The sequence below is a fragment of the Microcoleus sp. B4-D4 genome (genome assembly GCF_036705185.1).
Classification (GTDB): domain Bacteria; phylum Cyanobacteriota; class Cyanobacteriia; order Cyanobacteriales; family Microcoleaceae; genus Microcoleus.
The window spans coordinates 1-41953 of record NZ_JAUBTX010000050.1; the positions used below are offsets into that span (position 1 = coordinate 1).

At 46.5% G+C, this 41953-nt stretch carries 34 protein-coding genes and 2 pseudogenes; 21 read left to right on the forward strand and 15 right to left on the reverse strand.

The genetic code is table 11. The features are described 5' to 3' along the window. Positions 1 to 75 precede the first annotated feature (75 nt). The gene (lepB, locus tag QUB13_RS25390; RefSeq protein WP_333091404.1) at positions 76 to 669 is read right to left on the reverse strand and encodes a signal peptidase I; all 594 of its coding nucleotides are present in this window, start codon (positions 667 to 669) and stop codon (positions 76 to 78) included. Between the two features lie 477 nt (positions 670 to 1146). Next, positions 1147 to 3624, reverse strand: coding sequence for an ATP-dependent Clp protease ATP-binding subunit (locus QUB13_RS25395; RefSeq protein WP_194069564.1), 2478 nt, complete (start codon positions 3622 to 3624; stop codon positions 1147 to 1149). Between the two features lie 707 nt (positions 3625 to 4331). Here QUB13_RS25395 and QUB13_RS25400 point away from each other — a divergent pair. From QUB13_RS25400 to QUB13_RS25410, 3 genes are all read left to right on the forward strand, one after another. After that, on the forward strand, positions 4332 to 6422 hold the full coding sequence (locus tag QUB13_RS25400) for a histidine phosphatase family protein (protein WP_333386474.1): 2091 nt from the start codon (positions 4332 to 4334) through the stop codon (positions 6420 to 6422). A gap of 548 nt (positions 6423 to 6970) precedes the next feature. Beyond that, positions 6971 to 7288, forward strand: coding sequence for a hypothetical protein (locus tag QUB13_RS25405; RefSeq protein WP_333386478.1), 318 nt, complete (start codon positions 6971 to 6973; stop codon positions 7286 to 7288). Positions 7289 to 7421: 133 nt separating this feature from the next. Further along, the gene (locus QUB13_RS25410) at positions 7422 to 9341 is read left to right on the forward strand and encodes a globin domain-containing protein (protein WP_333386480.1); all 1920 of its coding nucleotides are present in this window, start codon (positions 7422 to 7424) and stop codon (positions 9339 to 9341) included. A 460-nt stretch (positions 9342 to 9801) separates the two neighbouring features. Here the strand turns inward: QUB13_RS25410 and QUB13_RS25415 are convergent, their stop codons facing one another. Both QUB13_RS25415 and QUB13_RS25420 read right to left on the reverse strand, forming a co-directional pair. Further along, positions 9802 to 10641 carry a metal ABC transporter permease gene (locus QUB13_RS25415; protein WP_333386482.1) on the reverse strand — a complete coding sequence of 280 codons (840 nt, stop codon included), beginning with the start codon at positions 10639 to 10641 and terminating at the stop codon, positions 9802 to 9804. A 134-nt stretch (positions 10642 to 10775) separates the two neighbouring features. Further along, positions 10776 to 11495, reverse strand: a complete 720-nt coding sequence (locus tag QUB13_RS25420) for a metal ABC transporter ATP-binding protein (RefSeq protein ID WP_333386484.1) — start codon at positions 11493 to 11495, stop codon at positions 10776 to 10778. Positions 11496 to 11584: 89 nt separating this feature from the next. Between QUB13_RS25420 and QUB13_RS25425 the strand changes: the two genes are divergently transcribed. Then, the gene (locus tag QUB13_RS25425; protein WP_333386487.1) at positions 11585 to 12607 is read left to right on the forward strand and encodes a metal ABC transporter solute-binding protein, Zn/Mn family; all 1023 of its coding nucleotides are present in this window, start codon (positions 11585 to 11587) and stop codon (positions 12605 to 12607) included. A 326-nt stretch (positions 12608 to 12933) separates the two neighbouring features. Here the strand turns inward: QUB13_RS25425 and QUB13_RS25430 are convergent, their stop codons facing one another. Then, positions 12934 to 13197 carry a DUF7219 family protein gene (locus tag QUB13_RS25430; protein WP_333091422.1) on the reverse strand — a complete coding sequence of 88 codons (264 nt, stop codon included), beginning with the start codon at positions 13195 to 13197 and terminating at the stop codon, positions 12934 to 12936. 272 nt (positions 13198 to 13469) lie between these two features. Continuing rightward, on the reverse strand, positions 13470 to 13637 hold the full coding sequence (locus QUB13_RS25435; RefSeq protein ID WP_333091423.1) for a metallothionein: 168 nt from the start codon (positions 13635 to 13637) through the stop codon (positions 13470 to 13472). A gap of 151 nt (positions 13638 to 13788) precedes the next feature. Here QUB13_RS25435 and QUB13_RS25440 point away from each other — a divergent pair, with 151 nt between their 5' ends. Then, the gene (locus tag QUB13_RS25440) at positions 13789 to 14199 is read left to right on the forward strand and encodes an ArsR/SmtB family transcription factor (protein ID WP_333386492.1); all 411 of its coding nucleotides are present in this window, start codon (positions 13789 to 13791) and stop codon (positions 14197 to 14199) included. A 214-nt stretch (positions 14200 to 14413) separates the two neighbouring features. On the opposite strand, the gene QUB13_RS25445 is transcribed toward QUB13_RS25440, so the two are convergent. The 3 genes from QUB13_RS25445 to QUB13_RS25455 form a co-directional block, all read right to left on the reverse strand. After that, positions 14414 to 14614, reverse strand: coding sequence for a heavy-metal-associated domain-containing protein (locus tag QUB13_RS25445; protein ID WP_194011982.1), 201 nt, complete (start codon positions 14612 to 14614; stop codon positions 14414 to 14416). Between the two features lie 190 nt (positions 14615 to 14804). Next, positions 14805 to 15569, reverse strand: a complete 765-nt coding sequence (locus tag QUB13_RS25450; RefSeq protein ID WP_333386494.1) for a sulfotransferase domain-containing protein — start codon at positions 15567 to 15569, stop codon at positions 14805 to 14807. 406 nt (positions 15570 to 15975) lie between these two features. Next, positions 15976 to 16188 (reverse strand): hypothetical protein, encoded by a 213-nt coding sequence (locus QUB13_RS25455; protein ID WP_333117516.1) that lies wholly within the window; start codon positions 16186 to 16188, stop codon positions 15976 to 15978. 26 nt (positions 16189 to 16214) lie between these two features. On the opposite strand from QUB13_RS25455, the gene hpsA reads away from it, so the two are divergent. The 7 genes from hpsA (at position 16215) to QUB13_RS25490 (ending at position 26125) form a co-directional block, all read left to right on the forward strand. After that, positions 16215 to 21350, forward strand: coding sequence for a hormogonium polysaccharide biosynthesis protein HpsA (gene hpsA, locus QUB13_RS25460; protein WP_333386496.1), 5136 nt, complete (start codon positions 16215 to 16217; stop codon positions 21348 to 21350). Positions 21351 to 21396: 46 nt separating this feature from the next. Then, positions 21397 to 22047, forward strand: a complete 651-nt coding sequence (hpsB, locus tag QUB13_RS25465; RefSeq protein WP_333386499.1) for a hormogonium polysaccharide secretion pseudopilin HpsB — start codon at positions 21397 to 21399, stop codon at positions 22045 to 22047. 60 nt (positions 22048 to 22107) lie between these two features. Then, positions 22108 to 23151, forward strand: a complete 1044-nt coding sequence (hpsC, locus tag QUB13_RS25470; RefSeq protein WP_333386502.1) for a hormogonium polysaccharide secretion pseudopilin HpsC — start codon at positions 22108 to 22110, stop codon at positions 23149 to 23151. Positions 23152 to 23154: 3 nt separating this feature from the next. Further along, positions 23155 to 23838, forward strand: coding sequence for a prepilin-type N-terminal cleavage/methylation domain-containing protein (locus tag QUB13_RS25475; protein WP_333386505.1), 684 nt, complete (start codon positions 23155 to 23157; stop codon positions 23836 to 23838). A 41-nt stretch (positions 23839 to 23879) separates the two neighbouring features. Next, positions 23880 to 24965, forward strand: coding sequence for an SGNH/GDSL hydrolase family protein (locus tag QUB13_RS25480; protein WP_333386508.1), 1086 nt, complete (start codon positions 23880 to 23882; stop codon positions 24963 to 24965). Between the two features lie 381 nt (positions 24966 to 25346). Continuing rightward, the gene (locus tag QUB13_RS25485; RefSeq protein ID WP_333386511.1) at positions 25347 to 25961 is read left to right on the forward strand and encodes a pilus assembly FimT family protein; all 615 of its coding nucleotides are present in this window, start codon (positions 25347 to 25349) and stop codon (positions 25959 to 25961) included. Next, positions 25952 to 26125, forward strand: a complete 174-nt coding sequence (locus QUB13_RS25490; RefSeq protein ID WP_333386513.1) for a hypothetical protein — start codon at positions 25952 to 25954, stop codon at positions 26123 to 26125. The genes QUB13_RS25485 and QUB13_RS25490 overlap by 10 nt, the downstream gene beginning before the upstream one ends. Before the next feature lie 475 nt (positions 26126 to 26600). Here QUB13_RS25490 and QUB13_RS25495 read toward each other — a convergent pair whose 3' ends face one another. Together QUB13_RS25495 and QUB13_RS25500 are read right to left on the reverse strand one after the other, a co-directional pair. Then, the gene (locus QUB13_RS25495) at positions 26601 to 28481 is read right to left on the reverse strand and encodes a peptidoglycan D,D-transpeptidase FtsI family protein (RefSeq protein ID WP_333386515.1); all 1881 of its coding nucleotides are present in this window, start codon (positions 28479 to 28481) and stop codon (positions 26601 to 26603) included. Between the two features lie 266 nt (positions 28482 to 28747). Beyond that, positions 28748 to 29329 carry a hypothetical protein gene (locus QUB13_RS25500; protein WP_333386518.1) on the reverse strand — a complete coding sequence of 194 codons (582 nt, stop codon included), beginning with the start codon at positions 29327 to 29329 and terminating at the stop codon, positions 28748 to 28750. 990 nt (positions 29330 to 30319) lie between these two features. Between QUB13_RS25500 and QUB13_RS25505 the strand changes: the two genes are divergently transcribed. Together QUB13_RS25505 and QUB13_RS25510 are read left to right on the forward strand one after the other, a co-directional pair. Then, positions 30320 to 30523, forward strand: coding sequence for a serine protease (locus QUB13_RS25505; RefSeq protein ID WP_333386520.1), 204 nt, complete (start codon positions 30320 to 30322; stop codon positions 30521 to 30523). Positions 30524 to 30668: 145 nt separating this feature from the next. Continuing rightward, positions 30669 to 30998: pseudogene (locus QUB13_RS25510) on the forward strand (glutathione S-transferase family protein); the annotation flags it as partial. On the opposite strand, the pseudogene QUB13_RS25515 reads toward QUB13_RS25510, so the two are convergent. Further along, positions 30988 to 32176: pseudogene (locus QUB13_RS25515) on the reverse strand (RNA-guided endonuclease InsQ/TnpB family protein). The pseudogenes QUB13_RS25510 and QUB13_RS25515 overlap by 11 nt on opposite strands. A gap of 269 nt (positions 32177 to 32445) precedes the next feature. On the opposite strand from QUB13_RS25515, the gene QUB13_RS25520 reads away from it, so the two are divergent. Together QUB13_RS25520 and glgB are read left to right on the forward strand one after the other, a co-directional pair. After that, a complete protein-coding gene (locus QUB13_RS25520) occupies positions 32446 to 32661 on the forward strand; it encodes a glutathione S-transferase C-terminal domain-containing protein (RefSeq protein ID WP_333386523.1) in 216 nt (71 codons plus the stop codon). Positions 32662 to 33039: 378 nt separating this feature from the next. Beyond that, complete coding sequence (gene glgB / locus QUB13_RS25525; RefSeq protein WP_333386526.1) at positions 33040 to 35331, forward strand: 1,4-alpha-glucan branching enzyme; 2292 nt, start codon at positions 33040 to 33042, stop codon at positions 35329 to 35331. A gap of 548 nt (positions 35332 to 35879) precedes the next feature. On the opposite strand, the gene QUB13_RS25530 is transcribed toward glgB, so the two are convergent. The 3 genes from QUB13_RS25530 to QUB13_RS25540 all read right to left on the reverse strand — a co-directional run bounded on the left by QUB13_RS25530 (position 35880) and on the right by QUB13_RS25540 (position 38740). Next, positions 35880 to 36776 (reverse strand): glycosyltransferase family 2 protein, encoded by an 897-nt coding sequence (locus QUB13_RS25530; protein WP_333386528.1) that lies wholly within the window; start codon positions 36774 to 36776, stop codon positions 35880 to 35882. Between the two features lie 473 nt (positions 36777 to 37249). Then, the gene (gene hpsJ-B / locus QUB13_RS25535; protein WP_194011747.1) at positions 37250 to 38080 is read right to left on the reverse strand and encodes a hormogonium polysaccharide biosynthesis protein HpsJ; all 831 of its coding nucleotides are present in this window, start codon (positions 38078 to 38080) and stop codon (positions 37250 to 37252) included. Positions 38081 to 38389: 309 nt separating this feature from the next. Next, positions 38390 to 38740, reverse strand: coding sequence for a hypothetical protein (locus QUB13_RS25540; RefSeq protein WP_333386531.1), 351 nt, complete (start codon positions 38738 to 38740; stop codon positions 38390 to 38392). 319 nt (positions 38741 to 39059) lie between these two features. Between QUB13_RS25540 and rfaE2 the strand changes: the two genes are divergently transcribed. The 5 genes from rfaE2 to QUB13_RS25565 all read left to right on the forward strand — a co-directional run. Beyond that, the gene (gene rfaE2, locus QUB13_RS25545) at positions 39060 to 39554 is read left to right on the forward strand and encodes a D-glycero-beta-D-manno-heptose 1-phosphate adenylyltransferase (RefSeq protein WP_333386534.1); all 495 of its coding nucleotides are present in this window, start codon (positions 39060 to 39062) and stop codon (positions 39552 to 39554) included. A 115-nt stretch (positions 39555 to 39669) separates the two neighbouring features. Next, a complete protein-coding gene (locus QUB13_RS25550) occupies positions 39670 to 40539 on the forward strand; it encodes an STAS domain-containing protein (RefSeq protein ID WP_194011745.1) in 870 nt (289 codons plus the stop codon). A gap of 170 nt (positions 40540 to 40709) precedes the next feature. Continuing rightward, entirely contained in the window at positions 40710 to 41105 is a 396-nt protein-coding gene (locus QUB13_RS25555; RefSeq protein WP_333386537.1) for an STAS domain-containing protein, read from the forward strand. A gap of 150 nt (positions 41106 to 41255) precedes the next feature. Continuing rightward, complete coding sequence (locus tag QUB13_RS25560; protein WP_194011744.1) at positions 41256 to 41654, forward strand: anti-sigma regulatory factor; 399 nt, start codon at positions 41256 to 41258, stop codon at positions 41652 to 41654. A gap of 35 nt (positions 41655 to 41689) precedes the next feature. Beyond that, the coding region (locus QUB13_RS25565; RefSeq protein ID WP_333386539.1) for a hypothetical protein at positions 41690 to 41953 on the forward strand (264 nt) is incomplete at its 3' end.

Consider the following 41953-nt stretch of genomic DNA (forward strand, 5'->3'; position numbering starts at 1 on the left):
TGACTAATGACTAATGACTAATGACTAATGACTAATGACTAATGACTAATGACTAATGACTAATGACTAATGACTTCAAACTTGTCCGATACGTTCTAGCGGCCAAAACCGCACTACAGCGCGGCCGATGATATTCTGCTGAGGTAAAAATCCCCATCGGCTAGAGTCGTTGCTGTTGTTGCGGTTATCTCCCATCACAAAGTATTGATTTTCAGGGACGCGATAAGGCCCCCACTGGTATTTAGGAGGTTCGGCAATATATTTTTCGACGAGGGGTTTGTCGTTGAGGTAAACTAAACCTTTTTTAACAGCGACGGTTTGACCCGGTAAACCAATTACCCGCTTGATAAATGCTTGGTCTTCGGTAAAGCCTTGTTCTTGCAACTTTTGGGGCGGGGCAAATACTACGATGTCGCCAGTTTTTGGAGGTTCGAGGTAGTAGGAGATTTTTTCGACCACGACGCGATCGCCCACGTGCAGAGTTGGTATCATAGAATCTGACGGTATGAAGCGCGGTTCCGCCACCAGCGCTCGAATCAATATTGCTAAACCCAAAGCAATAATTACGATTTGTAGATTTTCTCGCTGCGACTTCCAGGCTTTTTGCCACCAGGTTTCAGCCTGCACTTCTGCTACTTCTGTAGCTAAATTCTTTTTTTCCGATGTCATTGAGTCCTCGCTATATAATTGCCACAAATTATCTAATAAGTTGTAGAGACCTTCAAATTGTATTTCAAGAAACAATCACCTCGAATATTCAATTAAAATGCTCTACAGCTTACCTTTGAAATATATCGCTGTTAATTATTAGACTGGAATTGCAACAAATGCAAACTATCTTACAATTATCTGCGTTTATTTGCGTTTGTCTGTGGTTTCCCTATTCATCAAATATTGACGTAATATCATGTCCTGTCGATTAGCACAACAACAACGGATCGCGCGTGTGGAATTTAGTCTGCACTACGAACCAATTTTATAGTTGTCAATCGACCGTACCCGATATAATAAGTATCCTCTTGATATTAACTCATAAAAAAGGTAGAGAATTTTAATTCTCTACCTTTTTTTACGTGAAGATTTGGAGTTATTTGCAACTGCGAGATTGGTTATTTCACAACTTTACTCGCCGCGCCCAACTCAATCTTACTCAGCGCCTTGGGGCAGCAATTCCCGCTTTTGACCTTGCAGCACCTTGACAATCCCGTCATCGCCCACATCCACAAGGGCGATGTCGCCGTCTTTGATGCGACCGGAAAGAATTTCCTCGGCCAAGCTGTCTTCCAACAACCGCATGATGGCGCGGCGCAGGGGTCGGGCTCCGTAGCTGGGGTTGTAGCCTTCTTCTATCAGCCGTTCTTTGAATTTCTCGGTCACTTCCATCGTGATTCCTTGTTCTGTCAAGCGGCCGAACACTTCTTTAAGCATGATGACGGCGATTTCCTTGACTTCTTCCCTGTTCAACTGACGGAAGACGATAATTTCGTCAAGTCTGTTGAGGAATTCTGGGCGGAAGTAGTTCTTGAGTTCTTCGTTAACCAAGGAACGAATGCGGTTGTAATTAGCATCGGCTTGGTTGTCGCTGAACTCGAAACCGAGGCCGCCGCCGCCTTTTTCGATGACCTTAGAACCGATGTTAGAAGTCATGATCAGCAGCGTGTTTTTGAAGTCCACGGTGCGACCTTTGGCATCGGTTAAACGGCCGTCTTCCAATATTTGCAGGAGCATATTGAAGACATCGGGGTGGGCTTTTTCGATTTCGTCGAACAGCACGACGGTGTAAGGACGGCGGCGGACTGCTTCTGTGAGTTGGCCACCTTCGTTGTAGCCGACGTACCCAGGCGGAGAACCGATGAGTTTGGAGACGGTGTGACGTTCCATGTATTCGGACATATCCAGCCGGATCATGGCTTCTTCGGAACCGAAGAAATAGGAAGCAAGGGCTTTGGTGAGTTCGGTTTTGCCGACGCCTGTGGGCCCGGAGAAGATGAAACTGGCGATCGGGCGATTGGGATTTTTCAAGCCAACGCGAGCGCGGCGGATGGCGCGGGAAACAGCTTTTACTGCTTCTTCCTGACCGATCAAACGCTGGTGCAGGGTGTCTTCCATGTGCAGCAGCTTTTCGGATTCGGATTCGGTTAGTTTGTTGACCGGGACACCCGTCCAGCTTGCGACGATTTGAGCGATATCTTCTTCGGTAACTACTGGCGATGGGTCGGTGTCGCCACGGGCCGCCGAGTCGGTTTTTTTGGCTTGGGAAATAGCGCGAATTTCGGCTTTGATGGTCATTTCTCGATCGCGCAATTCGCCAGCTTTGTCAAAGTCTTGAGAACGCACCGCTTCGTCTTTATCTTTCAGGACTTGGCGGAGTTCCTTGTCAAGTTCTTTAGCTGCGGGGGGAAGTTGAGAATTGATCAGGCGTACTCTCGAACCTGCTTCGTCTACCAAGTCAATTGCTTTGTCTGGGAGGAAGCGGTCGGAGATGTAACGGTGAGAGAGTTTTGCCGCTGCTTCTAAGGCGGTGTCCAAGATTTTCAGCTTGTGGTGCTGTTCGTAGCGTTCCCGCAAACCGAAGAGAATCTCGATCGTCTCGTCAACGGTAGGTTCGCCGACCATCACCGGTTGGAAGCGCCGCTCTAGGGCTGCATCGCGCTCGATGTGCTTGCGGTACTCATCAAGGGTGGTAGCGCCGATACACTGGAGTTCGCCTCTAGCCAAAGCTGGCTTGAGAATGTTCGCTGCGTCGATCGCCCCTTCTGCCGCACCTGCACCGATCAAAGTGTGCACTTCGTCAATCACCAAAATCACGTTACCGGCTGTGCGGATTTCATCCATGATTTTTTTGAGACGTTCCTCGAATTCACCCCGGTATTTTGTACCGGCGACCAGCAGGCCGATGTCGAGAGTGACTACCCGCTTTTCTTCGAGGATGTCTGGGATATCGTTGTTAGCGATGCGCTGGGCCAGACCTTCGGCGATCGCAGTTTTACCGACTCCGGGTTCCCCGATGAGCACCGGGTTATTTTTGGTGCGGCGACCGAGGATTTGAATTACCCGTTCGATTTCTTTTTGCCGACCGACTACCGGGTCAAGCTTACCATCGACGGCCATTTGAGTCAGGTTCGAGCCAAATTCGTCGAGGGTTGGCGTTTTGGTGCGAGCGCCCCCACCAGTGGCTGCGACTTCTGCGGTTTCTCCCAGCATCCGAATCACTTGGGTGCGGACTTTCGACAAGTCAACTCCCAGATTTTCCAGGACTCTGGCCGCCACTCCTTCACCTTCGCGGATCAGGCCTAGCAGCAGGTGTTCGGTGCCGATGTAGTTGTGTCCGAGTTGGCGGGCTTCTTCGAGGGACAGTTCTAGAACCCGCTTGGCGCGAGGGGTGAACGGAATTTCGACTGCTACGAAGCCCGAACCGCGCCCGATGATTTTTTCGACCTCAATCCGAGCATCTTTGAGATTGACTCCCATTGATTTGAGGACTTTTGCCGCCACTCCGGTTCCTTCTCCGATCAGACCCAGAAGGATCTGTTCTGTCCCTACGAAGTTGTGACCCAGGCGGCGAGCTTCTTCCTGGGCCAACATGATTACTTTTATTGCTTTTTCTGTGAAGCGTTCAAACATGGTTTATTCCCACCTGCTATGTGCCCGTTTTGAGGTCACGCTCGCACAACGAGCGTTTTTGTTCGAGTGTTAACTCGTAATGCCAATTCTAGCGCGACACTCGCACCGCTCTGCCGCACTCGGCGGCTGCGGTTGCAGATTCTAGGCTCATGTTGCAGGGTGGCTTTCAACTGGGAAGACCCAAATGGTGGCTGACCTACAACCTCCCCTAGACTGCAAGAAGATTGCTCTCCTCGGCCCGCGCCCAACCTACGACTGACTATGTATTGAGGATTCTAGCACAATCTTTTTTGGTCTCGCGCAGGTGCAAAATTGATATTTCTCAAAGTGTCGGGCCGTTTTTTTTACAAAAGTTATTAGTTAGATGGGCGATCGATCCCCTAAACACATCCTTAAGTAACAGCCTATCTCAAGAATTTGTTGGTTGGGAGGGCGAGGGCGAGCTGGGCTTTCTTTATCTAAAACTTTGCCCCAGATCCGTTGGGAATTAGGCTAGTCTTGATGTTGTGTGTTGTGCGATCGCTCCTGCATCAATTAGTGAGTGTTGCTACACTCCCAAGGGTTTAGCTCAGACTATACTCAGCACGGTCAAAGACCTTGCTTTCGTAGCAGAGTGCTTTTTGTCGTTAGCATATCTGACTTGAAAGTCGGAAACTTCCACTTTACAAAACAATCTAAATCCTGTTTAAGGGGTAGTAAAGTAAATTGTGAATACTAGAAAGTTAGATGACCAGGTACAAAGTACCGAAAATGGATCGATCGAAGTTCCAGGTACATCCCAGAATGTAACCGCCACTACTTCCGCCGCTTCAAATACAGAATTCAATACAGTATTCAATGCAGAAGAGCTAGGACGTGTCTACTTTATTCGGCACGGTGAAAGTACCAGTAACGAACGCAACATTTTTGCAGGAGTTTTGGATGTTGACCTGACAGGATTTGGTAGATTGCAAGCGCGTCAAGCAGGTGTTGACCTCAAGAAAAAAGGTACAAAGTTTGACGCAGTATATGTCTCTCACATGAGACGGGCGCGGCAAACCTGTGAAATCGCCCTTGCTGAAAGTCAGGCACTAAAGTCGCCCGATATCCCCGTTCAGATAGACCACCGCATTAGCGAAAAATCCTTTGGCATTTTTGCGGGTCGCAACCTAAATTTGCTGCGTCTAGCCCTGGGCTACGAAGGCTTCGAGGAAATGTTGCACTCGCACAACGAAGCACCCCCGGCTGGCGAAAAGATTGCCCAAGTTTACTTTCGCGCTGCCCGTTTCTACGAGGACAAAGTTGTACCGCACTTGGAACGGGGAGAAACAGTTCTAGTAGTGTGCCACCAATATGTATTGGAGCCTCTAGCACTTTATTTAAGCGGTCTACCGCCAACTTCTTATAAACACCTGAAACTCCCAAATGGTAAAGCTCTCAGCGGTGTGGAACTCGTCAAGTTTCGCGATAAGGAATCCGGCGGTGCCGCTTCTGTGCGGAAAGAGATCAACGATCTTTCAATTATGTGGGCGATTTTGATCTATGCCACCGCCTTCTTGCTGGGAAGTTTGGTAGGGGCAATCAGCGCTTCTGCAGGAGGGATTCCCTCAGCCCTATTTCGATCGATAATTGTTGCGTGTCTTGCCGCTTCAACATTTTATACCTACCTGGACATTGACTTTGCCGCCAGTAAACGCAAAGTAACTTCAACTGTGAAGTATCTAGTTTACGGGTGGATGGCAGTGAGATGGGCAGTTGGTCTATTTTTAATATTTTCTGGATTTTTATATCAGAGCGAAGCCGATTTGTACAAAGTTTTGTGGGTGCTGTTTTGGATGGTTCCGCCAGCCCTGACTTCCCCAGTTTTATCGGTGCTTTGGGGCGGTAATCTTTATCCGTCGGCTCTCTTGTCAAGAACGCTATCAATCGTTGCTCCACTGGCGCTTCTGGCTACATTGAAGGTTGCCAATTTACCCATTAACGTTGACAGCCTGATCTTTTTCGGCATCATTTTAATTTTAGGTCTGGCAATACCGGGAGCGATCGCCCAGTTTTGGCGCGACAAATCTCCTGTAGAATCAAACCACCACAGTAAAAACTGGAAATTTATCGGTGTGCTGGCTGTTGCATTAATGGCTTTGGCAACCGGGTTTCAGTTTACTCCGGCAACATTCCTCAGCGATATATTTTCCTCAACGGATACAGCGCGATCGCTAGCTTGTCTGCAACAACTGGCAATTGCAACTTTGGTCTTTGTCTCGATGCGGGTAGTAGCTACATTAACCTCAGTGTTTACAAAGGGCAAGCTAAGTAAGGCAGAAGCTCGCGATGCTTATATTTTGCTTGTGAACCCAAACTTTTTCCTTTGGGCAGCTCTTTTTATCGGTGTTAGTGCAACTACTTCGGAGGTGAAGTATGCAGTTTTTTGGGCCTCGCTGGGCTTTTTCTGCATCCCACTCATCGAACAGATATTGTTCATGAATTCATTTGGCAATGACATACTGAGAGAAACACTGCGTTCTTCGAGAGTGGCAACAGAAGATATCAAAAAGCTGTTCCTGCAATTAGATACGGATGGAAGTAAGTCGCTCGATCGATCCGAAATTACGGAGTTGTTAGGGCTAATAGAAGATATGACAACAGGCGAACGTAGCTCTGAAGAAGTCAGAAGCTACGTCACTGATTATCTGTTCAACATTCTTGACAGCGATGGCAATGGCACTGTCGATTTAGCAGAATTAGAAGAGTACGTATCAACCTATGGGTTGGTTGCTAACCTGAACGTCGTCTCTGCTACTGCATCCCCAGTTGGAGCATAAGTGGCGATCGCCCGGAGTTGATACTAATATGGAGCTGACAGAATTGACAAAAATTATGTCAGCTCCAAGTTCAATACTTTTGCGCTTGTTTGTGAGGTACATATAGCCTTTCAAGCGAAAGATGAGGTATGCCGAGGTATGCTGCAACCCTTACAGTGTCAAGCTTTTCATGGCAAAACTGATACCTCACCTTTTAGATAAAGGCTATAGCTCTTGTAGAGATACGGCGTCGTGCATTGGTGTCAACAAATAGGTCAAACCCACATTCCGGCATGGATTGAAACCCCGGGCCCACTAGCGGGTCCACGCTTTGGACTTGGCGGGCCCAAAGCTTGAGTTGACACGCTTTGGGCTTGGCCCCGCGTCCCGGAGGCACGAGCGATCGAGCGGGGTGTACTTCATAAACCTGGAATCTGCTGTATATCAAAATTGGGAGATTAGCTCACGGTTTGATTGCTTACGTTAGCAGCGATCGAAGATGCACTGCGCTTTGCCTCCTAACACAGGCGGTTGCTATACCTTAAAACTAGAAATAGGAAAATATCCCAATGAAGTTAGACAAGTTTGTACTAGCACAAAATATGGCCTTTCTAATAGCCATTCCACCAGAGAGTAATTTGGCAAAATTGCTCTCCTTTTGCTTAGCGACAAAGGCTAGACAAAATACAACCGGAACAGAAATCTTAAAAATCACCTGTGAGCTAATGGAAAACCCATCTAATTTGCCCTATTGGACTCAAGACGTGATGGGACTCGATTTAGATTACACCAGTGAAGAGTGGAAAGCTTTAGGAGAAATGGGCATCAACGATGCAGAGGAGTTTATGATTACCCTGTCGCAAGAATTGGAAAATTTGAGTTTGTAATATCTCGCCCTGGCGTCAGCCAAGAAACTGTCAGGTTCCAAACACTCTATCAAAAGCATTCATCACAGCCGGATAGTTAAAAAACCCTGTCTTTAGACAAGGGCTCGTCAACTTGCAAGAGAGAAAGAAAAATATGTCTTTAAATGTTGAACTTTTAGAGCAAAGTTTCGAGAAAATCAAACCTCGTGCTGATGAATTTGCCGCTACCTTCTACGAAGAATTGTTTACAGCTCACCCAGAGTTGAAACCGCTGTTTGCTACAACTGATATGAAAAAGCAAAAGAAGAAGCTGATTAAGGCTCTGGTTTTAGTAGTAGAAAATCTCCGCTCTCCAGAAGCTTTGGAGCCTGTTCTAAATGCCTTGGGAGGCAGACACATCGGTTATGGAGTAATTCCTAAATATTACAGTCCAGTTGGAGAAGCACTACTGAGTGCTTTTGAGCAGTCTCTCCAGCAAGATTGGACTCCCGAAGTAAAGCTGGCGTGGACAGATGCCTACAGAGCAATTACTGCTTTGATGTTAAAAGGCGCAGGTGTAGTTTCTTCACCTGAAAAAGTTAAATTAGAAACAGAGGTAATTCCAGAAGAATCGGTGACTGTACCAGCTAATCACCAACTAGAATTAATTCCAGAAAAAGAGCCAATATTTGCCGTAGATATACTGGAAAGCAGTTTCGAGAAAATCAAACCTCGTGCTGATGAATTTGCCGCTAACTTCTACGAAAACCTCTTCATCGCTCACCCTGAATTCAAACCGATGTTTGCCAATATAGATTTAAAAAAGCAAGAAAAAAAACTCATAAATGCTTTGGTATTGGTAGTAGAAAATCTCCGCTCTCCCGAGGCTTTAGGCCCAGTTCTGAACGCCTTGGGAGGCAGACACATCGGCTATGGGGTAATTCCTAAATATTATGGTCCAGTTGGAGAAGCACTGCTGATGGCTTTTGAGCAGTCTCTCCAGCAAGATTGGACTCCCGAAGTAAAGCTGGCGTGGACAGATGCCTACAGAGCAATTACTGCTTTGATGTTAAAAGGCGCAGGTGCAGTTTCTACACCAAAGGTTGTCCCACATGAAAAAGATGTCACCCACAATCAGCCAAAAGAATCAAAGACACAATTACTGAACGAATCTAAGCCGATCGCACCACCAACCGAGGAACAGAAAAATCCTTTAGTACCAATTCAGTTGGATGGTGAAATTATCCAAAAAATGCTCTTGAAAATAACTGATACTTATCAGCAATTTCAGGGTCAATCATTGGTTCAGCGATCGGGTGAAGTTCTTAAAGGAATTTTAGGAAAATTCATTGATAATTTTTGGACACAACCCGCCTGGTTAGTGGCTAGCGTTTCAGCCGTTTTGTTCATCATAATTTATGTAAACGCGGCGGAAAATTCTCTGCTGGCAGAGATTTTGGAGAGTGCTGATGCTCTCAGTCTTGTCGTTGCTTTAGTTTTATTCATTAAGGAAGCTCCCGATCGCCGGAAGCAATTTCACTACCAAGCTTGGAGTACAGTTGATGCAGCACACAGCGTAAAAGTTAGCTATGCAAGAATTCTGGCACTCCAAGATTTGAACTCAGATGGTGTTTCTCTGAGAGGTTTGGATTCTCCTGATGCAGAGTTAATAGCTATTAATCTCTCTGGTGCCAATCTGAGTGCAGCCAATTTGAGTAAGACGGATCTCAGTAATGCAAATTTGAGCCATGCCAACCTCGATAATGCTAACCTCAGTCAAGCTAAACTTGCGGGTGCTAATCTCAGTGATGCCAACCTGAGTTTTGCTCGCTTGAGTCAGGTTAATCTCAGTAATGCCAACCTCAGTGGCGCTAATTTAATTTGTGCGGACTTGAGTAACGCAAATATGAGCGGCGTCAATTTGAGAAATGCGAGTTTGAGTGGTGCTAATCTGAATAGTACCTACCTAAGTGGTGCAAATCTAAAAGGTGCTAAAGTTAGTATTTCTGACCTGAGTGGTGCTTTGCTCATAGGTGCTATTATGCCTGATGGATCGAAGTATAAGTCTCTGGAAGATGGGGTCACAAATGAATAAATTGATGCCAACTTTTTTATGACTTTGAGGTCTGCTTTTCTAGTAAAATGGTGACTACCCCTGGGAGCATCTCATATTTGTAAAAATACTTCTTTTGACTCCTTCTTTCTTCCTCTTTCCTCCTGTCTCCTGTCTCCTACCTCCAATTGTTAGCTGGGCCGCAAAAGTGAGATGCTCCCATTCAGAAGTTTTGTGGATTCTGGTTTCTATGACTTGCATATTTAGCCTTTCATACCGTAAATCAGCAACGCCTAAATTCACTGTTGACTGTTAACATCATGTATGAGTGCAACCGGAATTGGTATTATAGCGGTTATCAAGCGTCGTGAGGTATGCCCTATGCCCTATGCCACATAGTACCTCATCTTTCTGAAAAAGGCTATACATCTGCGGTTAACCTATCAATCCAAGATTTATACAAGAGTTTTAGTCATAATTAATTCTAAAATCTAAAATCGGACTATGATCCTTTCTTTCTCGTCAAAATTCCTTGACTGGGACTGAACACCAAAGCAACCAAAAATAATCCAAACACAACTAATACAATTGCCGCACCAGACGGCATATTCAAATAATAGCTAAAATACATCCCAGCCACGCTAGCTGTAATTCCAATAAGCGCTCCCAATCCCATCATTAAATGTAACTCTTTTACCAACAAATATGCAGTAATTCCCGGCCCGATTAACAGGGAAATTACTAACAGCGCCCCCACAGTTTGCAAACTCGCGACAATTGTCAGGGTAATCGCCGAAATCATTCCCAGGTAAATCCAGTTTACCGGCAAACCTGACGCTTGCGCTCCCAAAGGGTCAAAAGTATAGAATAGCAGTTCTTTGTAAAAGATTTTAACCGCCGCCAAAATTATCAAAGTTATGATAAAAGTCTGCTGCACGTCAGCGGGTGCAACTGATAAGATATTCCCGAACAAGAATCCGTCTAAGTCTAGTTTGGTTGTTCGCAATATACTAATTAAGGTGACGCTAATTGCTAGAAATGTAGACAAAATTAATGCCATGATAGCGTCAATTTTTATTCGCGATTGCGATTGAATCCACGCCATAATTACGGCGCTGATAATTCCTGAGATAAATGCGCCGATGGAAATATTGAAGCCCAAGGAAAATGCAACGGGCAATCCTGCTAATACTGAATGGGCAATCATGTCTACCATCATTCCCATTTGTTGTACAATTAAGTAGGAGCCGACTACGGCGCAGAGTATTCCTAACAAAATGCCGACGGCGATCGCATTTCGCATGAACTCGAATTTTAGTGGCTCAATCAGCAAATTTAACATTTATAGAAGAAGGAAGTTCGGCAACGGATTTAACGGATGATGGAAGATGATTGAACCGCGAAGACGCTTTAGGCGAAGCCGCGCGTCAGCGCTAGGACACGAAGGAAGAAGGAAGAAGGGACTTCCCCTTTGTCTCACGCTGCAACTAAGCTGAAATCGTATCCATAGGCTTTTTGAATATTGGTTGCGGTGAGGACTTCCCGGCTGGTTCCAGCGGCAATTAATCGTTTGTTGAGTAACAATAAATTATCGTATTGTTTTAAGGTTTCGCCTAAATCGTGACTGATTACTAGCAATGTTTTATTTTCGGCTTTGAGTTCGGCAAAAATATCGAAAATAATTTCTTCTGTTGCTTTGTCGATCGCATTAAAGGGCTCGTCGAAGAAGAATAAATCGGCTTGTTGGGCGATCGCCCTTGCTAAGAAAATCCGCTGCTGCTGTCCCCCGGAGAGTTCGCCAATTTGCCGATCGCGCAAATCCCACATTCCCACCCGCAGCAAAGCAGTTTTCACCAATTCCTGCGACTGCTTCGAGAAACTGCGAAACCAACCAGTCTGGACAGTCCGCGCCATCATCACCGCATTTTGCACAGTAATCGGATAATCCCAGTCAATTTGCGATCGCTGCGGCACATAAGCCACCCGCGACAACTGTTCCTTCAACAACCGCCCCTGATATTTTACCAAACCCCGACAGGTAGGGATCAATCCCAGCATCGCTTTCACCATCGTGCTTTTCCCCGCGCCGTTGGGGCCGAACACCCCCGTTAACTGTCCGGGTTCTAACTGAAAATTCACGCTGTTGAGGGCCGAAATTCCTCGATAATTCACAGCCAAATCTTGCACTTCTAACATAATTCCAGATTTTGAGAACGATTCTTGTTCGTAGCTACTAGAATAGGATAACTCTAAAAGTAATAACGATTATCATTCCAGAGGTAAAAATGTTACAAAAATTGACCGGAAAAACCCGCAGATTGTGCAGTGTGGCGGTTTTGGCAATGGGTTTCGGGCTGGTTGGGTGCAGTTTGGGCCCGCAAGCCAGCAATTCCACGCCCCAAAGTAAGGGCGCCAACTTGCCGAAAGTCGTCGCCACCACTGGCGTTATCTGCGATATAACGAAGGAAATAGCCCAAAGTTCGATCGACACCACCTGTCTAATTAAGCCCGGAGAAGACCCCCACGCCTACCAAACCAAGCCAGAAGACCGCAAAGCCATTGAAACGGGCAATTTGATTTTATACGGCGGCTACAACCACGAACCAAGCATCATTAAATTAATTAAATCCAGCAGCAATCTCGCACCCAAAATCGCCGTACACGAGCTCGCCGTTCCCAAACCGCTAATGGGCGAACACGAACACGAACCGGGGGAAGAAAAAGCAGAACAAAAATCCTCAGCCACCGACGAAAAAGTCCCCGACCCTCACGTTTGGCACAATCCTCAAAATGGCATCCGCATGGTAGAAATAATTCGCGACCAATTGAGCAAAGTTTCTCCAAAAAATGCTCAACTTTACACCACAAATGCCGCCAAACTAACAAATGATTTAACAAAAATAGATACTTGGATTAAAGCACAAATTGCGACAATTCCGGCCAACCAACGCAAATTAGTCACAACTCACGATGCACTGAGTTACTATGCCAATGCTTACGGCTTAGAAATTGCTGGAGCTTTGCAAGGAGTGACCACAGAAGAACAGCCCGCAGCAGCAAGAATCGCGGAATTATCATCAGAAATTAAGACTGCAGGAGTGCCAACAATTTTTGTAGAAACCACAACTAATCCCAAGTTAATGGAGACTGTAGCGAGGGAAGCAAATGTCAAAATTTCTGACAAAGAACTTTACAGCGACGAGTTAGGAGGCCCCGGCACCGGTGCTGATACCTATGAAGGAATGCTGAAAACTAATACTTGTGCAATTACTTCTGGACTCGGCGGCAATTGTACTTTGCTCCCCTAGGGCGTGTATCGCGCACGACAAACTTGTTGAGCAAGCAATTACATTTACTGTCATTGCGAGGTTGGTGAAACACAGGGAAGCAATCGCAGAATTTATCGAGATATAGCCTTTCAAGCTTTGATATGAGGTACTATGCGGCATAGGGAATAGGGCATACCTCACAATGCTTGATAACCGCTATAGCTTAAAATTGTTGGTGTGCAGTGCAAGCCCTACGGTTAAGCTACGTGCGCCCGAAAGCTCCCTACATTTGCTGAGTGCACAGCAAAACGCAGCTATCGCAATCGCAGGGGTTTTCGATTGCAGTTGCTGCATCTGCGATGAATTTAAGGCAAATTTTCCTCATCATCGCTAGTGGGGGGTTTTTGGCCAATTCCCAATTGCTTCTTAGAGGATTTTAAGTTTTTCCAAAGAGCCTTAATATCTTTATAGGCTTTTTCCGCGCTAATCTTCCCTCCTGTTTCCAGCGAGCAAATATAAGTTATTTTCTGAGCAAATTCCTGCAAGTTGGCATTAAACGCCAAGTTTTCTGGCGTAAAATCACCGTAGTAGCGATTGCGAGGATGTAAAAAATCTTCCCGCTCTTTCATAGGCCCCTCCTAATTCAAATTTTGGTTCTCTCTCTGCTATTAATAGCAGTCTTTGCACTTAGTATCGCGATGCTAACTTACTCTTATTGTATTCCGCTGGCAACAATTTTGCTTTTTCGCTTTGTACTTAGCCTGTCAAGGGAATTTTAACCTTTAATTACCCGTATTTTAACCTTAAGTTAACCTAAAAGCACAAAAATTGGGAAATGCGCTGTTCGCATCTCCCTTGAGATATATTTTACGGTTAGTGAACCTATTCTGAACCGAAATATTTATTTGTGGCACTCGCAGCCGGCGTGGCCGCAGCCTTTGCCGTTGGGATGTCCGTCAGCGCAAGCTGTGGAACAGTATGTTTTGCCGTCTTTTTCAATGGCATCGCTGGGGCTGACAGCGCACACGCACGAAGGACAAGCACATTTTGTTTGGGTGGCTGTAGTCATTTGAGATTCTCCTGGTGGATTTGTTTGCCTATACCAATATATGAACACATATTCAGAGATAAGTCAAGGAAGTAAGTGTAAAAGTTTTGTTACAAAAGATTGACCGATCGCACTAAAATGAAAATGAGAATTAAAACAAGCCGGGATCGAGATGCCACCGAAGTCTGCTGTTAACGGAGCGATAGGTCAGCCCGACCAACAAAACGATACACCAATGTGCGATCGCCCGCATATAGTTGACAACGTGCGGGCTGGGGAAATGCAAACACAGGTGCTCAACACGGCAAAAGCTCAGCGCATGGCAGAGTTTTTCAGTCTTTTGGGAGATGCGAACCGGCTGCGGCTGGTGTCGGTGTTGGCAAATCAAGAATTGTGCGTGTGCGACTTGGCGGCGGCTTTGAGTATGAGCGAATCGGCGGTATCGCACCAGTTGCGGGCGTTGCGGGCGTTGCGGTTGGTAAGTTATCGCAAAGTTGGGAGACAAGTTTTTTATAGTTTACTTGATCGCCACGTTTTAGAACTGTACCGAGCAGTCGCCGAACACTTGGACGAAGAATCTTAATTAGTCATTAGTCAGTAGTCAGTAGTCAGTAGTCAGTAGTCAGTAGTCAGTAGTCATTAGGAATTCTTGTCGGGGCGGATTTTGTAGGGACGAGTTCACAGATATCTGTGATGAACCTCCAAAATATTTATCAACTCGCCCTCCCCAACCAAAGATTTATCTAAGCGATTATGTTTAAAACTGCCCCGACTAGAAACCAGGGCTGATCCTGATATTATGCTTCGACAACAGTGTGACCGCAAGCAACTACAGCCTGTTTAATAGACTCTTCCGAGGCTTTGGCATCCACGGTGACAGTCTTGGCTGCTATATCTACATCGACTTTAGCATCGGATTCAACTGTTTTGATGGCTTCGGTAATAGTGGTTCCGCAGCCGGCACAGACGATCGAGGGAACATGAAGTTTGAGTGGCATAATTAAACCAGATATTGTAGATTGCAGGATTTATTCTCCTTTTATTTTAACCTGATTTCGGTTGGCTTTCATAATATTTGTTGAAAGTTTAGCTGCGGGTAGAGAGTCAGGCATTGCTTTTTGCTGTCTCAGCAGTGGGCTTTCGGTGCAATTCCGGCAGGGGTTGAAAACCCCGGTCGGATTGATGATTTTAGTCCCAGCCGAAGTCTCGATCGCACAATTGAGCTAATCTCTGATTGTGCGATCGATAATACGCCTTCAATTGCTCGTATACTTTCTCGTCTACGGGCGAATATTGAGTAGCGTTGTGTTTTTGGTATGCTTTGAGTTGGTGCGGCGGCAAGCCTAGAAATTCTAACACGCTGTTGTACGTGACTGCCGGATTAGTATATAAATCTTCGCTTTTGAGGATTAAAAGTTGTTCTTTAGGAAATAGTTTCATCCAAGCAGGGAGTTGGTCGGCGTAGATGCCGCGGCTTAAATAAGAGTGGTGTTGGTGTTCGTAACTAAAGTAAGTTGGGTCGGCTAGGAGTTTTTCTAGTTCGCCTTTTAGTCTTTGGGGTTCTAGGGCGATCGCCTCTTCAAAAGATAGCGATTCGTATTGAATCTTAATATAGTAATAGTAGTGGGAAATCGCGCGGTCTACAGGGTTTCTCAGCAAAACTATTAATTTGACTTCTGGACATAAATCGTAAATTCGCTGCGGAACTTGGGGGTGAAAAATGTAATAGGGGCTGGCTTCTCCGGTGATTTTGTGTCCGCGTTCTGCTGCTGTGGGAAATTGGGAGTAATACCATTCTGGGCCTTTGTCGAATTGGAGGTCGAAATAATGTATTTCTTTGACAGCGGCGGGGGCGATTTGGGGATGTTGGGTGAGACCGGCGTAGAGGGATGTTGTGCCGCCTTTTTGAGCGCCAATGATGATGAAATGTGGGGGATTTGGGGTTGGTTTCACAGTTGTTGAATTTTTGTAGCTCTTAATAATCGATCGCCATTTTAATACCCAGCGTGAAAAATTGTTGCTGCCCTATGGTCGATCGACCTCCTAGGGATTGGCCGCCGCGCCCGAATCCTGTCAATTTAACCCGAAAATTCACCCGAAAAATTACTCGTTACCTGGCTCTGCCTGGTAACGCAGATCCCGAGGCTCTGCCTCGCTATTGAAAATCGAGGCAGAGCCTCTAGATACGGGTTCCCAGGCAGAGCCAGGGAACCAGTTAATAGGGGTTTATAGGCAGAGCATAGGAACCCGTTATTTTATCAAATGCGCCCCGGCGATGAATTGGAAACGATCGCGATCGCACTTCAATAGCGATCGAAATCACTTTAGGGCTGAACGCTGACAATAGGATAGAACTAGACTAGAGTGGAGTTACCCAGCCCAAATCCTTGCGGAGCAAATCTTTGGGAAAAAAATATATTGCCTGCGAGTTCGATCGCCCGTTTGTCGGTTTTATTTTTTCGCTAAAGTGCACATTTTGTAAATTTCTGCAAGGGTTGATATGGATGTTGTGGAAATTGGGAACAATAAAGGTGGGATCGTACTGTTGAGCAGTATCTACCTGCAATACCATCTCTGAAATTATTCAGGAAGGCGTCAATGTTTAAAAGCAAATTATCCAAAGTTATCGTAGTGCTGTTGCGGCGGATTGCTGGCGTGACCAGATCTGGGGCGAAACGGCTGATGAGAGCAATGCTGCAAGCCCTCATGGCTATGAGCCGCCGGGCACAACTGCCGGTGGCGGGCTTTGTGCTGCCGACGGTGACGATGGTGTTGCTGGTAGTTATCTTGTTGACGGTGGCGATTACTCTGCGATCGTTCGATCGGGCAAATACGGCCCGTAACGTGCGCGTGAACCAGCAGGTGCTGGCGGCCGCCACTCCCGCGCTCGATCGGGCGAAAGCAAAAATTCAGTATGCCTTATCCCCTCAAGGAAGCGGAACACTTGATACACCATCAGACTTGAGCGTTTACCAAGCGCTGGATTCAGATCGTTTTAAATTTGGAGATGAGGAGGTTCTACAGATTAAGCTTGGAAATGACGACAGTATAAATACCGCTTGGAGGTTCCCTGTTGATACTGACAACAATGGTGTAAATGACACCTATACTTTATACGGGATATATTTTCGCAGCCCTCCTCGCGATCAGGAGACAGGAGACTTTAATAGATCTAGAAATAGTTTAGAAGCCAGAACCCCTCCGATGTCGCTATCCCAAGGTAGCGATATCTGCAAAGCAGCAGCAGGTACTAGCGCTAGTTTGGTAGGCAGTACGGACTGGTACAAAGGTGAGGGCGTACTCAAAAAAAGCTTCTTTGTATACACAGCAAACGTGCCGATCGAAGGTAAATTCAAAGGAACTCCAAGTTTCTCAGCTTTGGAGTATCAACAAGACCAAAAACGCATTCCACTACAAAATAATGCGGTGGTTTATGAAGATGATTTAGAAGTATCTCCAGGCCCGCCGCTGCGTCTGAATGGACGGATATTTACTAACAGTAATTTTATGGTCACTACCACGGACAAGGGCCCGGTAGCGTTCTATCTCGTTAGCAGCAAAGAATCGTGTTTCTACAACCTAGAAAATAGTAAAATAGTCGTTAGTGGTAATGTGGTTAACGGCTGGTCGGGAAATGATGGCGCAACTGGCCAAGAAATAGCCGTTCATCTATTTGGGAAAGAGGCTACTGATCCAGTCACCACAAAAGCAATCAAAGGCCCAAGCGACCAATCTGTAGCCTACAAAGAGGGTGCTTTGGGGGTCATGTATAATAACAAGGCTTATTCCGATCGCATCGGTCTATTAGTTTCCGAACAGGAAAAAAATGCTGCGACTTCCGATCCCCAGGAAGTTAAAAATGCCATTGCTAAACAAGTGGAAGAAGAAACTGACCCCACTGCTCCCAGCGCCGATCGTCAAAAGGAGATTCGCGGAGAAAAACTGGAATCTTACTTTAGATTGCGGACGCGCAAGGTGCCGTTTGCAGAAGTGTCGGCCACTGAAGACGCATTGGCTGGCTTTGTTAACCCTGCAACAAAAATCGTAACTACATCTCCCTTCGGCGGTACTGGTGAGGCTCTGCGACCGGTGGATGCTTGGGTTATACCTTCGGATGCGAACACAAAACTCGATACTGCAAGTGTCAGGCTACCAGCCAACAGCCCGGAAAAGGTACAGAAAGATAATAAAGAATCCGAGTTAGGCGATCGCATAACCGTAGGAAACAACCTGCCAGCACTGCGATGGGATCTAACACTGGGAAAATTTGTGGGTGAAGGTGAAGAAGGAAGAGACCTATTGGGAGTTAATTGGAAGGATGGGGGCGAGCGCTACCGGGAGCCCCAAGTGAAGCAGTTCGCTGATGTAGGGGGAGCAGACCGTGACGGCTTCTGGGAAAAAAGTGCGGCCCAAGCACCTAAAACAGCAGTTGATGGCATCGGCGGACTGCGGGTAATCACCGGGGCTGGCGTTTACGAGCGCACCAACTCTTTCCTGCCACCTCCTAAAGTATTCAACCCTGCTGCTGTTCTTCCAGCAGATCGAGTATCAGAGTTCTACGACGATCCGACAACTACTGCTGTAGAAAAATTCCCCGTTGTTTGGCCAGACTCCATGCCGATGTCACCAGGCCCAAATTCTAAAGTCTATAACAATCAGGCTGCCCTTGGTAATGACCCCTGGGAGCTTTTGCCAGAGACGACTTGGGAAGATTTGCCCAAAACTCTGACGGCAGACTTAACGGGAACCATTGACCCCAAGACTCCCAAGTATGCTAAGGGCGACTTGCGGATGCGCGCCACTGCGATCTATCACTACGCAAACAACCCAAGCGATCAAAATGCTAAATTAGCTGATACCCCGCTGGCTTGTGTCAGCAGCTATTACGATCCCAGCTACCGATACAGCAAGGGTGGAACTCTATATGATTCGACTCTCAACCGTCCAGATTTACCGGAACAAAACGCAAAGGGTAAATCCAACAACGGCATCGTCTACGGCCCTCCAACAGCCGGACGGCCAGGTGCGATTTTGACTTCCGCTCTCCAGACTAACGCATCTCTGGTGCCGGCTGCTGGAACACCAGACGATCGCTTGAACTATCAAGCCAGTCTCGTCTTCCCCGATGGTCGGTTTGTCAACGAGAACTTAAGGAAGGCTTTGCAGAAGGTTGACACGGAACGCAGCTTGTCGGAAAAAGCTGCGATCGACTCTACTCTGTGCTCTTTTAAAATTTTGGCGGATCCGACAGCGGTTGACGATAAATATCTGAAACACGGGACAATTCGAGAAGTTGCTTTTCTCAATCCTAGGGAAGTTAAGGCGATCGACAAGGACGACCCAGATACTGCTGTGGATGAGACTTATACCCTCAGCAGTCCTTTAAGTTCATCCGCTGGTAGCGGCTTGATGGCTCGCACTCAGAGCGCTAAACTAACAGGAAATTACGACCTGGCTCTAGCAGAACGAGAACCCCTAGAAATCCGGGTTACGCAATTAGATATCAATCAGCTCAGCAAGAAAACGATCCCCTACAATCGACTGCCTAAGATCAACACTCTTAACCCAGAGTATATGCTGCCTTACAGTGGCCTAATTTACGCCAGCCGTGACGATGCAGCACCCGATCGCAGCGATCGTACTCCGAATAGTCTTGGCAATGGCATTGATGCAACCCGCAGCAAATTAAGCAGTTCAACGGATTCTCGCCTAGACCCCAGCCGCCGCCCCCACGGAATTATGCTGATTAACGGAGGTAGCTTGCGTCGCCCGACAAGTGTAAAGACGGTGACAGACGTACTCAAAGAAAAGGGTTTGCTGTTGACTTCTAACCTGCCGGTTTATATCCAAGGCGAATTTAACAAACACACCCAGAGAGAATTTGGTACAGGTGTAGCAACTGCTTTTGATTGGACTCCTAGCAATTTCTACGGTCGCAAGGGTGACAACCTGAATCCCGATTTTGCTTGTAGATCGGGAGATCCCCGATACTCTGCCAAATGCTCAGGCAGCGATAATTGGCGAGCGGCAACAGTGCTCTCGGATGCGATCACCCTGCTCTCAGAGCCAGTGTCAGGTAATTTACAGGACGGCTTCCGGTACGGTTCCCGCAATCACGGAGATTTTGACCTGAGAAATAATGCAGGTACCGCGATCGTCGGCTATGACTTAAATGGCGATGGTGACACCAGTGATGTCGGTTTTAATGAAGCTGACTTCGGGTTTGACCTCAATGGAAATGGGACTACGAACGATACGGGCGTTACCGTTAAAGAGACCGATGTAACGGCTAAAGCCGCTCGCAGGATTAACGGTTTTGGTGCTAACAACTACGTCACTAACGGTTTGAGTAGCGGTGCTCCAGTAAAGCCACATTTTGACATAATCAACCAAGAAAAGTTCGGGCAAAGCGCGGGGACTACCAAATCACCAACAGACGCAAACTACAGCAGTAACACAGGTGATGCTCCCAATAGCTCATACTTCAACAATTTCGTTACGCCAGTTCAGCGACGGGCTAATTTTCCAGAATATGTAATGGAAATATGCCGGAAGTTGCCTGTTTCAGCTTGCGGGCCTGATGACTGGGTAGTTGGCATTGATGCTGGTACTGCTGATAATTTCGATCCTCCTACACCAAATCCAACACGACAAGAAATAGAAAAAGCAAGCCTTGTCCCAGCAGCTACACCTCTTGCTCAACTTCTATCAGGTACAACAGCTAGACCAGCGATCGATCCAGCAGATAGACGATATCCCCGTCGCGTAGCTTTTGTGCGAGACAACTCAGGTAAGCTGTTTTTGGATAGCAACGGTCGCCCTATCGCGCTGGGAATTGCTAGCCCCACTCAAGTAGCTTTCTATGGTACTTCCACAAATCCTGTCACTGTGGACGCTACCCCCATAACTCCTGTCACTGGTCAGCCTCAGCTAGCAGATAACGCTCTTTGGTATGCGACCACCAAAACTCCCCTTACTCCCAACGCTCCGGCCCAAATTGACTATGGCAATACTAACCCTCTGTTTTACGCCAAACTACCCACAGCTAATGTTGAGCAGCCACAGCTAAGACCTACTTTGCAGATTCAGGCGACAAATAGTAATCCTGCAGGTGGTGGTACCCCTGGAATAGGCAACAACGCCAACGAGATGCGATGGATTCAAAAAGCAAAAACTACCGAGTTTAACCTCATAGTCGCCTCAAATGACATTCCTTCACGTCGGCTCTCTGCCACCCTTGGCGACAACAATGGTGGTATGCAAAACTTACCGCGCTTTATGGAAAATTGGAAAGGCCTAAAAAACTCGATCGCAGGTTCGTTTATCCAATTCAAGCGCAGTGCTTACGCAACTGCTCCGTACCAATCAGTGCTTGCTACTACCGGTTCGGCTTTTACTGCCAAGCTATTTGAAACTGCATCCGATAGCGCCAGCCCGTACAAAATCGAAACATCAGGAGGTAAGATCGGCTATTTCGTTGCACCCGATCGGGACTGGGGATTTGATGTCGGTTTGCTTTCACAGCCCCCTGACTTGTTCGCCCAAAAATTCACTCTCCCTGCTTCTCAGAAAACACCTGACGAATACTTCAGAGAAATCAGCCGTGACGATCAATGGGTGAAGTCTTTACTCTGCGCCCAAAAATTGAATTCCTCCGATCGCACTCCATCTGGTGTATATGCTGCCAATGACAGCGCTACAAAACCAAGAACAGACTGTCCTAACCTTTCCTAACATTGAAACCCTCACATTCCTGAGTTCCAAATGCGGAGTGCTTACCATGACCAAACGCCAACAGCCACAAAGTTTACAGAAGTCCCAAGAAGCCGGCTACACGATTATCGAGTCATTGGTAGCGATGATAGTAGTTTCGGTGCTGATGATTGCGATCGCCCCTGTGATGGCTTTCTCAGTAGCAACTCGCGTCCAAGCCAAGCGGATAGAAATGGCAACTCAAGCTGCCAAAACCTATATTGAGGCACTCAGGTCTGAGGCGCTAAAACAAGGAGGCCCTATTCCGGGGTTTCCGGCTCCGTCCACAACCGACAATAAATTAGAGGACACCCTCGCCCCAACCGACATCAACGCTCTTTACTGCATAGACAAAGATTCGGATCAAAAATGTACCGCTGACAGCAATCAAGACCTTGTAGTTCAGGGCTACTACTACAACTCATCAGCTACAGATCCGATAAAAACAGGCTACAACTTAATTGTTCGGGTTTACAGGGCTAATTCTTTTGCTAGTGGCGTCGGCACACTAACAACTCAGAAGAAATTACAAGCACAGCAAGGAACTACTACCGCAGGGCTGGGAAATCTCCGAGCGCCTTTGGTAGAAATGAGAACAGAAATAGGTGCTAGCGATCGACAAGGTGCTTACAACAATTTTTGCGATCGTCTCGACCGCACCCAGGGCTGTACAGAATAACAAAAGTCCCCGTGATAAAATTTAAAATCGCTCCCCCATTTGACAAAGGAAACAGTCAAAATGAAAACTTTACTCAGGTTGCTTCTCAAAAGTCAGCACCAACAAAACCGCTCTCGCCCAGATCAAATAGAAAAGGGCATGACCCTAGTCGAGCTATTAGTCGGAGCGATTATGGCATTTTTAATCATCACGCCGATGCTCGCGTTTGTAGTCGATATGCTGAATACTGACAGGAGGGAACAAGTCAAAGCAAACACCGATCAAGATATTCAGGCGGCGGTTGATTTCATCGCCCAAGATTTGAGTCAAGCCATTTATATTTACGATAACGATGGAGTTAATGCTATTAAAGCATTCCTCCCGCCCACCGTCACAGGAGAAGATAAAACTCCTATTCTTGTATTTTGGAAGCGACAACTTCTCAAGAATTCTCTCCCTGTGAATAGCCTGACTCCTTTACCAAAAGATTGCGACCCAAATGCAGTACCAGGTGCAAAAGGAGACTGCAACGATACCTATGTCTTATCATTAGTTGCATACTACCAGTTTAAAAATAAAGACGATACTTGGTGTCAGCCGTCAGGAGTTCTTTGTCCTACCCGCATTGCTCGGTATCAAATTCAGGACGGATTGAGAGACAGTAACGGTGTTCCATATTCTGCACCGGCGGTATCTAAAGCGCAAGAAATAAGTGGCGCTTACAATGTCGGTACTCCCAGCAATACGCCCCCAGCTTTTGACATTGCTAAGCCCTTGGAAAATGTTACAACCAAAGCTACTTGGGGCGTTGCTGAAGTATTGGTTAACTACATCGACCACAATAAAGTGTCATTGGCAGGCACTGAATGCAAGATTGCTCTTGGTAATCCTACCGATCCAAAAGATACAACAAAATCTTTAGAAGAGACAACGCTACAATTAAGCGACCAAGATACAAATAGCTTCTACGCTTGTGTAGATACAGCTAAAAACATAGCCAGAGTTACTATCAGAGGAAACAGCCTCCGTCGCCTTCAAGCAGATGCTCCTTACAACCCTAAAAGTCCGGCATTTTTCCCAACAGCAACCGTGCAAGTACAAGGTCTAGGTGGGCTAGGAAAGTAACTGATGGCTGAAACACATTTCCGAATCGCCCTCAGCCGATCGCACAAACAGGATAAAACTATGAAAACCCCACCAATATTATTAAAATATTTGCATAACTTAACCGCCAAAGCCCGCCCAAATTTCCACAAAACTGCATCCAAAAAGAACGATGCAGGATTCACCCTTATAGAAGTGCTGATCATAGTCCTGATTTTAGGTATATTTGCTTCGATCGCCGCCCCAAGCTGGCTGGGATTCATCAACAGACAAAGAGTCCGCACAGTCAACGATCGAGTTTTCCAATCATTACGACTTGCACAAAGCGAAGCAAAGCGAACTAAGCGCGAGGTCACAGTTACATTTTCGGCCCCACCTGTCGATCCGCCAACAATTACGTTTAACCCGCCACTAGCTACGGGTGGTAATACCCAGACGTTAAATGCTGGAGGCGAAATTAAACCCGGCACCATTGCACTTTTAACGAATGCAACTGGTTCTGTTGTTGGTGCTGATCTTCCTCTCAACTCGATCATTTTTGACTATCAGGGCAATGTAAAAAAATTACCAAGTACAAATCCTGCAATTCCTGGGCGATTTATAGTCGCAGTTGCTGCTGTTAACGGCGGTGGTAAGCAATGTGCAATAGTCGAAACTCTCATAGGAGGGATGAGAACTGCTGAAGGGGCTGAGTGCACGACGCCCTAGTTTTTAATCAATTTCATCGTTCATGAGGATATGTCTAATACATGAGAATCGCTAATCATATGATCGATCTCCCTTTAGTAGCATTTATGATTTTTTTATTGGCAATTATTGTTGTCACAAAGAAACGGCTTAAAAATGACGAGTTCTACACATTAGTGATTAGCATACTACTATCTTTTCTATTAGCAGAAGGAGTTTGTCGATTCTTAAATATAGGCGATTCTAGGGTAGTTATATGGCAGGAGGAACTTGCTCCAGGACAAATATATGCCTATAAACCCAACCGCAAGTTATTATATACTTACCCAGACAATCCTCGAAGATATTTTAACGAAAAGAATGAAGTGTCAGGAACCATAAATGCCAAAGGATTTCGGGGATTGGATCGAACCTTTGAGAAACCTAATGGTATTACCAGGATAGCATTCCTCGGTGATTCCTTTACCCTTGGGATAGGTGTAAAAGATAACGATACCTTGCCAGTAAGTTTTGAACGCGCAATACAATCCAAACATCCTAAAACACAGGTTCTAAATTTTGGAATTTCAGGAACATCCACGAAAGAACAAATCAAGTTGCTTGAGGAATATGTAATAAAATTCCAACCAGACGTAGTAGTAATCGTAGTATTTTTGAATGATGCAGACAGAACAGGAACAGTTAACTTTATGTCTCGACCAAAGGTACTGGCTAAAGTTAGAAAAAACTCGTTTTTTATCAACGCTTTAATCGACAGCATTGAAAAACCTATCCTATATCAGCAGATGATTCGTCATTACCAAGATGGTTATTTAGAAAATAGCCCCGGTTGGCAAACAATGAAAACTGCGCTCAGGACAGGAAAAACGCTATCCGAAAAACAGAATTTTCAGCTTGTAGTTACAATATACCCGGTACTCTTTAAACTAGATAATAGTTATCCATTTACGCATATTCACAAAACAATAGAAGACTATTGTGCTTCTTTGAAAATTCCGTTTTTGGATTTATTTAATGGATTCGTTGGTCAAAATGATTCCAAGCTTTGGGTACACAAAACCGATCAACATCCCAATGAAGTAGCAAATAGAATTGCGGCCGGAGAATTATCAAAATTCTTTGATAGCAATAACTTGATTAAAAAGTAGTCAACCAAGTGCGATCGAAGTATTGACGTCATTTCCATAGAGGTATTGGTAAGGGGCGATCGCTATTTTAGCGCCTGCCCTAGATCAGCGGGGGGTTCAAAACCCCCGGCTGATAGCGTAAGTCCTCTCTAAGAGGACTTTAGAGGCGATAGGGGCGATACCAGGCTACCACCTTCTTCAGTCGGTTTCAACCGACTTCTGCTATGAGACGGGGGTTTAAACCCCCTGCGGGCGATCGGGTAGATGCCAATTATGTAAATTTTATTTAAGCGCCCTATACATTAACCAAACTCAAGAACTAAAATAAAGAAAAAATAGCACCTCCTAGCTATTTTTTATTAGCTAAATATCAAGGAGTGCATCTACGTGTCAATATATAAAATGCTCAAAGGCAGAGCCGCTACATCTGCCGCCGGTTTTACAATGATTGAAATGTTGATAATTATGGCAATAGTGGGGATATTTTGTGCGATCGTCACCCCCTCTTGGCTAATGTTCATCAACAACCACCGTTTGAATGTATCAGTCGATCGGGCTTATTGGGCAATGGAATTAGCCCTAAGCAACGCCAAACGCGACAAAATAGCATGGCAAACCAGCTTCAAAGAAGTAGTCGGAAAAAACGTACAAGTAGCAATCCACCCAGCCGAGATTACCCCAGCCCAAGTACCACCCAGTCAATGGAAAAACCTAGAACCGCAAATTCAAATAAATCCAGATGAAACAACACTGCTCAAAGTTAATGAACACAACAAAGCCACAGGAGAAAAAACAATTCGGCGGGTAATGTTCAACTTCCGAGGTTGCGTCGTTTATAACAGTACCGACGAGTGTGGCCAAACAAGCCTGCAAGCAAAAGGAACGCTGACACTATCTCATCCCGATTTAAAAAATAGCGATCGCTGCATCATCGTCTCCACTCTCTTAGGACACAAGCGCACCTCCCGCAGACAATCAAAAGCCAATCCAAACAACAAAGAAAGATATTGTTACTAACATCAAGTAGCGATCGCACAAAGCCAGTTTCTGCCGATATTTCTGGTGACTCAACACAAATTTTCGCAGCAACCGGAATTAATATCAGCCTTCAAATTGTGCGATCGCTCCTTCATCCCAGAAACCCCGTTCATATCAAATCCGGTACCATCGGAATTATATAGCAATACGGTTCACTTAACATATTTATGCCCCGGAGATCCCCCTCGCATCCCCCTTAAGAAGGGGAGTAGGGGTTGACTTTGATCCGATTCTTGTCCCACCCCCTACTCCCCTTTTTAAGGAGGCAGGGTGGATTAATTGTCATCCTAGAAATAGGTACGTAATTGGGCTTTAGCCCTCTTTAGACGTATATATAAAGAGGGCTAAAGCCCAACTACGTACCTTTATTAATATAACACTTGCGTCCCAGACGCGAGCTTTGAGCGGTGCTTTCTGTCGTTTCAGATTTCTTCTCCCCACAATAAAACCACCCTGCTTTTTAAGGGGTGTGCCAGGGAGATCGTCTTAAGTAAACCGTATTGAATTATATAGTGCGAGCCTCCCCGAAGAGCGATCGACTTCGCGAAAACGATCGCACTATCAATCATTAAAATATATAATTCCGATGCTATCGGAAACCATATCACGCGGCACTTCCTACTTCTTCGTCGGGGCAATCTTCTCAATATTAATCAGCGCCTCCATCACCGACTCCACAATCGGCGCCGCCACAAGTCCCCCCGAACCGCCCTTCGGCTCATCAATCACCGCCAGCACCACGTACTTAGGAGCTTCCACAGGCATTATCCCCACAAAGCTAGTAATAATCGCCTTGTGAGAATAACCCCCCCCAGCATTAGCTTTTTGAGCCGTGCCCGTTTTCCCAGCAATCCGATAGCCGGGAATTTGTGCAGCTTTCCCCGTACCGCCATCCACCACAGTTTCCATCATTTCCAAAACCTGCTTAGTCGTTTCCGGCGAAAACACTTGCTTCGGAACAGCCCTCGGAAGCTTCCAAAAAGCTTGACCCTCGCGATCGAAAAGTCCCCGCACAACATGAGGAGTTACCAACTTACCACCGTTGGCCAAAGCTCCGTTAAGCTGCACCAACTGTATCGGAGTAATCGAAAAACCTTGACCAAAAGCAGTAGTAGCAACTTCCACCGGAGAATTAATAAATTGCTCTCGATTTTTAAGCTGACTCGTTACTTCAAAAGGCAAATCACTTCCCGCAGTTTGTCCCAGTCCGAGTTTTTCTAAAGCTTGATAGTAAAGAGAAGGTTTCATGCTTCTCATTACGTGCACCATCCCCACATTACTCGAATGTTTCAAAATATCAGTCACCGTAGAACGCCCGCGAGCGCCTGTTTGTTTGTAATCGGAATTTTGGATAGTCCAGCCATCGATATAAATCCGACCTTCGTCATTAAATACAGTCTTAGGTTTGACCACACCAGCTTCTAGGGCGATCGCCACATTAATCGCTTTAAAAGTCGAACCAGGCTCATAAACATCAGTTACAGCCCAATTTTTATAGCGCGACAAATCGAAATTAAAATATTGATTCGGGTCATAGGTAGGTTCCGCCACCATTGACAGTAATTCCCCGTTGCGGGCATCCATCACAATCACCGCGCCCCGCTTCGCCCCGTATTCCTTCATTTTGTCCTTGAGAGCAATCCGCGCCGCCCGCTGCAAGCGACTGTCGATCGTCAGTTGCAACTTCAAATCATCTAGCTGCACAAAACCAGCCGTCAGCCGATCGGGCACCCAACGTCCGTCGATCGACTTGCTAAATTGAATCGACGGCATCGATCGTTCCAGCAAATTCTGCTGACTGTACTCTACCCCAGCTTGTCCCTTCCGTTCCCCATCCACATAACCCAAAACATCCGCCGCCAACTCCTGCTGCGGGTAAAAACGCTGCTGCTGTCGCACCAACTCCAGCCCATCCACCGGAGTGCGTTTAATTTGCATCCGCCCCACGCGATCGGCCACCTCTTGAGCCAGAGAATCGGCAATAGTAATACCCGTTTCGCCCAGATTAAACCGGCGCAGCAGTTCAGTTTCCGGCGTATTGCCCGGATTTCGTTCGATCGGCAGCATCGGAGCCAAGGTAGCCGCCACTTCAGCCTTTGTATGGTTGAACAGCTTCGGGTGAGCGTAGAGCGTGTACACTTGTCTGTCGATCGCCAAAACATTGCCCCCGCCGTCAACAATCGGGCGTCTCGGCACAAACGGCTTAGACTTGAGAGTTTGCTGCTGCTCGGCCTGTTTCCGCAGCGCCGGAGCCCGCGTCACCTGCAAATAAAACAAATTCACAGCCAACCCCAGCCCCCCCAACATCAACACCGCCCACACAGCCCACAAGCGAAACTTGGAGCGTTTTAAACGCTCCAAGGGTGGCCGAGGCTGCCTGCTAGCAGTAGCAGAAACTCTAGGTTTGGCTGGTTGGCCCCACCAAGTGCCATCCCTCGACGCTTTTGGACGTTTAAAGTTCGGCGATCTGTAGCGGTCAAAACGGGGATCGTAGCTCATATAGCCTTTCTCAAAAAGGTGAGGAGTTGAGATTTTAGATTTTAGATTTTAGATTTTAGATTTTAGATTCTTCCACTTCACGATCGAACAAGTGTAAAAAGCATTTTTTTATTATAGTGCGGGCTTCCCCGCTCGCGTATTGTACTCGATCGGGGGAAGACGCTCATATGAGAGCTCGAACTAGAAACCTGTTTTCTGGAAACGTGGCTATTGTGGTTTCATGGGTGCTTCCTTTAACCGACACATCTTCAATGCCAAGATCCACCTCAATAGCCCAGTGGCGTTTCCTCGCCCGATCGATTCTTGATAGCGGGTTCTTCAGAATTTGGTGCCACCACACCGGGCGATCGGCGATCGGGAACCGGTTGCAAGAAAATCGTATCCGACGGCTTCTGCGGCATCAAACCAGTTTCTGGGTTTTGGGCTTCCTTAGCAAGTTGGTGTTTCAACACTTCGCTAGCAGCAGTCAACTGCTGTTCGCGGAGTCGCAAAGTTTCCAGCTTTTGATACTCCTGACTCCACCGCTGCTCGCTGTAGACAGTCAAACCGTAGAGACTCAGAGCACCGCCTAAAAGCAGAAGCGCCACCGCTGACGAGGCGCGCTCCACCCGCAAAAGAGACCGAAGCCACATGGGCTGCCGCTGACGGTCGGGCATCACTTTCAGCACCGATGCTTCGGCGCGAGGCCGTGGCTGTGCCTCGGCCACCTCGTAGTTGGGCAATTGCGGCCCTGTCTTAGCCCGTCTAGCTCTAGCAATAGAAGTAACTTTGCTGTTGGGTTTTTCTGGGGCGGGCTTGTTGGTCGATCGAGAGCGGCGAGAATCCACGGATCTAATAGCAGCGGTCATACAGTTCACCAATACGTAAAGTGGGTCAGTTTCAGCTTTAGAACTTATCAGAAAATTGGGTTGAAAACCCCGTCTTTTGAGGACGGCTTTTTTCCATTGTTTCCATTGTTAAGTAAAACAACAAATCCATCTTAACAAATGAATATGGTAGAATAACTAAATCAGACAAGATGTAAAAACCTACCCCCGGACTGGGGGAAAGTCTACGCCCAAAAGATTTTTGAGGAGATATGACTACGCAGCTACGCTGCAAACGTAGTCAGCGAAAGGAACCCACGCTTGCGTGGGATATTAAGACATAAATGTCTTAAGAATCCCCTTGCCTTAAGGCCGGGGAGTGTCAATCAGTTTACCGCTGTCTCTTGCCGGAGGCAACAGCCAAAGCCTGTGTAGCTTCAACTATCTGAAACTGGACAATCAATATTTCGGAATTATAACAATCTGTCGATCGATTTAAATAACTGGTTCCCAGGCTTTTTTGTAAAACAGATATCACTCTTGAAGAGCCTCGCTTGGTACAAGGTAAGCTCTTCCTCGCCTGTGGGCCATGCTTGCCCTCGAACTGGTAACGAGTCAATAATTTAGGATTGTTATAGCATTTCGTACCGTGGGGCAGGCGGGAACCTTAAAAGCCTCTGGAGACATCGACACTCTCCATTGACTCAGGAAATTCCTCGCCGGCATCGCCGAGTCGCCGAAAGAGCAAACCCAGAGAGCGATCTTGCCAATCTCCGTGCCTTTAGCGGTCGTGATGATGTCAATAAACATACCTGATAAACCAACTAACCCAGCCTGCGATCGGTCACTTTGACTTGAGAATTTCAAAAAAAAAAATAAATCTTTGCCGGTTCCCCAGAATCTATGTGAAATTAATTAACAAATGCAGTATTGTAATCAACGAGCGAATCGTTGATCTATTCGTGCCAGCATTGTTTCTCAAGTACACTATTCCCTTCCTTGCGATGGGTTTTCAATGTTTAAGGAGTGTTTATGAACAAGGGATTAATTCGTTTGACTTTGGTAGTGGGCTTGGCAGCAGCCCTCGGAGCCTGTGGCGGTGAAACCACCACTACTCCTCCCAGCGGTACTGACACCACTACTACTCCTCCTCCTGTTACTTCTCCAGTACCGAAGGAATCTCCAAAAGCTACTCCAGGCGCTGGTGCAACAGTTGCCCCTAAAAAGGCTCCCTAACTACAGCTATATCGGAGTCTAGGCCCAACCAGCCTAGCCTGCGGGTGAAAAAGGTTTGCTCCTCGCATTTTTTCATCTCTTCAGTCTAGGCCTCAAGTTGGGTGTTAATTTTTGTGTGATGCTTTGACTACAGTTCAGTACCTCCCCTTACTGTCGCAAAGTCCGCTTAGCGCTCGGTTACAAGGGCATTCCCTTTCAAGTCGAAAATTTGACTCCAGGCCTGCCGGTTTTGAAACTTAAGCCTCTGACGGGGGGTTTGAGGACTGTGCCGGTACTGTTGCCTCAACTCGAAGGTCAACCCTCGGCGATCGCCTACTCTACACAAATTTTGCACTCGATCGAGTCTCGCTTTCCATCGCCGCCGCTGTTACCCGCAGACGAGAGTTTGCAACTAGAGGCTTGGACGATCGAAGACTGGCTCGTTGACATCCTCCCCGCCCTACAAGGGCGAAGATTCCCAAACCTCACGATTTAGGTTTCTGCTTCTGTCCCTTACGGGATTTCGCACCAGCCTTAACAGATTTACTCTGTTCAGGTCTTACGGTCGCTCCACAGACTGAAACGGCAAGCCCTGCCGCCAAAATGTTCTTCGCGGAGTTGATATCTCGGTCATGGCGCGTCCCGCAATTAGGACAATCCCATTCCCGAATATTCAACGGCATTTTTTCAACGATGTGACCACAATTTCCACATCGTTTTGAACTCGGAAACCAGCGGTCAATCTTAATTAAAGTGCGACCATACCAATCGCACTTGTAGTCAAGCTGTCTCACCAATTCCCCCCAACTTGCATCACTTATAGCGAGAGCAAGTTTGGGGTTCTTAACCATGTTCTTCACAGCTAAGTCTTCTACGGCGATGGTTTGGTTCTCACGTACCAACCGTGTCGTTAACTTGTGAAGATTATCTTTTCTTGCATCAGTAATTTCTTGATACACTTTTGCTACTTTAAGCCGTGCTTTATGTCGGTTGTTTGACCCTTTTTGCTTACGGCTTAAAGCTTTCTGCGCCCTTTTGAGTTGGCGATATTTTGCCTTGAATCCTTTGGGATTGGCAATTTTTTCGCCCGTGCTTAGAGCGAGTAAACTTGTGATTCCCAGGTCGATACCGACTTGATTCTCTGTTTTGGGTAAGGATTCAATTTCGGCCTCTACCAACAGGGAAACTGACCACCTGCCAGACGGTGCAAGCTTCACTGTAATAGTCGATGGCGTTGCGCCATCGGGCAGTGTCCGACTCCAGCGAATCGACAACGGTTGTGTACTTTTTGCCAAGTAGACTTGCCCGTCCCTGAATTTAAACGCTGACTAGAGTAAATTCTGCACTACCGCCATTACGTTTCTTTTTGAAGTTAGGGTATTTCGCCCGCCCATCAAAAAAGTTGGTGTAAGCTGTTTGTAAGTGTCTCAAGCATTGTTGTAATGGCACACAGCTAACTTCGTTAAGAAAATCTAGTTCTTCAGTTTTCTTCCACTCGGTTAGCCTTGAAGAAGTCTCAGCATACCCTACCCGTTTCTGTTCTGTGTACCAAGCTTCAGTTCTTACCGCTAAAGCACGGTTGTAAACTAAACGAGTACAACCCAGAGTACGTTGCAACAAGCTTTCTTGTTCCGGCGTTGGATAGAATCGGTAGCTGAAGGCTTTTAGTGTCATGCTTGTTTTGAATCTGCCATTTTACATAGTAGCACTTCTTGTGTGAAATAGTCCGTCTTGACAAAAGTTTATGTAAAGCCGTCCTATAAGGACGGGGTTTCAGACCAATTTTTTTTGATGAAAGCATCGGCATCGCTACTCGATTTGTTTACTACGAGTTTCGCGCCGGTGCGGGCAAACAAATTGACCCCTCTGTTTTAAGCCAATTAGTAATTCAATTGGCGCGCCGCCAGTTCGGTATTAACCCAGCCTGAGCAAAACTCGCCCAATTGCGGCTGAGTGCTGCTTTAGATTTTTTGCACCTGCGCTGGCAGGATGGTGCTTATTTGGTAGGCGATTCCTTGAGCGTGGCAGATATTACTGCTGCCGCCCTGCTGAGTCCCTTAGCTTTGATTCCTAAATACCGCACTGACTATCCTTGGCTGTTCGATCGCATTGCCCAAATCCACGAACTTTGCGGCGAAACCCTGCCTCCGGGATTTTAAAATCTACCTGTCGGGCGATCGCCCGTGCCTAAAAATTTCACTTATTCATCATCAAGTGTCCAGCGTCCTGAAACTAGAAACACGACATATCACATAACGCAGAAAAAGTCAATATTTTTTGACAAAACTCTAAAACTTTCAATTTGTTTTAAGATTCATATACTTAAGAGACGAGCAGTAAGATGAAAGCTCGATCGCCAGCGAAACAATCCGATTGCCTGCTGTGCGGGCAAAGGGGCGCGTGCGGCAGCCGCAGCACCGGCAAAATTATGCTAATCAGTGGTAGGATGAGCAATCAAAAATGTATCTAAATGTAAAGTGCTGCGGCGCTCTAGGTTTTGAAAGCCATTTAGTTAAAAGATTCAGGTAGGTAGTTTTATGCCCGCGACCGTACCCTTTGAACAGATTGACCGTATTGTTGGGAATCAGCACCACGATCCATTTGAAGTCCTAGGCCCCCACACGATCGAAAATAATGACAAAAAAGTCTGGGCCGTCCGAGCTTATCTGCCCAATGCGGATGCGGTATCGGTAGTATTGCCGGAGTCGAGGGCTGAATACCCGATGAAATCCGAGCATCACCCTCACTTTTTTGAATGTACGATCGAAACTCCAGAACTAGCAAACTATCAACTGCGGGTCAAAGAAGGAGAACACGAACGTTTTATCTACGACCCCTACGCCTTTCGATCGCCCAAACTCACAGAATTTGACCTTCACCTATTCTCAGAAGGCAACCACCACCGGATTTACGAAAAACTTGGCGCGCACTTCACCGAAGTAGACGGAATCACAGGAGTATATTTTGCCGTTTGGGCTCCGAATGCCCGCAACGTATCAGTTTTAGGCGATTTCAACTCTTGGGACGGCCGCAAACATCAAATGCGGAAATCTCAAAACGGCATCTGGGAATTATTCATTCCGGGACTAACCGTGGGAACTCACTACAAATACGAAGTGAAAAACCAAGACGGACATCCCTATGAAAAGTCCGACCCTTACGGTTTCCAGCAAGAAGTGCGGCCGAAAACAGCATCAATTGTCACCGACTTAGATAACTACACTTGGCACGACAGCGCTTGGATCGAACAGCGGCGGCAGACAGACCAACTGACTCAGCCAGTTTCGGTTTACGAATGCCACATCGGTTCTTGGCTGCACGCCGGTACAGACGAACCCGCGATGCTGCCAAATGGTGAAATAGAGCCAGCAGTTGCGGTTTCAGAACTCAAACCAGGGGCGCGGTTTCTGACTTATCGAGAATTGGCCGATCGGCTGATTCCCTACGTCAAAGATTTGGGATTCACTCACATCGAAATGCTGCCCATCGCCGAACATCCCTTCGACGGTTCCTGGGGCTATCAAGTAACCGGCTATTTCGCGCCAACTTCCCGGTACGGCACACCCGAAGATTTCATGTATTTTGTTGACCAGTGCCACGCCAGCGGCCTTGGCGTACTCGTGGACTGGGTACCGGGGCATTTCCCCAAAGACGGCCACGGTTTAGCATTCTTTGATGGAACTCACTTGTACGAACACGCCGATCCCCGCAAGGGCGAGCACAAAGAGTGGGGAACGCTAGTCTTTAACTACGGCCGCAACGAAGTTAGAAATTTCCTAGTATCAAACGCTCTGTTCTGGTTTGACAAGTATCACATCGACGGAGTTCGGGTAGATGCAGTAGCTTCCATGCTGTATTTGGATTATTGCCGGGAACCAGGAGAATGGCTGACCAACCAGTACGGCGGCCGCGAAAATATCGAAGCGGCAGATTTTCTGCGGCAGGTGAATCACGTCATTTTTAGCTATTTCCCAGGCTCGCTGTCGATCGCCGAAGAATCAACCTCTTGGCCGATGGTATCTTGGCCGACCTATGTAGGGGGCTTAGGCTTCAACCTGAAGTGGAACATGGGTTGGATGCACGATATGCTCGACTACTACCATATGGACCCGTGGTTCCGCCAGTTTCACCAGAACAACATAACTTTCAGTATGTGGTACAACCACAGCGAGAATTTCATGCTGGCTTTGTCCCACGACGAAGTAGTCCACGGCAAGGCCCACATCATCGGCAAAATGCCTGGAGACGAATGGCAAAAGTTTGCAAACGTGCGGTGTTTGTTTACTTTTATGTTTGCTCACCCCGGAAAGAAAACCATGTTTATGGGGATGGAGTTCGGCCAGTGGCATGAGTGGAACGTTTGGGGGGATTTGCAGTGGGATTTGCTGCAATTTGAACCGCACCAAAAGTTGAAGCTGTTTTTTAAGGATTTGAACCATTTGTATCGCAGCGAAACTGCACTTTACAGTCAAGATTTTGCTGAGGATGGGTTTGAGTGGATTGATTGCAGCGACAACCGGCACAGCGTGGTAGCCTTTGTGCGCCGCGAGAAGGATGGCGATGAGTTTGTGGTAACGGTGTGCAATTTTACGCCGCAGCCACACTCTCACTATCGCGTAGGAGTGCCGGAACCTGGTTTCTATACGGAGTTGTTTAACAGCGACGCGCGGGAGTACGGGGGCAGCAATATGGGGAATTTGGGGGGTAAGTGGACTGATGAGTGGTGGTTCCACAACAGCCCTTATTCGATCGACTTGTGTTTGCCGCCTTTAGGGGTGTTGATCTTAAAGATCGATCGAGAAAAAACAGGATTGCGTAGTGCTCAATAGTTTTGAGTAGGGGCGTAGATAGTGTTGACCCAAATTTACGCCAAATTTTCTCAATCTACTCATCTCTGTATGAGTAATACCATTTTTCTAAAGATGTGGTATGGATGAAGTTTTAGCCCCCCCGCGAGTTCGGGGGGGGTTTGGGGGGTAATATCTAGCGCTACTTTATGAAATTGGTATAATACCATTTTGCAAAAATAATGCAACAGTATTTGTAGGGTGCGTCGCTGTCTTTCAATCCCTCAATTTAATCGACAATTTTGCGACGCACCTTACACATATTGTAGAACAACCCTCTGTAACACTCTTGCCCAACAATTGTTATGTTGCACGATTTGTGAAAAATGGTATTAGTGCGGCTAATCGACCGGATATGATATCACAAATTATCTACAATTATCTAATATAAAATATATTTATATATTTTTCATTTGCCGTTTATGTATTGAGCAAAGACTTATACAAAAAATCTAAAAATAATTTATATTAGATAGAAAATGGAAGCCATACTTGTTCAAATAGCTATTACTTTCGCGATATTTACTAGCTTAAATATTCGATGAAACTTGAGGGGATTCAACTTTCACAACTTCGGAAATAGGCTGTTCTTCCCCAGCACTTAAATTCGGCAGCGGCATATGCTTCATTTCCCAAACCTTTAGCAAAATTAGATATTCATAAAAAGCTTGCAGCGTGCACCAAGCTAATCCCGCTTGACCGTCAAGAAATCCGCCGAGTAAAATATACATATAAAAAAAGCGCACCACAGGCCGCAAAGGCAAGCGCAAAGAAAAATCTTTCAAAGCGCGCCGCCTTTCTACCTCCGATGCGCCAAACAATAAATCCCACCAATTTACTTGACCTGCTGCTAATTGGCGAAGAGTTTCAGCAGCTTCGTCAGTCGAGTAGCGGTTGTGCTTTTCTATCCAGCGAGAAAGACCTTTGCTGCAAGTATAATGAGGGTAGGTTTCCTTTAAAAAGTGAGTGGGCCCGTTGCAGACTTCCCGTTCGGTGTGACCGTAGTCAGAAAACCACACTCGGTCTTTGCGAAACAGGCGCATTTGATAGCGGGGATATTGAGTGCTGCGGCGAATCCAGCGCTCCATAAAGATTACTTTTTCTGCTACGTAATACCCGATATATTCTTGACTTTCCATCGCCTTTAAGCATTCAGCAAACAGTGCAGGTGTCATCCGCTCGTCAGCTTCGAGGATGTAAACCCATTCGTACTTGCATTCTACTTCTTGGAGCATCCAAGTCCGCTGGCGTCCGTGACTTTCAAAGCGGTGCTGCACTGTTTGCACGGGATAGTTCTGAACAATCTCAAGGGTGCGATCGCTGCTGAAAGAATCAACTACAATGATATCGTCACAAAGCATTGCCGATTCTATGCAAGCGGCGATATCAATCTCTTCGTTGTAAGTCAAAATATAAATTGAGAACATTCCCAGCTTTCAGTAAGGGCAAACTATAGAAGAAGTCAGTAGTCATTAGTCAGTAGTCATTAGTCATTAGTCATTAGTCATTAGTCAGTAGTCAGTAGTCATTAGTCATTAGTTCTTAGTTCTTAGTCATTAGTCATTAGTGCTGTCCCCCCCCGAACGAACGTTATTAGTGCTGTCTCCCCCCGCGCTTTCCGTCCAACGTCATCAGGTAGAAGGTAGAAGATAGAAGGCTCTTCGACACTTCGTCGAAGGGTTCAGTGGAACGCTTCGCGGTTCCTGATTCTTTCGACTGCGCGAGCGGATAAACGAAGTCGTTGGGGAGGAACCGAGAAGAAGTCGATGTGAAAATGCAAGAAAATTAATGGCTTCAGTCATTAATAAGGTCGTAGCTGCCAGGAGCGGTTGCTATGTTCGGCAGATTAAGTATTTCTTGCAAGATATCTTGACTTACGGGTTCTAGGGGCTGGCGTAGGTCAACTTTTGCGGCGACCGAAGCCCAAAATTCCCATACTTCTCAATCCTGTCCAACCAACAGTAATGTAGCCGATCGCCAACAACAAACTGCTGATTCCCGTCTGCAAACTCGAATTTCTCGATCGAGTTCTCAACTCTTTCTCTTTTTGTTGCTTGCGGGTGCGAATCTCGTTACGAGCTTGAACGGGCAGTTCTTGGGCTTGCTGTTCCAAAAACTTGTCAAGGGCTTTCGGGTCCTTTTTCGAGTCCTGAAGCACAGCTTTCAATTCCTTGGGAACATCTGGACTCTTGAGTGCCTCTTGCAGCTTCCCCTCATCTTGCAACAGCGCCCCTATCTGGCTGCGGCGCTGGCTTTTGAGTTGTTCTACCTGAGCTTTAAACTGGTCGCTTTTAATTTGCGCCTCTAGTTGATTTTCGGCTTGTCCCGCTTCCTTATCGACTTGAGCCAGAGCATCCTTGAGTTCCAAGCGAGTATTGTTGAGGTGAACTGGAACCAGCAACAAGTAAATTAGCCCTAACAAGCTGGAAATCAATAGCGCCCAGAATCGCAAGTCAACCCAAATATTGCGCCGCTCAATAGAGACTCCGCTGCTGCTGTCCACCCAAAAGCCTGTCATCAGCAGGGCGATACCCATCAAAGGAATAATGCCCCGGTCAACTATCTGAGTTGCTGCGGCCAACTGCCAGCCTCGATTCATAATGTCGGAGGCTTCTCCCGGCAGCGATAGAACAATGCAGTCAAGCAAAGCAGACAGAATCAAGATAATCCCGACTACTTTTAGAGTTCGAGCTGCTACTGAAGAAAATTGACGGTTGTTAGTTGCTTTCATAATTCCTGTTAGATGATTCTACACCGTTAGATTCAACGAAATTTTGTTTAATGGGTTAAGTGGTAAGAGGGATCATACCCCTTTTTGATTGGTGCCTTGGGGATCTTCGATCGGGGAATCAATGATGAGCTAAGGGTTTGGAGCTAGCCAGCAGTTGTGTTGTTTTTGGGGAACAGGTATTAGTTTCTCATACTCGCTTGTTGATTCGCCTGCGGGGTTCACGGGTGGCAGCCCGCGTCACACGATCGCGCGAGGTTCAGTTTCTTGCTCTCTCTGTGGAAACAGAAATCCTGAAGGTGAAAACCGCCTTTAAGACGGGAAACTCCGCAGACGAATCAAACTCTCCCCCATTTTATGAGTTGGGAAGCTCCAATCAGAAGCAAGGCCGATCGGGCACTTCACGTTATTTTCCACCAAAATAGCTCGATCGGGTACTCGCCTCCACTTTACTCCGGTTTTCACAGGCTCTCGCCGGGCCGCCATTAAGCGCGAGTTGCTGCACGCTCTTTTGGCGAGTTGGGCCACCGGAGGCAGTGCGCTGTGTCCGGCGGCTGTGGAACTTGTGGATATTCCCCATGCCGTTGGTGCTGCAAGGATTCTGCAAGAGTCCCAAGTTGGATGTTCCCTCGTGGCGATCGAACTGCCGTTACTGAATTCCACTGAGGATTGATTTTGAGGGCTTGAACACCAGTCGAATAGTTAGGGTACATCGCGATTTAACTGAGTGGCACGGTATCCATCTGTTTGGCAAATTGCAGATACACGAATAGAATTTTTTATCCTGTATCTAAATCAGCAAAATAGAAAATAAATTTTATTTATGGTTTTTTTAAAAGAAATCAATAATTGCTAATCATTCATTTTCAACTAATAAAAATTTGCGGATATAGTGCTTGATTTTTTGAGGAAAAAGGTACAATTGATCGCGTTTTTTGGTAGGATGATTCATCGCTGTTCAAATTTCCTAGTGGTGGATGTAATGATTTCTGGTGTTTACACGTTGAGAGAACTCGAAGCAGCGATCGCATCCGCTCCCGATAACTGGCGTCCGATCGTGTTTACTAACGGGTGCTTCGATATCCTGCACGCTGGCCACGTCCGCTATTTGCAGGCGGCAAAAAATTTGGGACGGACGCTAGTTGTGGGCTTGAATAGCGACAAAAGCGTGCAAGCTATCAAACCGCAACAGCCGGGATTGCCACCGCGCCCGATCGTACCGGAAAATCAGCGAGCCGAAGTATTGGCAGCCCTCAAACCCGTAGACGCGGTAGTGATTTTTTCCGAAATTACAGCAACTAAACTGATAAATATCCTGAAGCCAGATATATACGTTAAAGGAGGCGACTATCAACTCGAAACTCTGCCGGAAGCACCCGCTGTTATCGCCGGAGGCGGCAAGATTTCCTTGATCGAAATAGAAGTTCCTAGTTCTACGAGTGCGATCGTCCAACGCATTTTGCAGTTAGGTACTTAACCCTCGCTTGCAAACAGCAAATAGTGAGTTAAACTCATAAACTGCCCCATCAAAAACACTCAAGTGTGGCTTCTCGTACAACTTCATCCCAATGGCTAAGCAGGAGATAATTTCAATGGAACTCACCAGCAATAACACGATCGTGGAAATTCTCGAAAGACACAAAGCAGAGTTACTAGCAGACTGGCTCAAAGAACTGCAAAATACCGGGCTGCGGCGAGACGACTTGATGAGAGCCAAAGAATTGCGATCCGAGTGTCAAGAGTTCCTGCAATTGCTCCAAATAGCATTGCAGCAGGGTAACTTTAGCGACATCCAGACACCAGAGTGGGAAAATATGCGGCTGATGCTGGCAGAAGTTTCGCGATCGCGCGTTCAGAGAGGCTTTACCCCGTCAGAGATCGCGAGTTTCATTTTATGCTTCAAAAAGCCATTGTTCGATCGGCTTTGTCACGAATTGACACAAAACCGCGACGCACTTGTCGAAAAACTTTGGCTTTCCACCAGCTTATTAGACCAACTAGGCCTTTGGGTGACAGAAATCTTTCTCAAAGCTCGCGAAGAAGTAATCGAACGCCAGCAGCAAGAAATGCTCGAATTGTCAACACCAGTAGTCAAACTTTGGGAAGGAATTCTTGCTTTACCCATGATCGGGACTCTCGACAGCGCCCGCACTCAAATAGTCATGGAAACTCTGTTGCAGGAAATCATGGAAACTGGCTCAGAATTTGCAATTTTAGACATTACAGGCGTGCCGACTGTTGACACTTTAGTCGCTCAACATTTATTAAAAACCGTCGCGGCGGCTCGTCTCATGGGTACTGAGTGCATCATCAGCGGCATTCGCCCGCAAATAGCTCAAACCATTGTTCATTTGGGAGTTGACTTGCAAGATATTTTGACAAAAGCAACTTTAGCAGATGCTTTTAAAGTCGCCTTGCAGCGCCAAGGTTTAATTATAAGAAATCTGAAAGAGGAAAAATAACAAATATTATAGTCTGGTGTAACGTCGGCGGTGCGCTTGGTTAATTGGTAATGGGGAACGGATAATCGGAAAAAAGCTCGCCCGCCGCCTATTTCACACAAATTGAGAACCGCTATATTGTCTCCAGTCTCAAGTTTTATTCAATTCAAAGCTCAAAGCAAGGTGAATTTATGATGATGGAACGGATTCCGATCCTGCAAATGGGAGAATTTTTGTTAGTCACAATTCAAGTAGATATGCACGATCGCTTGGCAATGATGCTGCAAGACGACTTGACGAACCGGATAGTCAAAACCGGAGCAAAAGGTGTTTTGATAGAAATTTCTTCTCTGGAAATTGTAGATTCTTTTATCGGCAGAATTCTTAACAATATCGCTACCATGTCGCGTATATTGGATGCTGAAACAGTTGTGGTTGGGATGCAGCCTGCGGTGGCAATTACGCTGGTTGAATTGGGGCTTTCTCTGACAGGAATTCGCACAGCTTTAAGTGTTGAAAAAGGGATGAATTTGTTGCATAAGTCCTTGGGTTTTCCTACGGATTCAGGATTGCGATCGATTGATTGATTGTTCCGCAATTTAGGGGCAATAGGTAAATAACTCTGGTTTGTTTGTAGATAGCTTGTTGACTAATTCAAGATTGATTTTGGGAAACTTGGTCGATCGGGGTAGGTCTTATGTTTTGTGGAGAAATTCTATTTTGGTACAGTAGCCGCCATGTCAAAACGTGAGACATTAGAAATTCGATCGTCCTCCGATATAGTCAACGTCCGACAGCAAGTGCGAACTTTGGCTGTAGCAATGGGATTCGGCTTGGTAGACCAAACAAAAATCGTTACTGCAGCTAGCGAACTCGCCCGCAATACTGTAGACTACGGCAAAGGGGGAACGGTAACTTTAGAAATGCTCCAATCAGGTAAGCGCACAGGGCTGCGGCTGATATTTGAAGACAAAGGCCCGGGAATTCCAGACATTGAATTGGCTATGACTGACGGTTATACTTCCAATCGCGGTTTGGGTTTGGGGCTTAGCGGTTCTAAGCGATTGATGCACGAGTTTGAGATTGTTTCTAAAGTGGGTAAGGGGACTAAAATTGCGATCGTCCGCTGGCGGTGAAAGAGTAGATGGGGAGTGGGGGAGATTGGGCGAAATTGGGCGAAATTGGGCGAGAAACCGGGTTTGTTCGAGTTGGGCGTTTGGTGACGAAAAATATTCCAAGAAACCCGGTTTCTGAGATGATGAGTAATTCGGAGGGGCGAGAAACCGGGTTTGTTCGATTTTGGCGTTTGGTGACGAAAAATATTCCAAGAAACCCGGTTTCTGAGATAATGAGTGATGCGGAGGGGCGAGAAACCGGGTTTGTTCGATTTTGGCGTTTGGTGACGAAAAATATTCCAAGAAACCCGGTTTCTGAG

Bases quoted from the DNA above. Each gene is read 5' to 3' on its own strand.
- QUB13_RS25500 (WP_333386518.1), bottom strand. From the start codon at position 29,329: ATGACCGCTGCTATTAGATCCGTGGATTCTCGCCGCTCTCGATCGACC.
- QUB13_RS25415 (WP_333386482.1), bottom strand. From the start codon at position 10,641: ATGTTAAATTTGCTGATTGAGCCACTAAAATTCGAGTTCATGCGAAAT.
- QUB13_RS25405 (WP_333386478.1), top strand. From the start codon at position 6,971: ATGAAGTTAGACAAGTTTGTACTAGCACAAAATATGGCCTTTCTAATA.
- QUB13_RS25475 (WP_333386505.1), top strand. From the start codon at position 23,155: ATGGCTGAAACACATTTCCGAATCGCCCTCAGCCGATCGCACAAACAG.
- hpsA (WP_333386496.1), top strand. From the start codon at position 16,215: ATGTTTAAAAGCAAATTATCCAAAGTTATCGTAGTGCTGTTGCGGCGG.
- hpsB (WP_333386499.1), top strand. From the start codon at position 21,397: ATGACCAAACGCCAACAGCCACAAAGTTTACAGAAGTCCCAAGAAGCC.
- QUB13_RS25435 (WP_333091423.1), bottom strand. From the start codon at position 13,637: ATGACTACAGCCACCCAAACAAAATGTGCTTGTCCTTCGTGCGTGTGC.
- QUB13_RS25530 (WP_333386528.1), bottom strand. From the start codon at position 36,776: ATGTTCTCAATTTATATTTTGACTTACAACGAAGAGATTGATATCGCC.
- QUB13_RS25495 (WP_333386515.1), bottom strand. From the start codon at position 28,481: ATGAGCTACGATCCCCGTTTTGACCGCTACAGATCGCCGAACTTTAAA.
- QUB13_RS25425 (WP_333386487.1), top strand. From the start codon at position 11,585: ATGTTACAAAAATTGACCGGAAAAACCCGCAGATTGTGCAGTGTGGCG.
- QUB13_RS25455 (WP_333117516.1), bottom strand. From the start codon at position 16,188: ATGGTATTGCAGGTAGATACTGCTCAACAGTACGATCCCACCTTTATT.
- QUB13_RS25480 (WP_333386508.1), top strand. From the start codon at position 23,880: ATGAGAATCGCTAATCATATGATCGATCTCCCTTTAGTAGCATTTATG.
- QUB13_RS25420 (WP_333386484.1), bottom strand. From the start codon at position 11,495: ATGTTAGAAGTGCAAGATTTGGCTGTGAATTATCGAGGAATTTCGGCC.
- glgB (WP_333386526.1), top strand. From the start codon at position 33,040: ATGCCCGCGACCGTACCCTTTGAACAGATTGACCGTATTGTTGGGAAT.
- QUB13_RS25550 (WP_194011745.1), top strand. From the start codon at position 39,670: ATGGAACTCACCAGCAATAACACGATCGTGGAAATTCTCGAAAGACAC.
- hpsJ-B (WP_194011747.1), bottom strand. From the start codon at position 38,080: ATGAAAGCAACTAACAACCGTCAATTTTCTTCAGTAGCAGCTCGAACT.
- QUB13_RS25445 (WP_194011982.1), bottom strand. From the start codon at position 14,614: ATGCCACTCAAACTTCATGTTCCCTCGATCGTCTGTGCCGGCTGCGGA.
- QUB13_RS25555 (WP_333386537.1), top strand. From the start codon at position 40,710: ATGATGATGGAACGGATTCCGATCCTGCAAATGGGAGAATTTTTGTTA.
- QUB13_RS25485 (WP_333386511.1), top strand. From the start codon at position 25,347: ATGCTCAAAGGCAGAGCCGCTACATCTGCCGCCGGTTTTACAATGATT.
- QUB13_RS25505 (WP_333386520.1), top strand. From the start codon at position 30,320: ATGAACAAGGGATTAATTCGTTTGACTTTGGTAGTGGGCTTGGCAGCA.
- QUB13_RS25395 (WP_194069564.1), bottom strand. From the start codon at position 3,624: ATGTTTGAACGCTTCACAGAAAAAGCAATAAAAGTAATCATGTTGGCC.
- lepB (WP_333091404.1), bottom strand. From the start codon at position 669: ATGACATCGGAAAAAAAGAATTTAGCTACAGAAGTAGCAGAAGTGCAG.
- hpsC (WP_333386502.1), top strand. From the start codon at position 22,108: ATGAAAACTTTACTCAGGTTGCTTCTCAAAAGTCAGCACCAACAAAAC.
- QUB13_RS25410 (WP_333386480.1), top strand. From the start codon at position 7,422: ATGTCTTTAAATGTTGAACTTTTAGAGCAAAGTTTCGAGAAAATCAAA.
- QUB13_RS25430 (WP_333091422.1), bottom strand. From the start codon at position 13,197: ATGAAAGAGCGGGAAGATTTTTTACATCCTCGCAATCGCTACTACGGT.
- QUB13_RS25440 (WP_333386492.1), top strand. From the start codon at position 13,789: ATGCCACCGAAGTCTGCTGTTAACGGAGCGATAGGTCAGCCCGACCAA.
- QUB13_RS25560 (WP_194011744.1), top strand. From the start codon at position 41,256: ATGTCAAAACGTGAGACATTAGAAATTCGATCGTCCTCCGATATAGTC.
- rfaE2 (WP_333386534.1), top strand. From the start codon at position 39,060: ATGATTTCTGGTGTTTACACGTTGAGAGAACTCGAAGCAGCGATCGCA.